Raw genomic sequence first — 47,129 nt, 5'->3', positions numbered from 1 at the left:
ATGCCCGGCGGCACCACCGGGGCGCTGATCCTGATGCTGTTCCTGGTGTTCCTGCTGGGGATGTTCCTCGACTGGACCGGCATCGTGCTGCTGAGCTTTCCGATCATGCTGCCGATCGTCAGCCAGATGGGCGTGGACGTGCTGTGGTTCGTGGTGATGGTGGCGGTGGTGCTGCAGACCTCGTTCCTCACCCCGCCGTTCGGCTATGCGCTGTTCTACTTGAAAGGGGTGGCGCCCAAGGGAGTGGAGATCGTCGATCTGTACAAGGCGGTGATTCCCTTCTGTGCACTAATCCTGCTGGCCTGTGTGCTGATGGCCTTTTTCCCGGTGCTCATCACCGGCCTGCCTTCGCTGCTGATGGGCAGCTGAGCCGGCTCGCTCTCGAGATTCAATGGAGTAACTGACGATGAAAGTGATAGATAGCTTGATGCCGCGCCCGGGACTCAGAGTGCTGATCACCGCCGGCGCCAACGGCATTGGCCTGACCATGGCCCAGGCCTTCCTCGAAGTGGGCGCTCGCGTGCACGCCTGCGATATCGATACCCAGGCGCTGGCGGCATTGCCCGAGGGTATCAGCCACACCGTGGCCGACGTCAGCCGGGAAGCGGATGTGGACAGGCTGTTTCAGGATGCTGCGGCCATGGGTGGGCTCGACGTGGTGATCAACAACGCCGGTATCGCCGGGCCCACCGCCGGCATCGAGGAGATCGATGAGGATGCCTGGACCCGCACCATCGACATCAATCTCAACGGCCAGTACCGGGTTGCGCATCGGGCCGTTCCGTTGCTGCGCGAGAGCCAGGGGGTGTTGATCAACATGTCTTCAGTGGCCGGCCGCCTGGGCCTCGCCTATCGCACGCCCTACGCGGCCAGCAAGTGGGCCATCGTCGGCCTGACCAAGAGCCTGGCCTCGGAGCTCGGCACTGCGGGGGTGCGGGTCAATGCCATTCTGCCCGGTATCGTTCGCGGACCGCGCATCGAGAGAGTCATCGCGGATCGGGCCGCCAAGTGCGGACTCAGCTACGCCGAGATGGAGAAGGAATACCTCTCCGGAGTTTCCATGAAGCGCATGGTCGAGCCCACGGATATCGCCGCCATGGCGCTGTTCCTGTCCGCCCCCGCCGGCGCCAACATCTCGGGCCAAGCGCTGAGCGTCTGCGCCAACGTCGAATCACTTTAAGCGGCACCTCAGGCATCGCCTGACGCTGGCACCGGTATGTCCGGTGCCAGACGGCGAAGCCGTGCCTTATCGCCACTGTTCTGATGGCCCATCGGTCCTGCACCGATCGCTTCTGGACCTCACCTAGCTGGAGAAATTTTCCATGGCATCGCAACGCAAGGTCATCATCACCTGCGCCCTGACCGGCGCTATCCACACCCCGTCCATGTCCCCCCATCTGCCGGTCACCCCCGAGGAGATCGCCGAGGCGGGCATCGCTGCCGCAGAGGCCGGCGCTGCCATTCTTCATCTTCATGCGCGCGACCCGCACAGCGGCAAGCCCACCCAGGACCCGGCGGTCTTCGAGCGGATTCTGCCGCGCATCAAGAGCGCCACCGACGCCGTCGTCAATCTCACCACTGGCGGCAGCCCGCACATGAGCGTGGAGGAGCGCATGCGGCCGGCCATCGAATTCAAGCCCGAGCTCGCCTCGCTGAACATGGGCTCGATCAACTTCGGCCTGTTTCCCATGCTCAAGCGCTATGACAGCTTTCAGCACGAGTGGGAGGTAGAGCACCTCGAGAAAAGTCGCGACCTGGTGTTCAAGAACACCTTTGCCGACATCGAGAAGACCATGACGCTGGGTGCCGAGAGCGGCACTCGCTTCGAGTGCGAATGCTACGACATTGGTCACCTCTACAACCTGCGCAATCTCATGGACCGCGGCTTCATCGACGGGCGGGTGTTCGTGCAGAGCGTGTTCGGCATCCTCGGCGGCATCGGCCCTCATGCGGAAGACGTGCTGCACATGCGGCGTACCGCCAATCGCCTGTTCGGAAGCGACTACGAGTGGTCCGTGCTGGGCGCCGGCAGCCATCAGATGCGCATTGCCGCCCAGTCCGCCGCCATGGGCGGCCATGTGCGGGTCGGCCTCGAAGACTCGCTGTGGCTCGCGCCGGGCAAGCTGGCCGAGAGCAATGCCAGCCAGGTGACCAAGGTGCGCAAGATCCTCGAAGGGCTCTCCTTGGAGATTGCGACACCCGACGAGGCTCGCGAAATGCTGCAGCTGAAAGGCGCCGACAAGGTCGGCTTCTAAGATAACGATGAGTCACGAATGACATGAAAATCAACGACAAAACCATTGCGATCACGGGTGGCGCTCGTGGGCTCGGCTATGCCATGGCGCAGCGCCTCGGCAGCCAGGGTGCAAGCGTCGCGCTGTTGGACAAAAGTGCAGAAATCCTGGATGAGGCGGTCTCCGCGCTGACGGTGCAAGGCATCACGGCCCATGCCTTTCCGCTGGACGTTGCCGATGAGGCATCGGTAATCGAGACGTTTGCCGATATTGCCCAGCGGCTGGGGCCGGTGGCGGGTTGCATCAACAATGCCGGCATCACCGACGACGCGCTGCTGCTCAAGGCGGAAGCTGGCGCCGTCACCAAGCGCATGTCGTTCGAGTCGTGGAAGCGAGTGATCGACGTGAATCTGACCGGTGTTTTCCTGTGCGGCCGCGAAGCGGCGACGCAAATGGTCGAGGCAGGGCAAGGAGGCGTGATCGTCAACATCTCGAGCATCTCCCGCGCGGGCAACATGGGCCAGAGCAACTACGCCGCCGCCAAGGCGGGCGTGCATGCGCTCACGGTGACCTGGGGCAAGGAGCTGGCCCGGTACGGCATTCGTACGGGCACGGTGGCGCCGGGGTTCATCGAGACCCCCATGACGGCCGCCATGCGCCCCGACATGTACGAACGAATTGCCGGCTCCGTGCCGCTGAAACGCCTGGGCGAGGCCGACAACATCGCCCAGAGCGTAGCATTCGTTTTCGACAACGACTACTTCACCGGACGCATCATCGAATGTGATGGCGGGCTGAGATTCTGAAAAGAAAAGGGGCGCCGCCGGCGCCCCCTGTGGACAGCACTGGGGTGAACCTCAGTGGCTATGGCTATGGCTATGGCTATGGCTATGGTCGTGGCCGTTATCGTTGTGCTCATGGTCATCGCCGTGATCGTGGCCGTGCTCATGGTCGTGGTCATGGTCGTCATGATCCGCCAGGGCGTCATGTAGCACACGGGCGTTATGGCGCATCATGCCAAGGTAGGTGCTGGCCTCGCCCTCGGCTGCCAGGGCGTCGGCATAGAGCGTGCCAGCGACCTCGAGACCGGTTTCCTCGGCGAGCTGGTTGATCACCGCGGGGCTGGTCATGTTCTCGTGGAACAGGGCGCGCACGTTCTGCTCGCGAATCACGTCGATCAGCCGTGCCATGTCGGCGGCGCTGGGCTCGGCCTCGGTGGAAAGTCCCACCGGTGAGAGGAAGCGCAGGCCGTAGGCGTTGGCAAAATAGCCGAAGGAGTCGTGGCCGGTGATCACGCTGGTGGAAGCGGGAATCTCGCCGATCAGCTCGCGGATTTCGGCGTCGGTTACCGCCAGCTCGTTGATGTAGTTCTCGGCATTCTCGCGATAGGCTGCTTCATTGTCCGGGTCTGCCTCGATCAGTCCGTCGCGGATGTTGCCGACGTACACCTTGCCCATGGCCAGGTCCTGCCAGGCGTGGGGATCGTAATCGCCGTGCTCATGGTCGTGGCCGTTGTCATGGTCATGGCTATGGCCGTTGTCATGCTCGTGGTCGTGACTGTGGCCGTTGTCATGCTCGTGGTCGTGACTGTGGCCGTTGTCATGTTCGTGGTCGTGACTGTGGCCGTTGTCATGCTCGTGGTCGTGACTGTGGCCATTGTCATGCTCGTGGTCGTGACTGTGGCCGTTGTTATGCTCGTGGTCGTGACTGTGGCCATTGTCATGATCGTGGTCATGGCTATGGCCGTCGTCATGATCGTGATCGTGCCCGTGGTCATGGCCATGCGCATGCCCGTGGTCATGACCGTGATAATCCAGCTTGTCGATGCCGTCGGTGGCGGTTACCAGCGGGCCGCTGTAGTCGCTGGAATCGATCAGCCGTTCCATCCAGCCTTCGAACAGCAGGCCGTTGAACACTACCAGATCGGCATCGGCCAGGGCACGGGCGTCACGCGGGGTGGGGGAATAGACATGGGCGTCGCTGTCGGGGCCGACCAGCGAGGTGACCTCCACATGCTCGCCGCCCACGTTCTGCACCATGTCGGCCAGGATGCTGAAGCTGGTGACGACCTGAATGCGCTCGGCGGCAATGGCAGCCGGCAGTGCCAGCATGGCTGAAGTGCCAATGATCAGTGCTGGTGTAACGTGTCGCATGGAAGTCCTCCGTGAAGGGTTTATATTGTCGTGCTCGTTCAAAGTGGCTCCGGAGAGCCAAGCGGGGCGGCGCGCCGCCTCAGCTTGGCCAGCAGACTGTGATGCCGGCCGAACAAAGCGGAGAGCATGTAGCCCAAGCCTGCCAGCAGGATGATGCCCGGGCCGGAAGGGATATTGAGGTGGTAAGAGAGCAGCAGCCCACCGGTGCTGGCCAGCATGGCGAGCAGAATGGCGGTGCCGATCAGACCTTCCAGGCGCTTGCTCCAGAAGCGTGCGGTGGTGGCTGGCAGCATCATCAAACCCACCGCCATGAGGGTGCCCAGGGTCTGGAAACCGGCGGTGAGGTTGAGCACCACCAGGCCGAGGAAGACACCGTGCACCAGACCACCCTGCATGCCCTGGCCGCGCAGGAACAGCGGGTCGAGACACTCCACCACCAGGGCACGGAAGATCAGCGCCAGGGTGAAGACGATCACGCTGCTGATCGCCGCGATCAGCAGCAGCGCGGTGGTGTTCACCGCCAGGATCGAGCCGAACAGCACATGGGTGAGATCGACGCTGCTGCCCCCCAGCGAGACCAGCATCACCCCCGCCGCCAGCGAGATCAGGAAGAAGCTGGCCATGGCCGAGTCTTCCCGGTGGCCGGTCATCTGCGACACGCTGCCCGCCAGCATGGCCACCAGCAGCCCCGAGAGCACGCCGCCCAGGCTCATGGCCGGCAGCGAGAAGCCGGCGAGCAGAAAGCCCAGCGCCACGCCGGGCAGAATGGCATGGGCCATGGCATCGCCGATCAGGCTCATGCCGCGCAGCATCAGAAACACGCCGATGGGCGGCGCCGCCAGCGACAGCGCCAGGCCGGCCACCGCGGCGCGCCGCATGAAGCCGTAATCGAAGGGGGCGATCAGCCACTCGTGAAGCAGTTCGATCATGCTCCCACCCCCGGCATGCCCAGGGCGAGGCGGGCCGATTCGGCGGCGGTCGGCTGGCTGTGAAGCACCGCCTGGGCCGTGGTCCAGCGGGCGTGCCCCTGATGAAGCACCACCACCTCTTCGGCCAGGCGCGCGAGCTGCTCCATGTCGTGCAGTACCACGATGATGGTGGTGCCGTTGTCGGCCATCTCATGCAGTACCGTCATCAGCACCTCGACGGTTTCCACGTCGACGTTGGCGAACGGCTCGTCGAGCAGCAGCAGCTCCGCTTCCTGCATCAGGGTTCGGCCGATCAGCGCACGCTGACGCTGGCCGCCGGAAAGCTCGCCAAGCGGGCGGTGGGCCAGGTGGGAGATGCCCAGGCGCGCCATGACTTCACGCCCACGGCGATAGTGACGGGCGCAATACCCAGTGAGCGCGCCGTGGCTCGGCCAGCTGCCGGTCATCACCAGCTCTTCCACGCTCATGGGGAAGGTAAGATCGAGTGCCAACTGCTGTGGCAGCCAGGCACGGCGCTCCTTGGGTACCGAGCACACCACCTTGCCCGCTACCGGGCGCAGCATGCCCATGATGCCCTGTATCAGCGTGCTCTTACCCGCGCCGTTGGCTCCCACCAAAGCGGTGATGGCGCCATCGCGAAAGCTCCCGTTCACGTGTTCGAGCACGGTGCGGTTGGCCTGAGCCAGCTGCAGGTCGCGTAGCTCCAGGCGCGAGCTCTGCGTTTCCGACATCAGCCCCACCATCCTGCCGCCCAGGAAACGGCCAACCACAGCACACCCAGCGGCGCGGCAGCCAGCAGCAGGCGGCGCGTGGCGGAAAGCGACATCAATGAAAAATGGCATGGCCCTTCGGGGCGGTGCCGGTGCGTGCGGTGTGCCATACATGCCCCCTCACGAAACAGATTAAGATATAACATTACAAAACAGTCGGTAAAGTCTAGCCCATCAGACAGGACCGTGGACCAACTGATCCAGGGCGGCAGTATGCAGCGTTCACAGCAAAAGGGAACCGCTCAAGGAATCAGTTGTGAACGCTGCGCCAATAGAGCCGCTTTGGGTCGGGTTCGGCCCGCTCGCAAACTGTGATAAGGACCAAGCACGATCGACATGATGTACACCAACCCTGCCAGCAGAATGATCGTAGGCCCGGAGGGCAGGCCGGCGTGGTAGGACGCGAGTAACCCCACCATGCTGGCAGCCAGGGCAATGCCGACGGCAATGGCGATCATGCCCTCGAGCCGCTGGCTCCAGTAGCGTGCAGCGGCGGCGGGCAGCAGCATCAGGCCGGCTGCCATCAGCGTGCCCAGGGTCTGAAAGCTCACTACCAGACTCAGTACCACCATCATCATGAACAGAGCATGGGTCCAGCCGGCATGCCGCCCTTGCAGCGTCAGAAACTGCGGATCCAGGCACTCCACCACCAGAGCACGAAAGGCGACCGCCACACCGATCATTATCGCACTGCTGGCCACCGCCACCAGCATCAGCGTGCGGCTGTCCACCGTCAGTATGTTACCAAACAGCACATGGCCGAGATCCAGCGCATTCCCCGACAGGCTCACGATCAGCACCCCCGAGGCCATGGCCACCAGGAACAGGCTGGCCATGGCCGCGTCCTCCTTGAGCCCGCTGAATTGCGTCACCCCACCGGCCAGGGCAACGGTAATCAGCCCTGCCAGCACGCCGCCGGCCATCATCAGCGGCAGGGAGAAGCCGGCCAGCATGAAGGCGACGGCCACGCCCGGCAGAGTGGCATGCGACAGTGCCTCGCCCATCAGGCTCATGCCGCGCAGGGTGAGAAACACGCCGAGAATCGGTGCGGTAAGCGAGAGAGCCAATGACGCCACCAGGGCGCGGCGCATGAAGGCATAGTCGAAGGGTGACGTCAGCCACCAGAGCAGCGTATCGAGCATGGGGCAGGCCAAAGCGTTGTTAGATATGTTATATCATAACATAAATAGATCAGATAAGAGCCCAGACTCAGAAGTCAGGGCTCTTCCATCTCACCAATACATCTCATCAATACACCAACCAAGGGGCTCAATAGCGCAGCGCCACGCCCACCTGATTGGGCGTCACCAGCAGGGCATACTCGCCTTCCAGGTGCATGTCGCCGAACGAAACCCGGGCCGGCTGGAAGCGATTGATCGCCACCGAGGCCTGGCGTGGTTGGGTCTGCAGCTGCAGCTCGCTGACCAGCATGCCGGTGGCGAAATTGATCGCCCCATCGCGGCCGCGGCCGTCGCCCACACCGATCAGCAGGCCCGAGGCCGTATTCACCAGCAGCGAGCCGAGGCGCGCCTCCAGGCTGCGGCGCTGACGCTCTTCTGCGGCCACCTCATGCAGCAGCCGGCGCGCACTTTCGATATCGCCACCGCCTTCGCTCAACTGACGCCGAGCTGCCGGGTGCGGTTGGCGATCCATCAGCGTACCGGCCAGCGCCAGCGCCGACTTCACCGCGCCCACTCTGGCATCGTAACGAGTATCGCGGCTGTCCGACTCGCTGGCCTGATAGACGTTCACGGCAAGCGTAGAGGCGTACACCCCCGCCCAGCCGTACTGCCACACGTTGGCATGGCGCTCGCCCCGGGCCAGGGCGTCCTCGTAGGCCTGGTACTCCTGAGTGGACTGCTGGGCCAGGGCCAAGGGGGAGAAAAACATCAGGAGGGCGCATGCAAAGGGCAGGTGGGAAAGGCGAAGCATGAGGGATTCCTTGTCAGATAAGGGAATTGTGATCTTTTGTTTTTATAAAAGTAGTCGAGCGAAGAAAAGGGCGAAAAGAAAAGCGCGACGTGCATTACGGCGCGTGAGCAATGCCGGGAGCACCAGTATGCCGCTCCCGGCGTGCAGCCGACTAACGCGTGATGACCACCTCCAGATACTCCGAGGGCACCACCATGGTGCCGTCCGTAGCGCGGTTGTGAGCTTCGATCAGAGCGAGGACCTCCGAACGCAGCGCCTGCCTGGCTTCGCTATCAAGCGCTTCGAACGCTTTCAGCGTCGGCCCGTAGTAGGTGCTGAACACATCCAGCCAATGCGTTGGCGACTGGTAGCGGAAAGTGAAATACCTCGGCTGAGCCTCGATCTTCTGTACGTGCGGGCCGAAATGCGTCTCGAGAAACTCCTGAGTGCCCCACGCCGCCGGTGAGTTCACCCCCGCGGGCGGCGCCACATAGCGACCGATTGTCTTGAACAGCTGGCCGATGAAGCTCGCCGGGGTCCAGTTGGCCAGGCCGATCTTGCCGCCGGGCCGACATACCCGGAGCAGCTCCGCGGCGGCCTGGCCCTGGTTGGGCGTGAACATCACCCCGTAGGTGGAGACCACGTTGTCGAAAGAGGCGTCGGCGAACGGCAGGCTCTCGGCATCCGCCGTCCGGTAGTCGATCGCCAGCCCTTCCGCTTCGGCGCGCTTGGCGGACTTGGCCAGCAGCGCTTCCACGTAATCGGTGGAGACGACCTTGCAGAATCGCCGGGCCGCCGCCAGCGAAGCGTTGCCGTTGCCGCCGGCCACGTCGAGCACGGACTGGCCGGCGCGCAGGTCCATGGCTTCGCACAGCTGTTCGCCGACGATCTGCAGGGTAACGCCGATACGTGAGTAGTCGCCGGCACCCCAAACCGCTTGTTGCTTGGCCTTGATTGCCGCGTAATCGGGGCCGGCGGCCTGCGACCCGAGCGGGGTAGAGAGCGTCATGTCAAAACTCCTTGGGTGGATTGTCTCAGTGCTGTCGTCGCTCTACCCGCAGTGGGTACTTCCGAGCGACAAGCTCAGCCTATGCAGGGCTCTCACCACCGGCTTGCGGGTTGCGTGGGGATTTGTGGGGATTTGCGTGGGGAGAGGAGAGGGTGCGGGGCAAACAGGGCTACAGTGCCACCAAGCGCATGCCGTGCTTCTGCCCGACCAGTGCCGCAATTTGCTTGAGGGTCAGGTCAGGCTTGATGCGATAGGCATCTTCCAGCGCCTGGCGCGCCAGCTCCTGCCTGCCATCGAGCCGGTGGATGGCGGCCAGCACGATGCGAGGCATATAGCAGCGGTCGTCGCGCTGGCAGGCGAGTTCGGCCTGCTCACGGGCGGCGCCACGGTCGCCGAGGAGCAGATAGGCAATGGCGAGTACCGAGCCCCAGATCGACAGGCGGCTGTCGAGCGGGCTGATGCGAATGCCATGGCGCAGATGAGCGACCGCTTCCTCCGGACGGTTGCCGGCCAGGTACGCCGAGCCCAATGCCGCCCAGGCCTGGGCGTTGGCCGGATTGATCTCCAGGGCCTTGCGTAGCATCGGCACGCCGCGGTCGGGATAACCGATATCGGCCAACGCACACCCGGCGTGACCGAGTACGGTCGAGTCCATGCTATCGAGCTGCAACGCGCACTCGGCGGCATCGAGTGCTTCCGCCCATGCCTGCTCGTGATCGCTCATCAGATCGAAGCGATGTCCCAGCCCACGTACCAGCGAGAGATAGGCCGCCGCCAGGGCGAAGCCCGGCTCCAGCCGCCAACTGCGCCGCAGCAGATCCGCCGCCGCCGAGAAAGACTCCGGATGCCAACCCTGCAGCGCCAGGATACCGCTGGCCTCGAGATAGAGCTGGCGGGCGCTACGCTCGCCATCGAGACTGCTCACCTTGCGATAGATGGCACGGTGCAGCTGTGGCTCCAGCTTGGCGATGATCATGGGCACGCCGATGTCGAGGGCCTCGCCCACCGGGCCGACCAGGGTGAAGGTCTCGGCCCACAGACGAAAGCCGGCCTTGGCATCGGTCAGATGCACGGTCACGCGCATCCGCTCCGCGCCCTCAGCGGGCCAGGCCTGCACGCTGCCCTCCAAGACGTAATCGACCCCCAGCGCCTCGTGAAGCTCGCGTGCGGCCGGTGTCACCGGGCGGTCGAGATACTGTCCGCCCCGGGCGCTCAGGCGCAGCAGCGGTATCCGCGTGAGGATGGAACTCAGCTCGCCGGTCAGCGCATCGGCAAACCGATTGAGCTCAGAGGCGTCGGCCAATGCACGCAGCGGCAGAATGAGCAGGGCGGGATCGTCGCTGCCGAAGGACGGGGAAGCCGTCTTCGCTACACGCTCAGAGGCATCATCGTCGGTTTCGGTCACGCTCGCGGTGAAGCGGAAGCCTCGGCCGCGTACCGTCCTGATGTAGACCTGGGTGTCGCCGCTGTCGTCCAGCGCGCGCCGTGCCTGCTTGATGCAGGAAGCGACGGTAGCGTCCGAGACGATCCGCCCCGCCCACACGGCCTCGATCAGTTCATCGCGACTGAAGACCCGATCCGGATGGTGAGCGAAGTGCACGATGAGATCGAACACCATCGGTTCCACGCGACGCAGCTCGCCGTGTCGACGCAGCTCATAGTGCGCCGTATCGAGTTCGAAATCGTCAAACCGGAGGGTCATGGCGTTGTGCCGTCCCGGGCATATATTTGAATATCGTTGCTCTGGTCTAGAGTATGGTTCAGGCCGGGGGTAACCGCTTCGTTCCACTGGTGACATCGAGCAAAAGGAGTTGCGCATGACAGTCCCTTCCGTCGCCCCCCGTCACTCGTTGATGGTCTTTCTCGGCTGGCTGCTGGTGGTCGCCCTCGTGGCCATGATTGGGGCTCTTACCTCGCCAGGAGCCTGGTATGCCGAGCTCGACAAGCCGCCGCTCACACCCCCCGGCTGGGTCTTTTCGGTGGTCTGGACGATCCTCTACCTGCTGATGGCGATAGCCGCCTGGCGGGTTACGCTTCGGGTATCCCCCGAGCAGCGGGTCACGGTGTTGTGGCCCTTCGTCGCCCAGTTGGTGGCCAACGGGCTATGGTCGCTGCTGTTTTTCGGCATGAACCTGATGGTTTTCGCCCTGCTCGATCTCGTGCTGCTGTGGGGGCTGCTGCTGCTGACGATTCGTCGCTTTGCCCGCATTTCGTCACTGGCTGCCTGGCTACTGGTGCCCTACCTCGCCTGGGTCAGCTTTGCGGGCTACCTCAACGCAGGGATCGTCTGGCTGAATGGATAACGCTTCGCACAACCGGTCGTGACCGGCCGGTAACGAACGCGTAAAGTTAGCTGAGCCCACTTCGAACCGGAGAGTTCAATGCCTCGTCAGCCCCTCGACGACACCGCGCTGGATACCGTGTTTCGCAAAGCGCGCACCCACTACGGCTTCAAGCACGAGCCCATCGACGAGGCCACTCTGCGCGAGCTCTACGACCTGCTCAAGTGGGGGCCCACCTCGATGAACTGCCAGCCGGCGCGCTACGTCTTCGTGGTGAGCGAGGAGGGCAAGTCGCGCCTGATCCCGGCGCTCTCCGAAGGCAACCGCGACAAGGCCCACGAAGCCTCAGCCACCGTGATCGTCGCCATCGACACCCGCTTCTACGAACACATGCCCACCGTCTTCCCGCAATCGCCCAACGCCCGTGAGCGCTTCGCCGAGAACCCCGACAAAGCCAGCGACACCGCCTGCCGCAACGGCACCCTGCAGGGCGCCTACCTCATCGTCGCCGCACGCATGCTGGGGCTCGACGTCGGCCCCATGAGCGGCTTCGACCACGACATGGTCGACGAAGAGTTCTTTCCGGACGGCCGCTACAAGAGCAACTTCCTGGTCAACCTCGGCGTGGGGGAGCCGAAAACTCAGCGCCCGAGGGGGCCGAGGCTGGCGTTCGAGGAAGTGGCGGAGGTGGTTTGAGGCTTGCTACCGGCGTAAAACGCTCAATCCCAGCGTATCCAGGGGGTCAGCTCCTCACGATTGGCGATTTCGACCTGCTGTGCACGCGGATTGACCTCGCTGTGCTGAGGGTTCAGCCCCAGCTCCCTCAACGCATACAGCACGAGCGGGCCACGGCAGGTCAGTACCAACTCACCGTTTGCCATCCCATAGTCATGAGCGATGAGTGAGCGCTCGACTTGCGGCAGGCGGCGGTCGGGAATCAGCCGAACCTCCACCTGCGTATGCCACTCGGTATCGAATTTACCACTGTGCTTTCCCAGCATGGTGCCGCAGGGCTCTGGCACATCACGAAATCGACTCAGCACGAAATCACGATATTGCTGGTGCTTTTCACAAAATGCCCGAACGTGCCAGCGACCCGCCGCGAACACAAGAGTATGCGGCACGAGTACCCGGTCCTCTCCCTCGGGATTCGAAAACGAAGCGTAGTTCACCTCAAGCCTCGTACCCTGGCGTGCGGCCTTGACGACCTCCCTCACTACTTGAGGTGAAATCTCCCGGTTGGGCATCGGTAGGGATTCGGTATTTGCAGCTCCCAGGCTCAACCCTGCGAAGGGAGACTCCAGTTCATGGTTCGCACCTTGCAGATGTAGGTACTCTTCGACCCGACCCAGGGTAAAGCGTGGCCTGAAGTCTTCGGTTGGGATGAATCCCTTTCTCGATTCGTCGTAGAGGAGGCTGATCGGCACCAACTCCCTGTATTGACGAATGATTTTTTGAGATTGCTGTCTGCCGATGCCGAATACTGCCCCGATCTGTGAAGCCGTCACTCGCCCCTCCCAGAGCGCCAGGATCTCGATCAGGCGATAGCGGGCTTGAGTGTCCCAGGGCAGTGAGGTCGTTTCCATCGTTGGCTTCTCCATGATCCCAGCGCACTCAAGCGGAAAAGGAATGACCGGGCTGCTTAGTACGCTGGTTTGATATACATCACTAGTTACCCATACTAACAAGTGATTACATGAGGGGTAGTGAGAACAACAAACGAAAGGGAGTTCGCCGGTGACCTATTGGCTCTATTGGGGAAAAGCGAAACCAGGCTCGCAAGGCGCAAGCTGCCATCTCCTGCCCTACCATAGCCTTGACGTGGCTGCCGTCGGTTGGCATCTGCTTGCTCCGGAGAGTCCGCTGACACAACGGCTGGCAGAGCGCCTCGGCATGCCGCCTGAGCAGTTACGACGCTTTTTCGTCTTTCTCCTCGGCTTGCACGACCTAGGCAAATTTTCCCGTACTTTCCAAGGGCTGGCACGACCCGAGGGAGCAGAGCTGGTCGCTCCCCTTGAGCGGTACGAATACACCGTACGACATGATCGGCTGGGTCTACTGCTATGGCGTGAGTGCTGGCTCGACTGGTTGGATGAAGGAGTATTGCACTGGCCGGAAGGCGCGCTTGATCTTGGGGAAAGGCAGCGGCGGCGTAACGCAATCAAGGCATTGGTGAATCCCTTCTTTGGCCACCATGGCCAGCCCGTCGAGGCGGATCAGCTCCGTCTGGAGGTTTTCTTTGGCTCAGATGAGCACGCCAGCGATGTAGAGTCCGCAAAGCTCTTCGTATCCGAATGGGCTGACTTGATTGATATCGACTGGCCCATTGAGCAGCTGTTATCGGAAGAGTGGCTCACATCTTTCCTGTCGTTGAGCTGGACCATCTCGGGGTGGGCGACTCTCAGCGACTGGCTGGGTTCGAACCAGGAGCACTTCGACTACTGCCAGGACCAGATGTCCTTGGCCGAGTATTGGGAATGCTGCGCGGTGCCTAGGGCGGAGACGGCTCTACGAAAGGCAGGATTTACTCAGCCACTCACACCCTTGTCGTACTCCGGCCTTGGGGCTTGGTTCGACGGCCGTGAAGTTGAACCTACGCCGTTGCAGAAAGAGGCTGAGTCACTATCAATACCGTCTGGGCCCCAGCTTTTCATACTCGAGGACGTCACGGGGGCCGGCAAGACGGAAGCCGCCTGTATTCTGGCGCAACGCCTGCTGGCTGCCGGCCACGCCGAGGGGCTCTATTTCGCCTTGCCCACCATGGCGACTTCGAATGCCATGTACGAACGGCTTGGCTCCTTGCATCGCCGCTTCTACACGCCCGACTCCAACCCCTCGTTCGTGCTGGCTCATGGTGCTAGCCGCTTGAACGAGTCGTTCTCGGCTGCCATCGACAACTCGCAGCCGCAGGATCTCGACTATGGCCCTGGCGAGGCCTCTGCCACTGCTCAATGCAATCGATGGCTTGCCGATTCCCGCAAGAAGGCGCTGTTGGCGGAGGTTGGGGTTGGCACCATCGACCAAGCGCTGATGGGAGTCCTGCCGTTTCGTCACCAGTCTCTGCGGCTCTTCGGGCTGGCCCGCAAGGTACTGATCGTCGATGAGGTGCATGCGTATGACCACTACATGCAGACGCCGCTCAGCCGGCTGTTGAGTCATCATGCCCGCCAGGGTGGTAGCGCTATTTTGCTGACCGCTACCTTGCCGCATGCGATGCGGCAGGCGTTGGTAGCGGCCTGGCAGGAAGGGCTGAACCTGCCCTCAAGTTCGCTTGAGTGTCGTGATTTCCCTCTGTTGACCCAAGTTTCCGGCGCAGCCGTTCGTGAAGTTTCCCTCGATTCGCGTCCCGAGGTATCGCGTGAGGTCGGCGTGGAATGGCTGAGCGAAGAGCAACAGGCGATCGAAATCGTCATGGAAGCCGTCGAGGCCGGTGAGTGCGTTGCCTGGGTGCGCAATACGGTGGATGACGCCATTCGTGCTTACGAGGCGATTCGGGAGCGTCATCCGCAACCTGAGCGGTGTCTGCTATTCCATAGCCGCTTCGCCATGCTGGATCGTCAGCGCATTGAGTCCGATGTTCTCCGTCGCTTGGGTAAGGCGTCTGCATCTGATATTCGTGATGGGCAAGTTATTGTAACTACACAGGTTTTTCAGGAATCGCTCGACTGCGATGCCGATCTGATGATCAGCGACCTTGCTCCTGTCGATCTGCTGATTCAGCGCGCGGGGAGATTACAACGTCACCAACGTGGCCCGCGTTGCCCGCCGGTGCTGCGAGTGCTGGCGCCGGAGTGGGATGAAGAGCCGGATGCACAGTGGCTGAAGCGCGCACTGCCCGGTACTCAAGCCGTCTATCGAGACACCTCGCTTCTATGGCTGACCCAGCGTGTGCTCCGGCAGCTCGAAGCGATCCGCATGCCGGAAGAGGCGCGTGAACTCATCGAGGCCGTTTATGGCGCGGTAATCGACCAGGTACCGGATGGCCTGCATGAGGCGCGTATTGTACAGCGAGGACAGCAGCAAATTGCCGGCTCCATGGCCTTCACCAGCGCACTGGAGCTGGAGGCGGGGTATGTCTGGGATCGCCACAAATGGCAGGAGGAGCAAGAGTTCGGTACCCGGCTGATCGATGAGCCTACCGTCAATGTGGTGCTGCTCAAGCGTGATGCCATGGGCACCCTGACGTTATGGGCCGAGGGCGAGCGCCATACCGACATGCTCAGCCAGCTCAAGTTGCGCCAGAGCCAGGCCAAGAAACTGGCGGAGCTACCAGTTAGCTACCAGCCCCAGTGGGAAGCCTTGCAGGAACGCTACAAAGCGCTGCGCTTCGTGCAGCCCTGGTTGGCCGAAGAGGACGCTGAGGTGGCCTATGACCAAGTGCTCGGATGCCTGTTTGGGCGGTCGGCGGACGTGTAGAGGCCACCCTCGATGGAGGGTGGCCATGCCCCGCTACTGCGGAGAACTCACTAAGAGCCGAGCTTTTTTGTGGGTCGACTCACGGTTGAGCCCTAGAGAGCTAGGGAGCGTTGTGGAGTATCTCATCACCATAGATCGAAATACACTGTGTAATCGTTTTTTGAGGATCTACTCACTTCTATTTTATTGACCGGTTGCCTTGTGAGGAATATGCTTGGCCTCAGAGGCAGGGTCAGGAGGTGGGGTTATGCGTCGATTCCTTGAAGAGTGGCTTTGGAAAGTGGGGGAGTGGGACTGGGTTCGTATCACTCTGCGTGTGGCGACCTGGCTCGCTATCAGACTTTGGATTTGGCTAGCTGCAAGAAGGAGGTAGCGTGAACCTAACCGAAAGAGATTGGCTGCCTGTGCGAGCCAAAGAGGGGGGGATTACCTATCGATCCCCATCCTCTATCGCCGATCCTGAAATTCTCGATCTGGCGCTGCCTCGGGCTGATTTTCAAGGCGCGGCTTATCAGTTCCTGATCGGGCTGTTACAGACGGCGCTTCCGCCCAAGAATCACGACGACTGGTTGGCTCGATACCTGGAGCCCCCGACAGTCGAGGAGCTGGCAAGCGCTTTTTCTCCTCTGGCAGCCGCTTTCGAGCTGGATGGCGATAGGCCGCGCTTCATGCAGGATCTCGATCCTCTTGAGGAGGCCAATCCCTCACCGGTCGCAGGGCTGCTGATCGACTCCCCCGGTGCCAACGGTATTAAGCTCAACACCGATCATTTCACCAAGCGTGGGCGTGTAGAAGTCGTCTGCCCCGACTGCGCAGCGCTTGCTCTATTCACTCTGCAGATCAACGCACCGTCTGGCGGGGCGGGGTACCGCGTGGGTTTACGGGGTGGTGGGCCGCTAACGACTCTGGTGCTGCCCGAGCGAGCGGATGCCACACTCTGGCAGCGGCTTTGGCTGAACGTGATGCCTGCGGCTTCGATTGCTGGCGCAGGCGGGCGCAACCTCGAAGCCAAGCCCGAGGACGACACGCTCTTTCCCTGGATGGGGCCAACTCGTGTCAGCGATAAGAAGGGCGCCGTTGTGACGCCAGACGAAGTGCATCCTTTGCATCCCTATTGGGCCATGCCACGCCGGTTTCGCCTGCTCTTCGAGGATGGTGCGTGTCAGTGTGATTTGTGCGGAAGAGAGACGACGCGCTTCGTTCGGGAGATCCGGGCCAAGAATTACGGTGCCAACTATGACGGTCCTTGGCTGCATCCTTTGACGCCCTACCGGCAGGATCCCAAGAAACCGAACGAGCCGCCGCTCTCTCAGAAAGGTCAGCCTGGTGGGTTGGGTTATCGCCACTGGTCGCATCTGGTTCTGCAGGATGCGAAGTCGAGCGGAGCTCTGCCGGCCGCTGTCGTGCATGACTATTTGCATGGCAAGGCCCCGACGAGCGAAGAGGCCTACCGGGAAGGTGACATCAGCGAGAGGTTATTGAATCAGGTGCGTTTGTGGGCCTTCGGCTACGACATGGACAATATGAAGCCACGTTGCTGGTATGGCGTCGAGATGCCGCTGATAGCCATTCCACCCAAGCACGAGGAAGTCTTCAGGAGTTGGGTACAGGTCTTTACCGAGCTTGCGCGCCAAGTTGCCTGGATGCTGCGCAACCAGGTAAAAGGTGCCTGGTTTTCTCGTCCTGCCGATGCCAAGGGCGATATGAGCAGCATCGATGAGCAATTTTACGATGCGACCGAGGCTGCTTTCTTTCGAAATCTATTCGCACTGCGCCAAGCACTTCAGAACGGACAATACATCCACATGCCTTCTCAAGTCGCTGAAAGTTGGTATGGCGAGTTGAGGCGAGAAGCGCTTCGTCTTTTCGAGCTTCTGTCTCTCAGCGGCCCCCATGAAGAGTTGGATATGCGTCGTATTATCCAGGCACGGCGAAATCTTTTGGCTTGGCTCTCTGGGCGAAGCAAGGGGAGCAAAGTCATCCAGAAATTTGCAAAAGAAGGTGGCTTCAGTCTGGCGGCTGACCAGAAAAACAAGGCAACGGAGGGGATGTCATGAGTGAGGCGACGACCGCTGAGGCGGTAAGTGAAGCCCGACCGGTACCGGAAGAGCGTCTGCTCGCGATTAGTGCGGACGAGGCTTTTCAGGTGCGTTGCTGGTGGCAGCGTTTGACCCTACCGGCAGCAGAACTGAAGGCCTTCAGCGATGCACCGCCGTGGCCAAAGGGCGTGCGGGCCACGCTCAGGCGTTGCGATACCGTGGAGGCCGCCATGCTGACCGAAGGTTTTCGGCTTCTCTGGCATCGGTTGTCAGCGCCTGAAGGGGAAGGTGAGAAGCAACGCAATTATCGGCTGCAAACCTGGGCATGCATCGCGCTAGTGCTGGCCGAGGTAAGGGCCGAAAGTCCCGGTGCCACTTTGGGTAGCCAACTTGGCAAACAGAAGAAAGAAACCGGCAAGCCTCATATGAGTGAGCTGCGCTTCCAACGCCTGCTGGCCTGTCGCTCGCCCGAGGAGCTGATTACTCATCTCCGCCGTGCATTGGCGCTGATCGACAAGAGAGGCGTCAGCGCGGTCTATCTGGCCGATAACGTTGCCCTCTGGTGGGCTGAAAGGTGGCGTGAGTCGCAAGGTTGGGCTGCCAGCCGCCCTTCACAGCGCCTGTCCTTCCAATGGGCAAATGATTACTTTGGCACTCAACTCCAATATCAGCACGATAACGACTAATCGAACTTCTATTAAGAACAGGGAGCTGACACATGAGCCATTTCATTCAACTGCACCTACTGACTTCCTATCCGCCCGCCAATCTCAATCGTGACGATCTGGGCCGTCCCAAGACTGCCATCATGGGTGGCGCCAAGCGCCTTCGTGTCTCTTCCCAGAGCCTCAAGCGCGCATGGCGTACCTCGGCACTGTTTGAAGAGGCCATCGGTCAGCATCGTGGCTACCGCACCAAGCGTATCGGCATCGAGGCTAAACAGCGCCTGATCGAGAAAGGGGTAAAGGAGAAGGAGGCCCAGGAGTGGGCAACCGATATTGCCAAAGTCTTCGGTGAGGTGGCCAAGGGCGAGCTGGAAACCAGCCAGCTCGTACACATCGGCCCCGAAGAGCAGGCAGCAGTCGATGCGTTGGTCGATACTCTTGCCAACGAGAGCAGAGCGCCGGAGAAGGAAGATTTAGACCTGCTGCGCCACAAACCTACAGCCGCCGATATCGCTTTGTTCGGCCGCATGCTGGCCGCGGTTCCTGAGTACAATGTGGAAGCAGCCTGCCAGGTGGCGCATGCCATTACCGTGCACGCTGCTGAAGTAGAAGATGATTATTTCACTGCCGTGGATGATCTCAATACGGGGAATGAGCATCGCGGCGCCGCTCACGTCGGCGAGGCCGGTTACGGAGCGGGGTTGTTTTACAGCTACGTCTGCATCGACCGCAACCAGCTCGTGGAAAATCTGAAGGGCGACGCCGAGCTTGCCGACAGGTCGATTGCCGCTCTGGTCGAAGCTGCGGCAAGAACCTCGCCCAAGGGTAAGCAGAACAGCTTTGGTTCCCGCGCTCATGCCAGCTACCTGCTTGCCGAAAAGGGTGAGCAACAGCCCCGCTCGCTGTCGGTGGCATTCTTGCGACCGGTGAGCGGTCAGGATCAAGCCGTAGAAGCCATCGAGCGACTCGAAAAGCAGGCCAAAGCTTTCGATACCGCCTATGGTGCCGGTGCCGATCGACGTTTCGTCGTAGCTGCCGAGCCGGACTATCATGGCCCACTGCTTGAGGGTGCGGTAGCACAGGGGAGCCTGGCAGAGCTGGTTGATTTCCTCAAAGCCGACCAGTGAGGTGCGTAATGACGGAATATCTCGTTTTCCGGCTCTACGCGCCGCTAGCCAGTTGGGGCGAACCCGCGGTAGGCGAAACTCGTCCCAGCGCTACCCATCCGGGACGTGGCGCTATCCTGGGCTTGCTTGGTGCCGCGCTCGGCATTCGGCGTGATGACGATGAAGGACAGAGCGAGCTACGTGACAGCGTGCGGGTGGCGGTCAAGCAGCGTTCGCCGGGAATCCTGTTGCGCGATTACCACACGGCTCAGGTACCGGGCGAGCGCAAGGGTGTTGTGTACCGCACACGCCGTGACGAGTTGAGTGCACCACGCAAAGTCATCAACACCATTCTTTCCAGTCGTGACTACCGCTGTGATGGGCTCTGGACAGTTGCTGTTTGGCTGTCGCCGGAGGCTACCTTGACACTGGGGGCGCTGGAGCAAGCCCTCAAGACTCCGCACTTCCCATTGTATCTTGGCCGCAAGGCGTGCCCACCGGCAGCCCCGCTGGATCCACGTCGTGTAACCGTAGAGCGGCTGAAAGAAGCGCTCGATACCGAGTTCCCCAAACTGGTTCGCGATGAGCAGCAAGCGCTTCGCCTGGCTAGTGAGTCGCTTTATTGCTGGGAGGGTGAAGCGGCCATGCTCGACGGTAAAAAGGAGGGGGTGGAGTCCAACGCTATCTGGGACAGCCCACTCAACCGTAGGCGCTGGCAGTTTGGGCCGCGTACCGAATATCGCCGCTTCGTCCGCCATGAGGAGGGCAACTGATGTTTCTTTCTCGCGTACGTGTGGACCTTAACGGCCTTTCCCGTGAACTGCTATTCGAGATCATGGGAGGTGGCGCCTACGGTGCCCACCAGCTTCTATGGAAACTTTTTCCCGACCACTCGGAGGCTCGCCCTTTCCTGTTCCGCCAGGAAATGGAGGAGCCCTCGGGGCCGGACCAAGCGCCCAAAGGGCTGCCATTGTTCTACATGCTTTCCGACCGTGAGCCTGTGGCAGTAGCGGGGTTGCTCGATGTGCAGAGCAAACCGTTCGCCCCAGCGCTGGAGATAGGCGAGCAATTAGCGTTTCGTGTGCGTGCCAATCCGACGGTAGCCAAGGCGGTCGAAGGCAAACGAGGGCAGCGTGCCGATGTCTTGATGGCCGCCAAGTTTCCTTTTGAGTCGGGTGAGGCCCGCAACAGTCGAGCCTGTGTAGAGGCCATGGACAATGCCGCTCACGATTGGCTGACCTCACGGGCCGAGTCCTGGGGATTTCGATTGCCGGTCAAGCCAAATGTAGGCTCCTATCGTCAGCATGCTCTCCACAAGCCCGGTCGGCGTGATGCCATTCGGTTTTCCAGTGTCGATTATGAAGGGCTTCTGGAAGTGACCGATCCGGGGCGTTTGGTCGAAACACTGGCTCATGGTATCGGCCGTGCCAAGGCGTTTGGCTGTGGATTGCTGATGCTGCGTCGACCTTGAGGGGGTGACATGAGCTTTATCCCCCTCAAGCCGATCCCGATGAAGGATCGCATGACGATGATCTTCATCGGCATGGGCCAGATCGACGTACGTGATGGCGCCTTCGTGGTGATCGACGATGTCAACGGCGAGCGCATGCACATACCGGTCGGCTCGGTTGCCTGCCTGCTGCTCGAGCCTGGCACCAGAGTTTCCCATGCGGCCATCAAGCTTGCCGCGGCGGTGGGCACCCTGCTGATCTGGGTTGGGGATGCCGGCGTGCGGCTCTACAGTGCAGGGCAGCCTGGTGGTGCCCGATCCGACAAGCTGCTTTACCAGGCCAGATTGGTGCTTGAGGAGAAGCTGCGTCTCAAGGTGGTGCGCAAGATGTTCGAGCTGCGCTTCGGTGAGCCGGCACCTGAGCGGCGCAGTATCGAACAGTTGCGGGGAATCGAAGGCGCCCGTGTGCGCAAGACGTATCAACACTTGGCCAAACAGTACGGCATCAAATGGACAGGGCGCCGTTACGACCCGAGCCAATGGGATGCTTCCGATACCGTCAACCAATGCCTCTCCGCTGCCACTGCTTGTCTCTACGGGGTAACTGAAGCAGCGATTCTGGCGGCGGGTTATGCGCCAGCCATTGGCTTTCTTCACACCGGAAAGCCAAAGAGCTTCGTCTACGATATCGCCGATATCGTCAAGTTCGAAACCGTGGTTCCCGCGGCTTTCCGCGTTGCGGCGCGCAATCCACCCCTGCCAGAGCGGGAGGTGCGTATTGCCTGCCGCGATGCCTTCCGGCAGACGAAGCTGCTCCAGAGCCTGATACCACTGATCGAAGAGGTTCTATCAGCAGGAGAGATCGAACCACCACCGCCAGCCCCCGAAGCCGTGCCACCGGCCATACCGGAGCCGGCATCCGTGGGCGATGCCGGGCACAGGAGCGGTTGATATGGCCATGCTAGTCGTAGTGACCGAAGCCGTACCGCCCCGTCTGCGCGGCAGGCTCGCCGTGTGGCTGCTCGAGGTCCGTGCCGGTGTTTATGTCGGCGATGTCAGCAGGCGTATTCGCGAGATGATCTGGGAGCAGATCAATGCGCTGGCGGAGGAAGGCAACGTCGTGATGGCCTGGGCCAGCAATCACGAGTCCGGTTTTGAGTTCCAAACATACGGCTCGAATCGTCGTGAACCCTGGGATCATGACGGACTACGCTTGGTGCGCTTTCTCCCGCTAGAGACCAACTAACTGATTTTCCAGGTTCTTTAACAATTCGTGCTGTACAAAAAATAGGCAAAATCGCTGGTGGGAAATCCGCCGGCGATTTTCCTTTTGTAGATCAATCGTCTACGATTAGTCCGATCCCCGCGGGAGCGGGGATTAACCGCTGTACGGCGTATTCGAAGAGGTGGTGAGTCGCCGATCCCCGCGGGAGCGGGGATTAACCGTGCAGGCGGTAGCTCCCCAGTCTCTCGTCGAACCGATCCCCGCGGGAGCGGGGATTAACCGTGACTGAATATCAGTCTCCAACTATTCGACTCCCGATCCCCGCGGGAGCGGGGATTAACCGGTGAGGAGATCACCTTTTCCACCGCCGACGAGCCGATCCCCGCGGGAGCGGGGATTAACCGCCGGAACCCGAGCCCGAGCCGGAACGGCCGCCCCGATCCCCGCGGGAGCGGGGATTAACCGGTGAACGGCCCTGCGTACTGCTTGGATTATAGCCGATCCCCGCGGGAGCGGGGATTAACCGGCAGCACAGCATCTGGACGCCGGAATGCCGTCCCGATCCCCGCGGGAGCGGGGATTAACCGTATTCAATGAACTTTGCGAATACTTCCCCGACGCGATCCCCGCGGGAGCGGGGATTAACCGCATGAAGAACAAGATCACCGACCTGAGGAACCCCGATCCCCGCGGGAGCGGGGATTAACCGGATGCACCCCGCTAAGCCGGTGACGGTGGCCACCGATCCCCGCGGGAGCGGGGATTAACCGATGAGGTAGCGGGTCATGGTCGGATCCTCAGACCGATCCCCGCGGGAGCGGGGATTAACCGGTCCGGGCGATGAATTCGATGCGGGAGTTGGCCCGATCCCCGCGGGAGCGGGGATTAACCGCCGATGTTTCCTGTCTCATGACTGGATCCTCTCCGATCCCCGCGGGAGCGGGGATTAACCGGTGATGTTGACCTTGGCGAGCATGCCCCAGTACCGATCCCCGCGGGAGCGGGGATTAACCGGTCGAGGAATTGATCGAGCGAAAACGTGAGGACCGATCCCCGCGGGAGCGGGGATTAACCGGTGCGTGCCATGGCACGCTCGATGCTGTCACGCCGATCCCCGCGGGAGCGGGGATTAACCGGTGATGTAACGCATGGCCACACCTCAGAAGAGCCGATCCCCGCGGGAGCGGGGATTAACCGATCGTGGCTGAGGTTGATGGGTTGCGGCACACCCGATCCCCGCGGGAGCGGGGATTAACCAGTTGCGGTTGTCGCCGTCGCGAAACACCACCGCCCGATCCCCGCGGGAGCGGGGATTAACCGCAAATTTCCTATGTCAAATCTCTACTAGCACGCCGATCCCCGCGGGAGCGGGGATTAACCGTTCGGCGGCTACTGAGAGGATCCAGTCATGAACCGATCCCCGCGGGAGCGGGGATTAACCGCGGCTCGCCGGCGCCGGTCAGCTGATACGCCGCCGATCCCCGCGGGAGCGGGGATTAACCGGCGCGGTGTCCGTTGGCGAGGCCTCCAGAGATCCGATCCCCGCGGGAGCGGGGATTAACCGGCTGGCGCCCTGATCGCCGCCGAGTGGGAGCGCCGATCCCCGCGGGAGCGGGGATTAACCGGGCACAGTGAAATACTACGGCAAGCGAGATGGCCGATCCCCGCGGGAGCGGGGATTAACCGCGTCAATAAACGGGATCGAGTGGTATAGGGATCCGATCCCCGCGGGAGCGGGGATTAACCGCCGGCGAGGCCCAGGGTGTCAATCAGGAAGTGCCGATCCCCGCGGGAGCGGGGATTAACCGCGGTTCGCCAAGCACTACGGCGCCCTGGTCAACCGATCCCCGCGGGAGCGGGGATTAACCGGCGTTTCCACATATTGGGGGGGGGTAAGGCGCCGATCCCCGCGGGAGCGGGGATTAACCGGCCTCAACGTTTGCGGATTGCCCTGAAATTGTCCGATCCCCGCGGGAGCGGGGATTAACCGCCGAGCGCATGCGGGGCGAGCTGAAACGAGTCCCGATCCCCGCGAGGGCGGGGATTAACCGGATGAGGCAAAGCGGAACCGGCGCAGCTACAGCCGATCCCCGCGAGGGCGGGGATAAACCGTCCGCACGCTGATGATCAGTGCGGGGCACAGCCCGATCCCCGCGAGGGTGGGGATTAACCGTCGGCCTTACCGTCGGCAACGTCGGTGGTCAGCCGATCCCCGCGGGAGCGGGGGTTAACCGCGGGTCAGCACCGTGTCGGCGACGTCATCCAGCCGATCCCCGCGAAGGCGGGGATTAGCCGGCGTGCGCCGGGATACTCCGCCGAGCCGAGAAACGATCCCCGCGAGTGCGGGGGTTAACCGAACCCCATGGAGCCGCCGGGCTTTGCCGTATTCCGATCCCCGCGAGGGCGGGGATAAACTGTAGTTCTAAAACAACGGCGTGCTGGGCGAGGCTCGATCTCCGCGCTTGCGGAAAGGAACCGGCGCCGGAAGCCAATAACTGGCGCTCCTGCGTTTTCGGGATAAGCCAAAACAAGCCTACGGGTGGTGTGAGTACCTACCAGTAAGCAGTACCTAGCCTAATTGTCAGAGATTGCATACGGCCTTTGTAGGAAATGTGCCATTTCGCTGCTTGCTCAAATCGATAAGCTATATGGCGCCTCTCCGGCGCTGGGCCAACTTGCTTGGACGCGCTATTACAAAAAGCCCCACGCGCAGCGTGGAGCCTGAAAAAGGAAAAGGATGCCATGAAAACCCGGCTGGACGAACGCTTCGACCCCGATCCTTTAGACCCCTGGGAGGAGGAGCGCTTACGACAAGCCGAGCGCCCCGTGTCGTCCCGCTCCGCTTCACGGCCAGCGGATGACCGGACACCACCCCAAGAGTACCGGCCTGAACCGCCTATCCCCGATACCCCGGAGAAACCACGCACGCTGCAAATCGGTGTGTTCTTCGATGGCACCGGCAACAACATGCACAACGACCGGCAACTGCCCGACCGCGATATCACCAATGTGGCCAAGCTGCATGACTTGTATCCGAACGATGCGGCTAACGGCTATTACCCTGTCTATATCCAAGGTGTGGGCACAATTGCCGGTCGGGAGAGCGAAGATGGCTTCGTGGCTCCCGAGAACGCCATCGGCATGGGCACCGGGGTCGGGCCGGAGGGTGGCCATGCGCGTATCGAACAGGCGCTGACCGAGGTCCGCCAGATCCTGGAGGCCAACCCCCGCGATTCGCTGGTAACCTTCGATGTATTTGGCTTCAGCCGCGGTGCGGCCCTGGCCAGGCACTTCGTCAATTTGATCCATCGCTGGCCGGAAACACTACTGGTACCGGACTTTCGCCTCGTCAGGTCAATGTATCAACCACCGCTGCGCCGCATTCTGGCCTTTCCACCCAGGCCCATTCCTTTCCCGCAGGTTCGCTTCGTCGGGCTGTTCGATACCGTGGGCAGCTTCTACCGGCCCGGTACCGACAGTAACCTCGATTTCGACCTTTACATCGCCTCGGGTAGTGCCGCCCGCGTGGTGCAGCTCACCGCCCATCACGAGATACGCCGTAACTTCCCGCTCAACAGCATCGCCGATGCCCAGGGCAACCACCCCGGCAACTTCGCCGAGATTGCGCTTCCAGGTGTACACGCCGATATCGGCGGTGGCTATGAGAACCCCAATCTCGATCTGGGCTTTGCCAACCATGAGGAGCTGATCGTGCGTCGCCGTGCTGGGCTGGGGGCCAATGGAGAGACGATTCGCCGGGCCCAGGCGGAGGCGCAGGCGAGAGGACTCGACATTCGCGTGGATGGCAGGGATGTACTCGAGATCGAACGCCGTGCCACGCGCAAGGAGCTGGCCATCTACGCCCTGCATCAGATGTACGAAGAGACGAAGCGAGCCTGGGTGCCTCTCGATGAACTTCGGGATGACGCAGACCATACCATTCCCACCGAGCTGCAAACTCTGATCGACGAGTGGTGGCAAAACGGCAGCCGGCGCGGGCGCCAGTGGATGCTGGACATGTCGCATGAACACTTTGCCGGTTACATCCATACGTCTCACCGCCAGCATCCTTACAGTCTGAGGGACCGCTTCGCCCACGCCCCGGAGCCCAGCGGTGTGCGCCGGGTGTTCCCTAACGTGTCGCTGCACTCCTACCTGCCGACACAGGAGCCGCAGAATGCCTAGGTCATGGACGACTCGTCTGCGGCCTGTGCTGCTACTGTTGCTGCTATTATTGACCGCTGCCTGCGAGGCGGAACCTCGACGCTATGATTTTGCCGTACAGCCGGTTGGTGGGCCTACAGGTTGGCCCATCTGGGTGGAGGAGCTGACCTTTGACCATTCTTGGAGCGCACGTGCGGGCAACATCAGCTCCGGTTTCGAGTACAGGCCACCCCGGGCAGGGGGGGTGAATGTACTGGCCCATCCTATGCCCGCTCCTTCCTCGGTGCAGGCGCGCTGGTTTTCCTACCGTACCCAGACCTTCTACGAAATCGATCTGGCATTGCCTGATACGGATGCTCTACTGCAGCAGTGGTATCGGGATTTCCCCCCGTCCCAATACCGCCACTACCTGGTAGCTGGCTTCTCCGGCAAGGGGGAGGTCATGGTCTGGTGGCGCGCCAGTTGCAAAGTCTGCGGCCGTGATCGCAGCCAGGATTTCCATGCGCCAATCGTGGAGTCGGCATGGGCCGAGGAGGTGGTGGGCGATCCGGCAACCTTTCGCAGTCAGACTCAGAGACGAATCGATGATGGGATCATTCCCTCGCCTTGGGAATGACATGACTCTCGCGTCGAAGCCATCCAATGCCTCGCTTATCACCCACTCTCATGAGAGTCTGGCCCACGCCCCGGAGCCCAGCGGTGTACGCCGGGTCCTCCCTAATGTATCGCTGCACTCCTACCTGCCGACACAGGAGCCGCAGCATGCCTAAGTGGGTGGCATGCCTACGCCACGGGCTGCTGCTATCACTGTTGCTATTGACTGCCGCCTGCGAGGCGGAACCTCGACGCTATGATTTTGCCGTACAGCCGGTTGGTGGACCTACAGGTTGGCCCATCTGGGTGGAGGAGCTGACCTTTGACCATTCTTGGAGCGCACGTGCGGGCAACATCAGCTCTGGTTTCGAGTACAGGCCACCCCGGGCAGGGGGGGTGAATGTACTGGCCCATCCTATGCCCGCTCCTTCCTCGGTGCAGGCGCGCTGGTTCTCCTACCGTACCCAGACCTTCTACGAAATCGATCTTGAGCTGTCTGATATGGACGCCCAGCTACAGCAGTGGTACCGGGACTATCCTCAGCCGGATTACCGCCATTATCTTATGGTTGGCTTCTCCGGTAGAGGGGAGGCCAAAGTCTGGTGGCGTGCTAGCTGCAACAACTGCGGTCGTGATCGCAGTCGGGATTTTCATGCGCCAATCGTGGAGTCCGCGTGGGCTGAGCAGGTAGAGGGAAATCCTGACTGGTACCGTGAGCATATCCAAGAGTACGTCAATGAAGGCGTATTCCCCTCTCCGTGGTGAAGGATATGGCTACGTTTCCAGCCCCCTACAGCCTGAGGGACCGCTTCGCCCATGCCCCGGAGCCCAGTGGTGTGCGCCGGGTGTTCCCTAACGTGTCGCTGCACTCCTACCTGCCGACACAGGAGCCGCAGAATGCCTAAGTGCTGGCATGGCTACCCCCAAACTCCTCCGTATCGATCTCCTTCTGCAGCGCTTCGCTGTAGCGGGCGCCGGCGACCTGGTCCGGCGTCAACAGGGCGGTGAGTCGTTCCAGGGTGGTGGCGTCCAGGCGTAGGCTTTCCGCCGCGAGGTTTTCGCGCATGTGCGCGCTGGAGCGGCTGCCGGGAATGGGGATCACGTCGTCGCCTTGGGCGGTGAGCCAGGCGAGGGCGAGCTGGCCGGTGGTGACTTCCTGCTCGCTGGCGATGGTCTGGAGCTTTTCCAACTGGCGCAGGTTGCGTGGCAGGTTGTCGGCGCTGAAGCGCGGCATGCCGAGGCGCACGTCGTTCTCGGTGAGTTGGCTGGCATCGGTCACGGCGCCGGCCAGAAAGCCGCGGCCCAGCGGGCTGAAGGCGACGAGTGAGGTGTTGGCTTCGCGACAGGCATCGAGCAGGGCGATTTCGGGGTTGCGGGTCCACAGCGAGTATTCGGATTGCACGGCGGCAATGGGGTGTTCGGTTCTGGCGCGGCGCAGGGTGACGGCGGAGATTTCCGAGAGCCCGATGGCGCGAATCTTGCCCTCTTCCACCAGTCGCGCCAGGGCACCGACGCTCTCTTCGATGGGTACCTGGCGGTCCAGCCGGTGCAGGTAGTAGAGGTCCAGGTGGTCGGTATTCAGGCGTTCGAGGCTCGCTTCGCACTGGCGGCGCAGCGTCTCGGGGCGGCCGTCGATCACTTTCTTGCCCAGTGCCGGGTCCATGGCCATGCCGCACTTGCTGGCCAGCAGTATTTCGTTGCGCTTGCTCGCCAGTGCCTTGCCCACCACCCGTTCATTGGCGGTGGCACCGTAGAGGGTGGCGGTGTCGAAGTGGCGATAGCCCATCTCGAAGGCTTCTTCGAGGGCGCGTATCGCGTCGGTTTCGGGCACCGGGCTGCCGTAGCCGTGGGAGAGGTTCATGCAGCCCAGGCCGATGGTGGGAGAGGCCACTTCTTTCAGGCGAGAGAAGATCGACATGCTGGCTCCGCGTCAGGGTTCGGGCATTCATCATGCCGAGCGCAGCACAGGATGCGCAAGCCAAGCATTCCATCCCAAGCGAGCAGCCCCGTCGCATTGTTCACAGGGTTTCCTCATTCTGTCGTTATCGTTGGGTTTTCAGGCGTAACGAACCCGCTTCCTGATCCGTGATAAGGAATGAGTCATGAGCCCTGCAGGGAACGCCCACTATGGGCGCGTGAATCGTTATTTGCACTGGGGTATGGCGCTGCTGCTGGCCTGGCAATTCACCACCACCAGCGTTCGGGTGCTGTTGAGCGACAGCGCACTGGACGAGCTGCTGTGGCCGACCCATCGGTCCACAGGCTTCCTGCTGATGGTGCTGGTGGTGGTGCGAGTACTCTGGGCGCTGGCGAGCCGGGCGAGCCAGCCGCCGGCAGTGAGCAGGGCAGCGCGCCTGGGGCACCTGGCACTCTACGGTTTGATGCTGGTGGTGCCGACCCTGGCGCTGCTGCGGCAGTACGGTTCGGGTCGCGCCTTCGAACCATTCGGCATTCCGCTGATGTCGGGCTTCGAGGGCGAGCGTATCGAGTGGATGGTGGCTGCGGGCAGCCTGCTGCACGGTGAGCTGGGCTGGCTGCTGCTGGCGCTGATCGTCGGCCATGTGGCAATGGTGTTCTGGCACCGCCGCCATGGGCAGGATGTGTTGGGCCGCATGCTAGTGCGCTAGGAACGGTAGGCCCGGCGACGCTCCGCCGGGCGTTGGCCTGGCTTATTGCATCAGCGTCTTGATCCGTTCCAGGTACTCCTGCCCGTTCTCGCGGATACGCTCCTGCTCACGAGCATCGGCGCCCGAGCGTACTTCCTGCACGTGTTCGCGCATGATGCCGAGCTCTTCGTCGATCTTGGTCAGCGCGTTTTCCATGGTCTCGGTGAGCTGCTGAATGATGGCCATGTCGCCTTCGGTGAGCTCATTTTTGCTGAGCAGGACTTCGAGCAGGTCGTTGCGGAGTTCCAGGGCGTCGACGGCCTGTTTGAGGGTGTCGATGGGCTGGCCTTGGGCCTGTTCCAGTTGTTCGACGAGTTCTTCCTCCTGCATCTGATCTTGTTCCTGGGTCTCTTCCTGGGCTTGGGCAACGCTCAGGGGTAGCAGGGCGAGTAGAAGGGCCACGGTAAGGAGTTTCATCTGCATACCTCGTCTGTTAAGAAGCATTTTGAATGCTAGTTAATGCCGCATCGCTCAACAAGGCGAAGCGATGCGGCATCTTGTCCTGGCTCGTCATGGGGCGGGTGGTTCTTGTTCACGCTCCGGCTCGTTCGCTGCCCACCGGGTGCGGTATCCTGTGGCTACAACGATTTACGAGGAAAGCCCCATGACTGAGCCAACCCCCTTTCAGCGCGCGCTGACCGAGCTGGATGCCCTGCATGCGCAGGATCCGCGTCAGGTAGAGGTGGAGGGCGAGACGCTGCCGCTGGAGCTGTGGCATGCGGGGCGCATGAGCGCCTGGCTCGCGCGCGTGGTCGAAGCGCCCAGCGAGCTGGTGCAGATCGCCGTGCGCTCGCAGCATCTGCAGCGCTGGGAGGTGCCGCGCAACGAGTACCCCGAGGGACGTGTGGGCTACCTGACCTGGCGCCGCGATCAGGGCAAACGTGCCGGTGAAACCACCGCGCGGGTGATGGAAGCGGCGGGCTATTCGGCTGAAGAGGCCGCCGAGGTGTCACGGATGATCCGCAAGCAGGGCCTGGGCCGCGATCCGGGCACCCAGGCGGTGGAAGACTGTGCTTGCCTGGTGTTTCTCGAGAACTACTTCGCCGACTTTTCCAAGCAGGTGGAGCATGACCACCTGGTGCGCATCGTGCAGATGACCTGGAAGAAGATGTCGCCCAAGGCTCACGAGCTGGCGCTGACGCTACCCATGAGTGCGGAAGCGCGAGCGGTGGTGGAGGAGGCGTTGGCCGGCTAGGTTGGCGGGGGAGCCGTTCAGGGCACCAGCGTCTGGGCGGCCTCGAGGTAGGCGACGCCGTTGCTCTGCACGCGTTCGAAGTCGCCCGTCTCCGAGCCCTGGTGCACTTCCTCCAGGGTATGCGCCATGGCTTCCACTTCCTCCTGAATCTTCTCCAGCGCATTTTCCAGGGTGTAAGTCAGCTCGTGAACGGTACCGAGATCGGTGATGGCCAGCTCGTCCTGGGCCAGCAGTTCGGCCAGGCGCTGGTTGTATTCGGAGAAGTTGGCCACGGCCTGGGCCAGGGTGTCGGCGGGCTCGCCCTTGAAGTGGGCGGGGGCTGAGTCGGCAACGGCGGTGGCGCTCATCAGACTGACGAGCAGGGCGGGCAGAAGGGCGGATAGGGCTTTCATGGTGACGCTTCCTTGTGAGAATGAGAACTCTTGCTTTTTACCAGGCCGACTGAGGCTGAACAAGCATGTGCTCAAATGAGAATGATTTTTCTTGTCGATAATTGACAGAGGTCAGAGGAGCGGCTAGATTTCCGATAGTTAATGATAATTGTTATCATTAATGGCGCTAACGGAGGTCGCCAATGTCGTACTTCACACCTACCGCCATCCGTGGGGCCACGCCTGCCCTTCAGATCTGTGGTGCCACATCGTGCTCGGTGCGCCTGGCCCGCGAGTACCCGCGCCAGGACACTACACTCTCTCAAGAGGAGTTCGAGTTGCTGCAGCTCCATCGGGAAGAGGCCCGGCACGAGCTGTTCCGGCGCTCGTTCATGCTCACCTCCGAGCGCTACCTGAAAGGGGAGCTGCTCGAGCCTGGCCTGGGTGACGAGGGGCTGGGGCGCTTCAGCTCAGAGTGACGCTCAGACTGTCATCGCTTTCGCAGGGTTTGCCGTGGCGCACAGTCAGGCGGCGCTCGCTCAGATTCATCACTACCGAGAAGAGGGTTTCCATGCGCTCTTCGGCGGGCTGGTCGGGATTGAAGTGACGACAGATCGACAGCGGCGCGCCCTGATGGTCGCTGAGCACGTCGAACAGGCGCGCTTCGTCGAGGGGAGCGTTCGACGGCAGCTCGTCGTGCAGCAGCGCGTCGAGGCGGCACAGCCGCGGCTGTGAGTCGACCCGGGGATAGTCCTGCACCGGGCAGGGGGTGTTGTCGGCGTAGAGATGGTTGGTGTGGGTGACGATGCCGCTGCGCGGCGCGATTCGCCCCGGCTCGCCGGGCTGAACCTCGAGCCCCACGGCCTGGCCCCCTTCGTTGCCGACCTGAGCGCTGGCGAGCAGGAAGTGGGCGGGCGAGCAGACCCGGTCGTGAGTGGCCACGGCAAGGGCGCTCTCCATGTCTTCGCTCTCCAGGATCTTGCGCAGGGCGATATGGATCGGCAACCCGCTGCCGCAGGTCTGCGAGCGAATGGCGTTGAGGCATACGCCGATGCCCCGCTCGTTCATCCCCACTTTGCCTACCATGCCGGCCTCGCCGATGCTAATCAGCGCTGGCTTGCCATCGCCGTGCACGTGCAGGGCGACCACGTTGTCGAGCTGGTCGCTGCGCCAGTCCCAGTTCTGTGCCAGCCACTGTTGCCCGTGGCGCTGCAGGGAGAAGGCCGAGCAGCCGCCGCTGGCCTGGGTCAGGGCGATTTCGCTGCGGCAGTTGAGCGTCAGGATGTCGAGGAAGTCGACGCCTGCGCCCCAGGCGATGCCGTTCATCTCTTCGAGAATGGCGGGAAAGCCCTGGGCGATTTGCGCCTCGAAGTGGCAGGCCCGGTCGCGGGCCTCTTCCCAGCGAATGCCGACGAAGTCGTGAAACAGCTGCCCGTAGACGTCGATACCGCGCTGGATCAGCTGGCGGTGAATGCGGCCGTGCTGGGCGCCGATCTCGTGATGGCTGCCGCTCAGCTCGGTCAGCGGCAGGGGGCGGAATCGCCGGGTCATAGCACCTCCTCTAACAGGCTCAGAAAGGCTGCCCAGGACTTCTCGTCGGCGCGCTGCTGGTAGCGTTCGTCGCCGAACACGGTGAAGCCGTGGGGAGCGCCGGAGTAGATCTGGATCTCGTAGGTGGCCTCGATGGCCTCGAGCTCTTCGACCAGCCCGCTGACGTCTTCCATGGTGACGCTGGTGTCGGCGCCGCCGTGGGCGATCAGCAGCGGCGGCACCTCTTCGGGCCACTCCTGGCCGTCCGGTGTGGCCACGCCGCCGTGGAAGCTGGTGTAGCCAGCCACGTCGTCGGCCTCGCCCGAACGGGCGATCTCCAGCGCCACGGCCCCACCGAAGCAGTAGCCCATGATGACGACGCTCTCCGCGGCGCCCTGTTCGCGTGCCTCGGCCAGGCCGGCCAGGGTCAGCTCGCGCATGCGCTCGCGGTCGGAGTAGAGCGCGCGGGTGGCTTCCTGGCGGGCGTCGAGGGTCTCGGGGCGATTGCCCTGGCCGAACAGGTCCACGGCGAAGGCGTCATAGCCCTGCTCGGCCAGCATGTCGGCGCGCTGACGTTCGTAGTCGTCCAGCCCGTTCCAGTCGTGAACGATCAGTACCGTGCCGCTGGCCTCTCCGCTGGCGGCGGCGTAGTAGCCTTCGAAGGTTTCGTCGCCTACTTCGTAGACGATGTCGTTGCCGGCGGGAGTGAAGGCGTGAGCGCCGGTGGCCAGGCCGAGCGATACCAGCAGCGCAAGGGGTGGGAGAGCGGAGCGCATGGGTGCCTCCTGTCGGATGGCATGACGGGTCAATCAGTATAGGCGAAGGCCGGCGGCGGCGTTTCTTGCAGGTCGCGCCCGACGTTTGTGCCGAAACGGGATTGTTCATCTCCGATAGGGAGTTGGCGTTGTAGTTCCGGGCTAGATCGTTGGTATGGGGGGCTTGTGTTTTGCCTCATAGGCTTCCAGATTTAGGGTGTGTGTCTGTCCTTGGTAACCAGACGTAATAAACCAGACGTTAAAACCAGAGTGAGAAGAACAACCATGAAGAAAAGCGTTCTAGCGATGGCGATCGCAGCCACCAGCGTAGCATTCGTTGGCGCGGCGCAGGCGGAAGTGAAGATCGGCTTCATCGGCGGCTTTACCGGCCCCATCGAGAGCCTGACGCCGCCGATCTATGACGGCGCGCGGCTGGCGGTTCAGCAGATCAATGAGCAGGGCGGCATTCTTGGCGGACAGACGCTGGTCATGCCCAGCGCCGACACCACCTGTAGCGACGCCTCGGCGGCTTCCAACGCGGCCGACCGCATGGTCAACACCGAGAACGTCACGGCCATCGTCGGTGCGCTGTGTACCGGTGCCACCGTGGCAGCGGCCAACAGTGCCGCCATTCCCGGTGGGGTGGTGATGGTGTCGCCGGCTTCCACCGCACCGGCGGTTACCGAGCTCGACGACAACGACCTGGTGTTCCGTACCGTACCTTCGGACTCCTATCAGGGTGAGATCCTGGCCAAGCTGATGCTCGACAAGGGCTTCGATGAGGTCGCGGTCACCTACGTCAACAACGACTACGGTCGTGGCCTGGCGGATGCCTTCACCGAAGCCTTCGAGGCGGGTGGCGGCCTGGTGGCTGAGAACGTGGCCCATGAGGATGGCCGCGCCGACTACCGCTCCGAGCTGGGCTCGCTCTCCGCCAGTGGTGCCGAAACCCTGGTGGTGCTGGCCTACGCCGACGGCTCGGGCCAGACCATTCTGCGTCAGGCCTATGAGGGTGGCATGTTCACCCAGTATGCCGGCGCCGATGGCATGGTGGGCTCCTCGCTGGTCGAGGCAGTGGGTGCCGACGTGCTCGAAGGCATGATCGCTACCCGTCCGGGCAGCCCCGAACTGCCGGGCACCGAGATCTTCGCCGAGGCTGCCCAGGCAGCCGGCCTCGACCCCACCGCGGTGTTCGCGGCCCAGGCCTACGATGCCGCCTTCCTGCTGGCACTGGCCATCGAGCAGAACGGCAGCGCCGAGCGTGAAGGCCTCTCCCAGGCCCTGCGCAGCGTCTCCTCCGCTCCGGGCGAAGTGATCCTGCCGGGCGAGTGGGAAAAGGCCGTCGAGCTGATCGCCGCAGGCGAAGAGATCAACTACGAAGGCGCTTCCGGTAGCCATGAGTTCGACGAGAACGGCGACGTACCGGGCGTAGTGGTCGAGATGGTGGTAGAGGACGGCGCCTTCGTCGGCAAGGGCCTGGTCGACCTCTAAGCATCGCTTCGGTCTGACCGCAAACTGAAAGGCCTCGGCATTTGCCGAGGCCTTTCTTTTTAATGTGGTTTTTAGAGAGGTGCGGATTTATGTCGCGAGCGATGAGAGGCTGGTCGCCGCCGGAGCGCAGCTCCCGGAGTGTAGCCCGCTACATGAGGAGAGCGAGCACCGCCGGCGGCCAGGATATCGAGCGCAGCAATAAATCAGCCCTCTCTAACCGTGGTGTTTTACTTTTTCGGGTAGCAACCCATTCGGCGCGAAGCGCAGCACCAGGGTGATCAGCAGGCCGATCACGAATACCCGCGCCTGCAGTGCGCGGCTGTCGAGGTTGCCCGGCGGCTGCCAGCCGAACCAGCCCTCGCCGATGCTCACCGCACCCTGCATCAGGAACAGTGCCAGCGGCTCGGACATCAGCCAGATGATGTACACCGCCACGGCGCCGAAGATGGTGCCCAGGTTGTTGCCCGGGCCGCCCAGGATGACCATCACCAGCACCAGGAAGGTGTGGTTCAGCGGCAGGTAGCCGTTGGGGTCGAACAGGCTGTTGAACGAGGCCAGCGCCCCACCACCAATGCCCATCAGGATGCAGCCCAGCACGAAGATCTCCAGGCGGCGCTTGTTGATGTCCTTGCCCATCGCCGAGGCGGAGATCTCGTTGTCGCGAATGGCCCGGATCATGCGGCCCCAGGGGGCGTGATAGGCGCGGTGTAACAGGAAGAAGATCACCGCGATCATCGCTGCTGTGACCGAGAGGTATAACGCCCGGGCCAGGGTGAAGCCCAGCTCGCTGGGCCCCGGGGTGGGCCAGGGCAGCGGCGATACCGTGGCGGTGCCGCGGGTCAGCCAGTCGGAGTTCTTGAGGAAGGCCTTGATGATCTCGGCGATGCCGAGGGTGGCGATGGCCAGGTAGTCGCTGCGCAGGCCCAGGCAGATATGGCCGATGAAGTAGCCCACGGCCCCGGCCAGGGCGCCGCCGAAGATCCAGCCGGTCCAGGCGGGCAGGCCGAAGCCGCCGATGAAGCCGGCGCGGGACTGGATCTCGCCGGTCACGCTGCGCAGCATGCTGATCACCACCAGATAGAGCACCACGGCCAGCACGATGGCGATGACGGTGCGCAGCTTCTTCGGCACCCCGATGCGGTCGAGCTTGGTGGCGCCGTACACCACCACCGCTGCGGCCGCGCTGTAGAGCAGTACCCGGCCCAGCTCGCCGGGCAGCTCGGTGCCCCAGAAGGCGTTGTTGACCGGCACGCTGAAGAGCATGGCGGAGAAGCCGCCCAGGGCGACGAAGCCCATCACACCGGCGTTGAACTGACCGGCATAGCCCCACTGGATGGTCAGACCCAGGGCCAGGATGGCGTAGCAGGAGGCTTCCACCAGCATGCGCGTGCTGTAGGCGGTGCCCATCACCATATAGATGCCAAGGATCACCGCCAGCAGGGCGCCGAACAGGACGATTTCACGCAGCGGGAAGCGCGACGGCGCGACAACGGTGTCTTCCCGGCGTTCGGTACGTTGAGCGTTCATCAGATCACCTTACCCTTGAAGATGCCGGTGGGGCGCCACACCAGGATCGCCACCAGGATGAAGAAGGGCACCACGATCTTGTATTCGGTGCCGACGAAGGCGAGGTTGCGCGGGATCTCGATCCACTCGGGGAACAGGTGCGCGATGGGGCGCAGCAGCACCGCCCAGTTGAACACCGCCAGGGTCTCGGCGAAGCCCACCACGAAACCGCCGGCGATGGCGCCGTAGGGGTGGCCGACGCCGCCGACGATGGCCGCGGCGAAGATCGGCAGCAGCAGGAAGAAGCTCAGGTCGGGCTTGAAGGTCACGTCTAGCGACAGCAGGGTACCGGCAATGGCCGCCAGGCTGCCGGCGATCACCCAGGTCACCGAGACGATGTAGTTGGTGTTGATGCCTGAGGCCCGCGCCAGGTCCGGGTTGTCGGACATGGCGCGCATGGCCTTGCCCAGCCGCGTGCGGTTGAGGAACACGTGCAGCCCCACCACGCAGGCAATGGTCAGGATGAACAGGATGATCTGCGGCTCGGTGACGATGATCGGCCGGGTGGCCAGCTCGAACGGCACGTCGAGGCGGTAGATCTCCTTGCGCTCGCCGGCCATGTACATGTTCTGAGCGCTGGTGCCGGCGAACAGGCGAATCAGCCCCTGCAGCATCAGGGTCACGCCCAGCGAGCCGATGACGATGACGATGGGCTTGACCCCATGGGCCCGCAGCGGCTTGTAGAACGCCTTGTCGATACCCACGGCCAGCGCGGCGGTGAGAATCATCGCCAGCGGCAGCATGACGATGGGAGTGGGCAGGCCCACCACGCCGCCCACGCCGGGGAAGGCCAGGGTCAGCAGCAGTACCATGAAGGCGCCGAAGGTCATCATGTCGGCATGGGCGAAGTGGGCGAAGCGCATGATGCTGAAGATCAGCGTCACGCCGATGGCGCCGATGGCGTAGATCGAACCGGTCACGCTGCCGGCAATGATCACGTTGTTGATGAAGAATACCAGTTCGTTCACGACTTACTCTCCAGTACGGGCTCCGGGCTCAACCGCCCAGGAAGCTCTTGGCCACTTCCGGGTCGGCGAGCAGGGCGGCGCCGGTGTCGGTGAAGCGGTTCTTGCCGGCCGCCAGGACGAAGCCCTTGTCGGCGATGGCCAGGGCCTGTTTGGCGTTCTGCTCTACCATGAGGATGCCGACGCCGGCAGCGTTGATCTCCTTCACGCGCTCGAAGATCTCGTTCATGTAGAGCGGTGAGAGGCCGGCGGTGGGCTCGTCGAGCAGCAGCACCTCGGGCTCGGCCATCAGTGCGCGGCCCATGGCGACCATCTGGCGCTGGCCGCCGGAGAGCTCGCCGGCGGGCTGGTGGCGCTTGTCGTAGAGCGGAGGAAAGAAGTCGTAGACCTGCTTGAGCATCCGTTTGACGTTGTTCGGCTTGAGAAAAGCGCCCATCTCCAGGTTCTCTTTCACCGTGAGACTGGGGAAGACGTTCTTCTCCTGGGGCACGAAGCCCATGCCCCGCTGCACCAGCTTGTTGGGCGGCAGGTTGTGGATCGGTTCGCCGCGCAGCAGGATCTCGCCCTGGCTGACGGTGAGCAGGCCGAAGATGGCCTTGAGCATGGTCGATTTGCCGGCGCCGTTGGGGCCGACGATCACACCGACCTCGTCGGCCTCGATCGACATGTCCACCCCGTTGAGGATGTTCATGCCGCCGTAGCCGCCGTGCACGTCGCGTGCTTCGAGTAATGGCATCGTGGAGTCTCTGCGCTGTCGTTACTGTTCTTCTTGTGGCTGTTCCGAGACCGTGGGCAGGCGTGGCCTCGCCCTCAGGCCGCGGTAGAACCCCTCAGGCCGCGGTGGAGCCCCTCAGGCCGCGGTAGAACCAAAGTAGGCCTCGATCACCTGAGGATTGTTCTGAATCTCTTCAATGGTGCCTTCCACCATCACGCTGCCCTGGGCCAGCACGATCACCGGATCGCACAGGCGCGCGATCATGTCCATGTCGTGCTCGATGACCAGGAAGGTGTAGCCCATCTCGCGGTTGAGTCGCTCGATGTTCTCGACCAGGTCGCCCAGCAGGGTGCGGTTGACCCCGGCGGCGATCTCGTCGAGCAGCACCACGCGGGCGTCGGTCATCATGGTGCGGCCCAGCTCGAGCAGCTTCTTCTGGCCGCCGGAGAGGTTGCCGGCCAGTTCGTTGCGCACGTGGTGCAGGCCGATGAAGTCGATCACCTCGAGGGCCTTGCGCCGAACCTCGGCTTCCTGCTGGCGCACCAGACCCGGCTTGAGCCAGGCGTCGAACAGGCTCTCTCCGGCCTGCTTGGGCGGCACCATCATGAGATTCTCCAGCGCGGTCATGTGGGAGAACTCATGGGCGATCTGGAAGGTGCGCAGCAGGCCTTTGTGGAACAGCTCGTTGGCGGGGCGGTTGGTGATGTCCTCGCCGTCGAGCAGGATCTGGCCGCTGTCCAGCGGCAGGGCGCCGGCAATGATGTTGAACAGCGTCGACTTGCCGGCCCCGTTGGGGCCGATCAAGCCGGTAATGGAGCCCTTCTCGACCTGGATCGAGCAGTCGTTGATGACCTTCAGGCCGCCGAAGGCCTTGTAGACGTGTCGCACGTCGATGATGGATGGCATGTTGGTTCCTGCACTTTTATATCTTTGTTATGCACCCAGCCCCTGCGCATGGCGCGAGGCCGGGTGGCGTATATCGAGTCGCCGCTCCTGGCGGCGACGGTTTTCTCGTGCTGCTACTGTTGCTGACTGTTTTCGGCCAGGAAGGTGCGGCCGGCGGCAAAGGCGCCGACGATGACCAGGGCACCGACGGCGGGTATCAGATAGCCTTCCACCTGCGGAATGGTGCGCAGGAAGACGAAGGCGACCGCAGCGGGCGCCACGAAGCGTACCAGGAAGCGCCACACCTGGAACCAGGTTTCGCTGGTGCGCATTTCCTTCATCGCCTCGGAGTGGGTCAGCGCCCAACCGGCGAACAGCGCGATCAGCAGGCCGCCCAGCGGCATGAAGATATTGGTCAGCAGTTCGATGAAGTCGAAGGCGCTGCGGCCGAACAAAGTGTGGAAGGGGCTGGTCTCGGCCCACATGTTGAAGCTCATCACCGTCAGCAGGCCCAGCGCCCAGCTGGCTACCACCATGGCGAACACCGCCTGGGGACGGGTGAGGTCGAAGCGCTCGACGAGGAAGGCGGCCACCGGCTCGATCAATGAGATCGAGGAGCTGATGGCCGCCCCCAGCACCAGGATGAAGAACACGCCGCCGATCAGCGCGCCGAAGGGCATCTCGGCGAAGGCCAGCGGTAGGGTGACGAACATCAGCCCCGGGCCGGCACCAGCGTCGAGGCCTGCGCCGAACACCAGTGAGAAGATCGCCAGACCCGCCACCATGGCCACCGCGGTATCGACGAAGGCCACGGCGAAGGCGGTGCGGCTGAGTGAAGCCTCGCTGGACATGTAGGCGCCGTAGGCCATGATCGCGCCCATGCCGAGACTCAGGGTGAAGAACGACTGGCCCATGGCCTGCAGCCAGCCTTCCAGGCTCAGGTCGGCCAGATTGAAAGTGAACAGGAAGCTTGCCGCCGCGCCGAAGTCGCCGTTGGCGATGCCGTAGCCCAGCACCACCAGCAGGATCACGAACAGCGCCGGCATCATGATGCGCAGGCCGCTTTCGATACCCCTGTGGATGCCCAGGCCGACGATCAGCCCCGAGGCGATGATGAACAGGGTGTGATAGAGCGTGAGCAGGCCCGGCGAGGCCAGCAGCGCATCGAAGCCGGCGCCGATGGTGGCGGCGTCGGCGCCGACCAGCGAGCCGGTGAGCATCTGCCAAGTGTAGTGAATGGCCCAGCCGGCGATCACCGAATAGAAGCTCAGGATCAGAAAGGCGGCCGCGGCACCCAGCCAGCCGATCGACTCCCAGGCGCGGGAGGTCTTGTGGGTGCGGATCAGAAAGCGCATGCCCATGATCGGGCTTCTGCGGCTGGCGCGCCCGAGCATGGTTTCGGCGATCAGGATCGGAATGCCGACGGCGAAAATGGTCAGGGCGTAGATCAGAATGAAGGCGCCGCCGCCGTTCTCGCCTGTCAGGTAGGGAAAGCGCCAGAGATTGCCGAGCCCCACCGCCGAGCCGACGGCGGCCAGCAGAAAGGTGCCCTTGTGTGTCCAGACGTTGTGCGTACTCATGGTGTTTCCGAAATCCGTCTTGTGGCCTTGTGAGCCCGCGATATCGCTACCTTGGGCCGTTCGGGTGGGGCCTGCCGGTGAGCGCGTACACTGTGCGACAGAACCCGTTTCGTGACCAGTGGTGAATCGTTAAGGATACGTTGGACGCGGCAGATGACGGGGCCGTGCGATCATGCGAGCCCATGTGGTCATGAAAGCCCGTGTGTTCATGACAGCCGTGTGATCATGAACGTCACTGGGGCTCCTCGTCCTGCTTGTCGATATCACCCGGTCGCGGCTCGAAGGCGCGGCATTCGTCCGCCAGCCTCACCGTGTCGCCCAGGGCCAGCTTGCCGATGAGCTTGCGCCGTTTGCCGCTGTACGGCTCGACCAGCGCCACCACTTCGCCGATGCTGGTGCCGTCGACGTAGGCCTCGACCTTCACCCTTACCACCAGGCCCTGATAGCGGGCCGAGAGAATGTCGCCCGGCCCCGGGTCGGAGTGACCGGCCGGGTTTTTCTCGAAGTGGCGCATGACGCTGTCGGCGCCGGGGTCGTCCCATTTCACGTGGCGATGCATGGTTCGCTTCTCCTTTCTCGTCGCGGCTCGTCGCTGTCCTCAATCGAATAGCCGGCGGTCGACGCCGGCGGCCTCGAACAGATAGTCGCGCGAGGCGGTGAGCTCGTCGCGCAGGCGGGGAAGGTCCGCCCCCTGCAACTGGCCGCGCCACTTGCGGATGCGACCGCCGACCAGCACCGTCTCGACGTTGCTGCGCTCCATTAAGGTGACCACGGCCCCCGGCACGTTGTTCAGCGGTGCCACGTTGATCGCCTCGGCATCCAGCAGCAGAATGTCCGCCTCCTTGCCCGGCGTCAGCGAGCCCACCCGCTGCTCCAGCTTCAGCCCCTTGGCGCCGCCCATGGTCGCATAGCGGATCACCTCTCGTGACGTCAGCAGCGCCGGCCGCTCCTCTTCTCCCTGCAGCGCCAGCTCGTTGACGAACATCCGCTGCAGCGTCAGCGTCGAGCGCATCTGGGTGAAGAAATCGGCCGTCATGGTGCACTCCACGTCGCTGGAAAGCGAGGGCAAAATGCCCAGTTCCGACGTTTTCATCAGCGGCGGAGTGCCGTGGCGCATGGTCATCTCGATGGGCACCGCCAGCGACACGTGGGCGCCGGCATCGCGCACCGCCTGCCAGGCCATGTCGCTCATGCCGGTCATGTGGATCAGGATGTGGTTCTCGGCGAGCTGGCCGCTTGCCGCCAGCTCGTCGAAGGTCTCGGCCATGCCGAGGCTGCCGACCACGTGATAGGCCAGCGGCAGTTCCAGCTCACGGGCCAGCGCCCAGGCGGTCTCGTGGTCGGGCAGGTAGATCTCGCCGCCCATCACCATGGTCATCAGGCCGTCGGCGGAGAGCCCCTCGCCGGTGGCGAAGTACTGCTCGCGAATGCGCCTGGCGTCCTGCGGGTATCGGGTGTGCTCACCCTGGCCCTCGAAGTAGCCGAACACGCTGCGCCGGACGGAGTCGTGCAAGCCTTCCAAGGCGGCATCGGAGTGCTCGGGGCTGTGGTGGATCTGGCTGGTGTCCATCACCGTGGTCACCCCGGCGTCGAGCTGGCTGAGCGAGCCGAACAGCACGTTGATGTAGACATCCTCGGGGCGGTACACCGGGGTCAGCTTGCCGAGGATGTGATCCATGTAGTTGGGCGAGCCTTCCGGCGTGCCGTCGTCGAACATGATGCCGTCGGCCAGGAAGCTGCGCAGGGCCGTCTCGAACAGATGATGGTGGGTGTCGACGAAGCCCGGCATGACGATGCGTCCGCGGGCGTCGATCACCTCGGCGTCGTCGGCCTCGAGTTGGGCACCGACGGCGACGATGCGGCTGCCTTCTATCAGCACGTCGCCGCCTTCGAAGTCTCCGACGCTTTCATCCATGGAGAGCACGTGGCCGCCGCGGATCAGCACGCGCCGCCCGGCCTCGCCGCTGTGTCGCGGCATGTCAGCTTGATCTTCACTGGCGTGCGTGGCGGCGTTGGCGGAGGCGAGCAGGCCGCCACCGGCCATGGCACCGGCCCCCGCTGCCAGGGTGCTCTTGAGGAACTCGCGACGTGTCGCGCCGGCGCGCGCTTTGCACAGCTTGCACATGGTGTTTTCTTGCCTCCCTGGCAGTTCGAGTCAAGTCGGTTGCGGTCAGCTTCAAGCTAGGTTCTGGGAGCGCGAAATGCCAAGAATCGGGCAGCCTGCAAGAGTGCGGCAGGGTGTGCGGACAGGGTGTGCGGACAGAGTGCGCGGGCGAAAAAAAACCGGCGCCAGAAGCTGGCGCCGGTTCGTGTCCGCAGGAGCGGTTTACTTCTTCGCGCGCTTGCGCTCGTGCTCCTTGAGGAACTTCTTGCGCAGGCGGATGTGGTTGGGGGTGATCTCCACCAGCTCGTCGTCGTCGAGGAACTCGATGGCCTGCTCCAGGCTGAACTTCACCGGCGGGGTCAGCACGATGTTCTCGTCGTTGCCCGAGGCACGCATGTTGTCGAGCTTCTTGCCCTTGGTGGGGTTCACCACCAGGTCGTTGGCGCGGTTGTGAATACCCACCAGCATGCCTTCATAGACCTCGGTGCCGTGGTCTATGATCAGCTTGCCGCGCTCCTGCAGGGCGTACAGCGCGTAGGCCAGCGCCTTGCCGTCGACCATCGAGACCAGCACGCCGTTGCGCCGTTCGATGGCGGCGTCGGGCTTGAGCGGGCCGTAGTGGTCGAAGCGGCTGGTGAGGATGCCGGTGCCCGAGGTCAGGGTCAGGAACTGGCCACGGAAGCCGATCAGCCCGCGTGCGGGGATGATGAAGTCCAGGCGCACACGGCCCTTGCCGTCGGGGTTCATGTTGGTCAGCTCGCCCTTGCGGTAGCCGAGCTCTTCCATGATCGAGCCCTGGTGCTGCTCCTCGCAGTCGATGATCACCTCTTCGTACGGCTCCTGCTTGACGCCGTCGATCTCCTTGAGGATGACCTCGGGGCGGCCCACTGCCAGCTCGAAGCCCTCGCGACGCATGGTCTCGATCAGCACCGAGAGGTGCAGCTCGCCGCGGCCGGAAACCTTGAACTTCTCCGGGCTTTCACCCTGCTCCACGCGCAGCGCCACGTTGTGGATCAGCTCCTGCTCGAGGCGATCCTTGATGTTGCGGCTGGTGACGTACTTGCCGTCGCGACCGGCGAAGGGCGAGTCGTTGACCTGGAAGGTCATGGAGACGGTGGGCTCGTCCACCGACAGCGGCGGCAGCGCCTCGACGGCGGCCGGGTCGCACAGGGTGTCGGAGATGGAGAGCTCGTCGATACCGGTGATGCAGACGATGTCGCCGGCGGTGGCGAGCTCGGTCTGCACCCGCTCCAGACCCAAGTGGGTCATCACCTGGCCGACCTTGCCCTTGCGGGTGTTGCCGTCGGTGTCGACCACCACGATCTGCTGGTTGGGCTTGACCGAGCCGCGCTTGATGCGGCCAAGGCCGATGACACCCACGTAGCTGGAGTAGTCCAGCGCAGAGATCTGCATCTGGAATGGGCCGTCGAGCTCTACCGCGGGCGGTTCGACGATGTCGACGATGGCCTGGAACATGGGCGACATATCTTCGGCCAGGGAGTCCGGGTCCATGCCGGCGATGCCGTTGAGCGCCGAGCAGTAGACGATCGGGAAGTCGAGCTGTTCGTCGGTGGCGCCGAGGTTGTCGAACAGATCGAAAATCTGGTCGATGACCCAGTCGGGACGCGCACCGGGACGGTCGATCTTGTTGACCACCACGATCGGCTTGAGGCCCTGGGCGAAGGCCTTCTGGGTCACGAAGCGGGTCTGCGGCATGGGGCCGTCGACGGCGTCGACCAGCAGCAGCACCGAGTCCACCATCGACATCACGCGCTCCACCTCGCCGCCGAAGTCGGCGTGTCCGGGGGTGTCGACGATGTTGATGTGGAAGTCACGGCCGTTGCCGTCCTGCCAGCGAATCGCGGTGTTCTTGGCCAGGATGGTGATGCCGCGTTCCTTCTCCTGGTCGTTGGAATCCATGATCCGCTCCTGCCCCTCGGCCTTGCGGTCGAGCGTGCCGGACTGGCTCAGCAGCTTGTCGACCAGCGTGGTCTTGCCGTGGTCGACGTGGGCGATGATGGCAATATTGCGCAAACTCTCGATGCGAGAGGGGGTTACAGCTGTGTTCATAAGGTGTGACTCATCAACGGGGGCGCACCTATGACCACATTGAAAGTGAGGTCCCCTAGGCGCTGGGTAGGGAGTGGAGGCGCATTGTACAGATAAGAAGGGATGGGGAATAGCACTACCCGGCGATATGACCGTCGTCAGCCCGCCGCACCGCCCTGTCCCATGCATTCTGCTTTGTCCCGATCATGTTCTCTAGCGGCGACGTCTGGGCAGGCTCTGGAAAACACGCTGGGAAAATTCAGTAGCGGTCTTACTGGATACCTTTCTACACTCAACTAAACAAACGGTAACTCATGTATCCCTGCGGAGCCCGGGCGATGCCGACTTACAGTGCCATTCTCGATGCTCGTACAGCAGGAGCGCAGCTGCCACGCAATCTGATGGCTTTCGATCGGGTTACCGGCAATTGGAAAAATGCCCATGAGCTGCTGGTGGTGGACGATACCGGCGACCGGCGCCTGCCGGACCTGGCTCGACGGCATCGGGCGACATTGCTGCCGTGCACCGCATCCACACAGGGCGCTCGACTCAACGCTGCCGTCGATGCCAGCCATGGAGAGCTGCTGCTGTTTCCCGGCCAGGTCGATCGCCGGCTGGTCGAGTGGCTGAGCGACTGGCTACCGGAGGTGGAAGCGGAAAGAACCTGGGATGTGGCGGTGCTGCCGGTGCATCGCCAAGGGCGGCTGTTGCGCTGGTGGAGCTGGACGCAGCGGGCCACTGCGGGGGATACCTTCTGGGTGGCGCGGGGCTGGTTCGAGCTCATCGGCGGCTTCGATCCACAGTTGGACAGTGATGCCCCCGCCGACCTGCTCGCCCGGCTGCGCGCCTGCGGCGCGCGCATCTGGCTGGCGAGCGATGATACGGCCAGGCACAAGGCACAGTGCCCACCGCAAGGTGGGCACTGTCGGGGCTAGGCTAACAGCCTAGCCGGACATGAGCAGCGAGGCTCAGTCGTCCTCGGGCACGCCACCCATGCGCTCGAGCAGTTCACGATAGTTTTCCGACTGGGCGTAGAGCAGTTCGGTGGCTTCCTCTTCGCCGCGGAAGTGCACCGGCATAAGAATGCGCTCTTCGGTTATCTCGATGAAGCGCTCGTCCTGGGTGGCGGCTTCCAGCGCTTCGGCCAGACGCTCCACGTGAGCATCGGGGGTATTCTTCGGCACTACCACCACGCGGAAGTCGGAGGTGTCGATGTCATACCCGGCTTCCATCACGGTGGGGGCATCGGGGAAGGCGAACAGGCGCTCGCCGTCCATGCTCAGCAGCACCGGCATCTCGCCGGTCTCGGCATAGCCGGAGTGGGTGCCGCCGCTGTAGCCGAAGTCGACGTCGCCGGAGAGGATCAGCGGCGCCATGCCGCCGCCACCGGAGGTGGGCACGATGCGCAGGTCCAGCCCCTCCTGCTCCATGATGTACTCGATTACCAGTCGGTCCAGAGCGTGTTGAGTGGCATAGCTGGTGCCCGGGTTCTCACGGGCATACTCCACCAGGTCTTCCCAACTGTCGCCGAAGGGACGGTTCTCGCCGGTGACGATGGCATGCTGCACGGTGGTGATGCTGGCGACGTAGCGGAAGTCGTCCAGGGTGAAGTCGGTATCGTGGGCATGGGGCGCGAAGGTGAGGGTGCCGTTGGTGCCGGCATAAACGAAGGTATGCCCCTCGTCCTGATTGTTCATCAGGCGCGTCAGCGATACGGCCCCGCCGGCGCCGGGCTGGTTGACCACGTTGACCGGCTGGCCGAGGTTCTCCTCCAGCACGTTGGCCAGCACGCGGGCTTGGATGTCGGTGGAACCGCCAGCGGCGAAGCCCACCACCAGGGTCAGCGGCTTGGTCGGGAAGTCGTCGGCCTGAGCCATGCCGGCTGCGCCGAAGGCCATGGAGGCGGCAAGTACCGCGGTGCCGATCGTTGTCATTTTCATGCTTGTACCCTCTTTATTGTCGTGCGCCCTCGATACGAGCAGCGCTGAGTTGTCAGGCGCGGGCAGTATGTTCCCTGCCGTTGCCTGAAGTGCCGCCGCCCCCGGGGTGGCCGGGAGCGTAGTGCGAAACCCTGACTCCTGGCTCAGCCGTTCGACGCCTTGAGGCGCTTCTGTCGCCACTGGCGATAGCCGCTCCAGCCCAGGTGCAGCGCCATCAGTACGGTGAAGACGACGAAGGCCAGGGCGATGGGGCGGTTGAGCAGGATGGCGATGTCGCCGCCGGAGAGAATCACCGCCTGGCGCAGGTTCATCTCCAGCATCGGCGTGACGATGAACGCCACCAGAAAGGTCACGAAGGAGTAGTCGAACT

Annotated in this window: 46 protein-coding genes, 1 pseudogene and 1 CRISPR repeat array; of the genes and pseudogenes, 23 read left to right on the top strand and 24 right to left on the bottom strand. The window is 62.9% G+C overall.

Going from position 1 to position 47,129, the window contains the following annotated elements:
* The 4 genes from HOP59_RS22505 to HOP59_RS22490 all read left to right on the top strand — a co-directional run.
* Positions 1 to 369 (top strand): TRAP transporter large permease subunit (locus tag HOP59_RS22505; RefSeq protein ID WP_234255633.1); only part of this gene is annotated, 369 nt, incomplete at its 5' end.
* A gap of 37 nt (positions 370 to 406) precedes the next feature.
* Positions 407 to 1,180 (top strand): SDR family oxidoreductase, encoded by a 774-nt coding sequence (locus HOP59_RS22500; protein WP_234255632.1) that lies wholly within the window; start codon positions 407 to 409, stop codon positions 1,178 to 1,180.
* 142 nt (positions 1,181 to 1,322) lie between these two features.
* Positions 1,323 to 2,255, top strand: coding sequence for a 3,5-dioxohexanoate:acetyl-CoA acetone transferase (gene kce, locus HOP59_RS22495; RefSeq protein ID WP_234255631.1), 933 nt, complete (start codon positions 1,323 to 1,325; stop codon positions 2,253 to 2,255).
* Between the two features lie 23 nt (positions 2,256 to 2,278).
* Complete coding sequence (locus HOP59_RS22490; RefSeq protein WP_010626355.1) at positions 2,279 to 3,040, top strand: SDR family NAD(P)-dependent oxidoreductase; 762 nt, start codon at positions 2,279 to 2,281, stop codon at positions 3,038 to 3,040.
* A gap of 51 nt (positions 3,041 to 3,091) precedes the next feature.
* Here HOP59_RS22490 and HOP59_RS22485 read toward each other — a convergent pair whose 3' ends face one another.
* The 8 genes from HOP59_RS22485 to HOP59_RS22450 all read right to left on the bottom strand — a co-directional run bounded on the left by HOP59_RS22485 (position 3,092) and on the right by HOP59_RS22450 (position 10,708).
* The gene (locus tag HOP59_RS22485) at positions 3,092 to 4,387 is read right to left on the bottom strand and encodes a metal ABC transporter solute-binding protein, Zn/Mn family (RefSeq protein WP_234255630.1); all 1,296 of its coding nucleotides are present in this window, start codon (positions 4,385 to 4,387) and stop codon (positions 3,092 to 3,094) included.
* A 38-nt stretch (positions 4,388 to 4,425) separates the two neighbouring features.
* Positions 4,426 to 5,316, bottom strand: a complete 891-nt coding sequence (locus tag HOP59_RS22480) for a metal ABC transporter permease (protein WP_010626358.1) — start codon at positions 5,314 to 5,316, stop codon at positions 4,426 to 4,428.
* A complete protein-coding gene (locus HOP59_RS22475) occupies positions 5,313 to 6,047 on the bottom strand; it encodes a metal ABC transporter ATP-binding protein (RefSeq protein WP_234255629.1) in 735 nt (244 codons plus the stop codon). The genes HOP59_RS22480 and HOP59_RS22475 overlap by 4 nt, the downstream gene beginning before the upstream one ends.
* Positions 6,047 to 6,196 carry a hypothetical protein gene (locus HOP59_RS22470; protein ID WP_162832591.1) on the bottom strand — a complete coding sequence of 50 codons (150 nt, stop codon included), beginning with the start codon at positions 6,194 to 6,196 and terminating at the stop codon, positions 6,047 to 6,049. The genes HOP59_RS22475 and HOP59_RS22470 overlap by 1 nt, the downstream gene beginning before the upstream one ends.
* A gap of 132 nt (positions 6,197 to 6,328) precedes the next feature.
* The gene (locus HOP59_RS22465; RefSeq protein WP_234255628.1) at positions 6,329 to 7,228 is read right to left on the bottom strand and encodes a metal ABC transporter permease; all 900 of its coding nucleotides are present in this window, start codon (positions 7,226 to 7,228) and stop codon (positions 6,329 to 6,331) included.
* A gap of 127 nt (positions 7,229 to 7,355) precedes the next feature.
* The gene (locus HOP59_RS22460) at positions 7,356 to 7,976 is read right to left on the bottom strand and encodes a hypothetical protein (RefSeq protein WP_234255627.1); all 621 of its coding nucleotides are present in this window, start codon (positions 7,974 to 7,976) and stop codon (positions 7,356 to 7,358) included.
* Positions 7,977 to 8,169: 193 nt separating this feature from the next.
* Complete coding sequence (locus tag HOP59_RS22455; protein WP_234255626.1) at positions 8,170 to 9,006, bottom strand: class I SAM-dependent methyltransferase; 837 nt, start codon at positions 9,004 to 9,006, stop codon at positions 8,170 to 8,172.
* 169 nt (positions 9,007 to 9,175) lie between these two features.
* Positions 9,176 to 10,708 carry a winged helix-turn-helix domain-containing protein gene (locus HOP59_RS22450; RefSeq protein WP_234255625.1) on the bottom strand — a complete coding sequence of 511 codons (1,533 nt, stop codon included), beginning with the start codon at positions 10,706 to 10,708 and terminating at the stop codon, positions 9,176 to 9,178.
* Positions 10,709 to 10,823: 115 nt separating this feature from the next.
* Here HOP59_RS22450 and HOP59_RS22445 point away from each other — a divergent pair, with 115 nt between their 5' ends.
* Both HOP59_RS22445 and HOP59_RS22440 read left to right on the top strand, forming a co-directional pair.
* On the top strand, positions 10,824 to 11,309 hold the full coding sequence (locus HOP59_RS22445) for a TspO/MBR family protein (RefSeq protein WP_234255624.1): 486 nt from the start codon (positions 10,824 to 10,826) through the stop codon (positions 11,307 to 11,309).
* A 78-nt stretch (positions 11,310 to 11,387) separates the two neighbouring features.
* The gene (locus HOP59_RS22440; protein ID WP_234255623.1) at positions 11,388 to 11,984 is read left to right on the top strand and encodes a malonic semialdehyde reductase; all 597 of its coding nucleotides are present in this window, start codon (positions 11,388 to 11,390) and stop codon (positions 11,982 to 11,984) included.
* A 23-nt stretch (positions 11,985 to 12,007) separates the two neighbouring features.
* On the opposite strand, the gene HOP59_RS22435 is transcribed toward HOP59_RS22440, so the two are convergent.
* Entirely contained in the window at positions 12,008 to 12,874 is an 867-nt protein-coding gene (locus HOP59_RS22435) for a WYL domain-containing transcriptional regulator (RefSeq protein ID WP_234255622.1), read from the bottom strand.
* 151 nt (positions 12,875 to 13,025) lie between these two features.
* Here HOP59_RS22435 and cas3 point away from each other — a divergent pair, with 151 nt between their 5' ends.
* From cas3 to HOP59_RS23520, 12 genes are all read left to right on the top strand, one after another.
* Positions 13,026 to 15,704 carry a CRISPR-associated helicase Cas3' gene (gene cas3, locus HOP59_RS22430; protein WP_234255621.1) on the top strand — a complete coding sequence of 893 codons (2,679 nt, stop codon included), beginning with the start codon at positions 13,026 to 13,028 and terminating at the stop codon, positions 15,702 to 15,704.
* 374 nt (positions 15,705 to 16,078) lie between these two features.
* The gene (gene casA / locus HOP59_RS22425; protein ID WP_234255620.1) at positions 16,079 to 17,761 is read left to right on the top strand and encodes a type I-E CRISPR-associated protein Cse1/CasA; all 1,683 of its coding nucleotides are present in this window, start codon (positions 16,079 to 16,081) and stop codon (positions 17,759 to 17,761) included.
* On the top strand, positions 17,758 to 18,429 hold the full coding sequence (casB, locus tag HOP59_RS22420) for a type I-E CRISPR-associated protein Cse2/CasB (protein ID WP_234255619.1): 672 nt from the start codon (positions 17,758 to 17,760) through the stop codon (positions 18,427 to 18,429). Before casA ends, casB begins: the two co-directional genes overlap by 4 nt.
* A 32-nt stretch (positions 18,430 to 18,461) precedes the next feature.
* Entirely contained in the window at positions 18,462 to 19,535 is a 1,074-nt protein-coding gene (gene cas7e, locus HOP59_RS22415; RefSeq protein WP_234255618.1) for a type I-E CRISPR-associated protein Cas7/Cse4/CasC, read from the top strand.
* A gap of 8 nt (positions 19,536 to 19,543) precedes the next feature.
* Positions 19,544 to 20,287, top strand: coding sequence for a type I-E CRISPR-associated protein Cas5/CasD (gene cas5e, locus HOP59_RS22410; RefSeq protein ID WP_234255617.1), 744 nt, complete (start codon positions 19,544 to 19,546; stop codon positions 20,285 to 20,287).
* A complete protein-coding gene (cas6e, locus tag HOP59_RS22405) occupies positions 20,287 to 20,985 on the top strand; it encodes a type I-E CRISPR-associated protein Cas6/Cse3/CasE (protein ID WP_234255616.1) in 699 nt (232 codons plus the stop codon). The genes cas5e and cas6e overlap by 1 nt, the downstream gene beginning before the upstream one ends.
* Positions 20,986 to 20,994: 9 nt before the next feature.
* On the top strand, positions 20,995 to 21,915 hold the full coding sequence (gene cas1e, locus HOP59_RS22400) for a type I-E CRISPR-associated endonuclease Cas1e (RefSeq protein ID WP_234255615.1): 921 nt from the start codon (positions 20,995 to 20,997) through the stop codon (positions 21,913 to 21,915).
* Between the two features lies 1 nt (position 21,916).
* On the top strand, positions 21,917 to 22,210 hold the full coding sequence (gene cas2e / locus HOP59_RS22395; RefSeq protein ID WP_181516448.1) for a type I-E CRISPR-associated endoribonuclease Cas2e: 294 nt from the start codon (positions 21,917 to 21,919) through the stop codon (positions 22,208 to 22,210).
* Between the two features lie 110 nt (positions 22,211 to 22,320).
* Positions 22,321 to 24,606: direct repeats of the CRISPR family, unit length 29 nt; unit sequence CCGATCCCCGCGGGAGCGGGGATTAACCG.
* A 325-nt stretch (positions 24,607 to 24,931) separates the two neighbouring features.
* Positions 24,932 to 26,374: a T6SS phospholipase effector Tle1-like catalytic domain-containing protein gene (locus HOP59_RS22390; RefSeq protein WP_234255614.1), complete on the top strand. Its 1,443-nt coding sequence runs from the start codon at positions 24,932 to 24,934 to the stop codon at positions 26,372 to 26,374.
* Complete coding sequence (locus HOP59_RS22385; protein ID WP_010626375.1) at positions 26,367 to 26,969, top strand: DUF2931 family protein; 603 nt, start codon at positions 26,367 to 26,369, stop codon at positions 26,967 to 26,969. The genes HOP59_RS22390 and HOP59_RS22385 overlap by 8 nt, the downstream gene beginning before the upstream one ends.
* Positions 26,970 to 27,115: 146 nt before the next feature.
* Complete coding sequence (locus HOP59_RS22380) at positions 27,116 to 27,712, top strand: DUF2931 family protein (protein WP_234255613.1); 597 nt, start codon at positions 27,116 to 27,118, stop codon at positions 27,710 to 27,712.
* Between the two features lie 5 nt (positions 27,713 to 27,717).
* Complete coding sequence (locus HOP59_RS23520) at positions 27,718 to 27,852, top strand: hypothetical protein (protein WP_267966007.1); 135 nt, start codon at positions 27,718 to 27,720, stop codon at positions 27,850 to 27,852.
* Here the strand turns inward: HOP59_RS23520 and HOP59_RS22375 are convergent.
* Complete coding sequence (locus tag HOP59_RS22375) at positions 27,849 to 28,865, bottom strand: aldo/keto reductase (protein ID WP_234255612.1); 1,017 nt, start codon at positions 28,863 to 28,865, stop codon at positions 27,849 to 27,851. The genes HOP59_RS23520 and HOP59_RS22375 overlap by 4 nt on opposite strands.
* Before the next feature lie 184 nt (positions 28,866 to 29,049).
* Here HOP59_RS22375 and HOP59_RS22370 point away from each other — a divergent pair, with 184 nt between their 5' ends.
* Entirely contained in the window at positions 29,050 to 29,574 is a 525-nt protein-coding gene (locus tag HOP59_RS22370; RefSeq protein WP_234255611.1) for a cytochrome b, read from the top strand.
* A 42-nt stretch (positions 29,575 to 29,616) separates the two neighbouring features.
* Here the strand turns inward: HOP59_RS22370 and HOP59_RS22365 are convergent, their stop codons facing one another.
* Positions 29,617 to 30,030 (bottom strand): DUF6746 family protein, encoded by a 414-nt coding sequence (locus tag HOP59_RS22365; RefSeq protein ID WP_234255610.1) that lies wholly within the window; start codon positions 30,028 to 30,030, stop codon positions 29,617 to 29,619.
* Between the two features lie 187 nt (positions 30,031 to 30,217).
* On the opposite strand from HOP59_RS22365, the gene HOP59_RS22360 reads away from it, so the two are divergent.
* Positions 30,218 to 30,808, top strand: a complete 591-nt coding sequence (locus HOP59_RS22360) for a DUF4202 domain-containing protein (RefSeq protein WP_234255609.1) — start codon at positions 30,218 to 30,220, stop codon at positions 30,806 to 30,808.
* Positions 30,809 to 30,825: 17 nt separating this feature from the next.
* On the opposite strand, the gene HOP59_RS22355 is transcribed toward HOP59_RS22360, so the two are convergent.
* Positions 30,826 to 31,200 carry a DUF6746 family protein gene (locus HOP59_RS22355; protein ID WP_234255608.1) on the bottom strand — a complete coding sequence of 125 codons (375 nt, stop codon included), beginning with the start codon at positions 31,198 to 31,200 and terminating at the stop codon, positions 30,826 to 30,828.
* Positions 31,201 to 31,382: 182 nt separating this feature from the next.
* On the opposite strand from HOP59_RS22355, the gene HOP59_RS22350 reads away from it, so the two are divergent.
* Entirely contained in the window at positions 31,383 to 31,658 is a 276-nt protein-coding gene (locus HOP59_RS22350) for a hypothetical protein (RefSeq protein ID WP_010626382.1), read from the top strand.
* Here HOP59_RS22350 and HOP59_RS22345 read toward each other — a convergent pair.
* Complete coding sequence (locus HOP59_RS22345) at positions 31,645 to 32,730, bottom strand: C45 family autoproteolytic acyltransferase/hydrolase (RefSeq protein WP_010626383.1); 1,086 nt, start codon at positions 32,728 to 32,730, stop codon at positions 31,645 to 31,647. The genes HOP59_RS22350 and HOP59_RS22345 overlap by 14 nt on opposite strands.
* Positions 32,727 to 33,485, bottom strand: coding sequence for a dienelactone hydrolase family protein (locus tag HOP59_RS22340; protein WP_010626384.1), 759 nt, complete (start codon positions 33,483 to 33,485; stop codon positions 32,727 to 32,729). Before HOP59_RS22340 ends, HOP59_RS22345 begins: the two co-directional genes overlap by 4 nt.
* A 264-nt stretch (positions 33,486 to 33,749) precedes the next feature.
* Between HOP59_RS22340 and HOP59_RS22335 the strand changes: the two genes are divergently transcribed.
* Complete coding sequence (locus HOP59_RS22335; protein ID WP_234255607.1) at positions 33,750 to 34,955, top strand: ABC transporter substrate-binding protein; 1,206 nt, start codon at positions 33,750 to 33,752, stop codon at positions 34,953 to 34,955.
* 213 nt (positions 34,956 to 35,168) lie between these two features.
* Here the strand turns inward: HOP59_RS22335 and HOP59_RS22330 are convergent, their stop codons facing one another.
* The 8 genes from HOP59_RS22330 to typA form a co-directional block, all read right to left on the bottom strand.
* Positions 35,169 to 36,482 carry a branched-chain amino acid ABC transporter permease gene (locus tag HOP59_RS22330; protein ID WP_234255606.1) on the bottom strand — a complete coding sequence of 438 codons (1,314 nt, stop codon included), beginning with the start codon at positions 36,480 to 36,482 and terminating at the stop codon, positions 35,169 to 35,171.
* Positions 36,482 to 37,489: a branched-chain amino acid ABC transporter permease gene (locus tag HOP59_RS22325; protein ID WP_010626387.1), complete on the bottom strand. Its 1,008-nt coding sequence runs from the start codon at positions 37,487 to 37,489 to the stop codon at positions 36,482 to 36,484. Before HOP59_RS22325 ends, HOP59_RS22330 begins: the two co-directional genes overlap by 1 nt.
* Positions 37,490 to 37,517: 28 nt before the next feature.
* Complete coding sequence (locus HOP59_RS22320; protein ID WP_010626388.1) at positions 37,518 to 38,222, bottom strand: ABC transporter ATP-binding protein; 705 nt, start codon at positions 38,220 to 38,222, stop codon at positions 37,518 to 37,520.
* Between the two features lie 114 nt (positions 38,223 to 38,336).
* Complete coding sequence (locus HOP59_RS22315; protein WP_234255605.1) at positions 38,337 to 39,107, bottom strand: ABC transporter ATP-binding protein; 771 nt, start codon at positions 39,105 to 39,107, stop codon at positions 38,337 to 38,339.
* 113 nt (positions 39,108 to 39,220) lie between these two features.
* Complete coding sequence (locus HOP59_RS22310) at positions 39,221 to 40,666, bottom strand: sodium-dependent transporter (RefSeq protein ID WP_234255604.1); 1,446 nt, start codon at positions 40,664 to 40,666, stop codon at positions 39,221 to 39,223.
* 232 nt (positions 40,667 to 40,898) lie between these two features.
* Complete coding sequence (locus HOP59_RS22305; protein ID WP_010626391.1) at positions 40,899 to 41,225, bottom strand: hypothetical protein; 327 nt, start codon at positions 41,223 to 41,225, stop codon at positions 40,899 to 40,901.
* A 39-nt stretch (positions 41,226 to 41,264) separates the two neighbouring features.
* Positions 41,265 to 42,791 (bottom strand): amidohydrolase family protein, encoded by a 1,527-nt coding sequence (locus HOP59_RS22300; protein WP_234255603.1) that lies wholly within the window; start codon positions 42,789 to 42,791, stop codon positions 41,265 to 41,267.
* A gap of 201 nt (positions 42,792 to 42,992) precedes the next feature.
* Positions 42,993 to 44,840, bottom strand: a complete 1,848-nt coding sequence (typA, locus tag HOP59_RS22295) for a translational GTPase TypA (protein WP_010626393.1) — start codon at positions 44,838 to 44,840, stop codon at positions 42,993 to 42,995.
* 317 nt (positions 44,841 to 45,157) lie between these two features.
* On the opposite strand from typA, the gene HOP59_RS22290 reads away from it, so the two are divergent.
* Entirely contained in the window at positions 45,158 to 45,754 is a 597-nt protein-coding gene (locus HOP59_RS22290; protein WP_234255602.1) for a glycosyltransferase family protein, read from the top strand.
* Between the two features lie 33 nt (positions 45,755 to 45,787).
* On the opposite strand, the gene HOP59_RS22285 is transcribed toward HOP59_RS22290, so the two are convergent.
* Together HOP59_RS22285 and HOP59_RS22280 are read right to left on the bottom strand one after the other, a co-directional pair.
* Complete coding sequence (locus HOP59_RS22285; RefSeq protein ID WP_010626395.1) at positions 45,788 to 46,759, bottom strand: Bug family tripartite tricarboxylate transporter substrate binding protein; 972 nt, start codon at positions 46,757 to 46,759, stop codon at positions 45,788 to 45,790.
* Positions 46,760 to 46,902: 143 nt separating this feature from the next.
* Positions 46,903 to 47,129: pseudogene (locus tag HOP59_RS22280) on the bottom strand (tripartite tricarboxylate transporter permease); the annotation flags it as partial.

This window comes from Billgrantia aerodenitrificans (assembly GCF_021404405.1).
GTDB lineage: Bacteria > Pseudomonadota > Gammaproteobacteria > Pseudomonadales > Halomonadaceae > Halomonas > Halomonas aerodenitrificans.
Note: the sequence above shows the minus strand (reverse complement) of the source record. Positions and strands in the feature narration are given on the sequence as shown.

What these genes read in the sequence shown, in the direction of transcription:
- HOP59_RS22500 (WP_234255632.1), top strand. Translation starts at nt 407, where the DNA reads ATGAAAGTGATAGATAGCTTGATGCCGCGCCCGGGACTCAGAGTGCTG.
- kce (WP_234255631.1), top strand. Translation starts at nt 1,323, where the DNA reads ATGGCATCGCAACGCAAGGTCATCATCACCTGCGCCCTGACCGGCGCT.
- casB (WP_234255619.1), top strand. Translation starts at nt 17,758, where the DNA reads ATGAGTGAGGCGACGACCGCTGAGGCGGTAAGTGAAGCCCGACCGGTA.
- HOP59_RS22375 (WP_234255612.1), bottom strand. Translation starts at nt 28,865, where the DNA reads ATGTCGATCTTCTCTCGCCTGAAAGAAGTGGCCTCTCCCACCATCGGC.
- HOP59_RS22365 (WP_234255610.1), bottom strand. Translation starts at nt 30,030, where the DNA reads ATGAAACTCCTTACCGTGGCCCTTCTACTCGCCCTGCTACCCCTGAGC.
- HOP59_RS22300 (WP_234255603.1), bottom strand. Translation starts at nt 42,791, where the DNA reads ATGTGCAAGCTGTGCAAAGCGCGCGCCGGCGCGACACGTCGCGAGTTC.
- HOP59_RS22465 (WP_234255628.1), bottom strand. Translation starts at nt 7,228, where the DNA reads ATGCTCGATACGCTGCTCTGGTGGCTGACGTCACCCTTCGACTATGCC.
- HOP59_RS22330 (WP_234255606.1), bottom strand. Translation starts at nt 36,482, where the DNA reads ATGAACGCTCAACGTACCGAACGCCGGGAAGACACCGTTGTCGCGCCG.
- HOP59_RS22490 (WP_010626355.1), top strand. Translation starts at nt 2,279, where the DNA reads ATGAAAATCAACGACAAAACCATTGCGATCACGGGTGGCGCTCGTGGG.
- HOP59_RS22360 (WP_234255609.1), top strand. Translation starts at nt 30,218, where the DNA reads ATGACTGAGCCAACCCCCTTTCAGCGCGCGCTGACCGAGCTGGATGCC.
- HOP59_RS22455 (WP_234255626.1), bottom strand. Translation starts at nt 9,006, where the DNA reads ATGACGCTCTCTACCCCGCTCGGGTCGCAGGCCGCCGGCCCCGATTAC.
- HOP59_RS22350 (WP_010626382.1), top strand. Translation starts at nt 31,383, where the DNA reads ATGTCGTACTTCACACCTACCGCCATCCGTGGGGCCACGCCTGCCCTT.
- HOP59_RS22345 (WP_010626383.1), bottom strand. Translation starts at nt 32,730, where the DNA reads ATGACCCGGCGATTCCGCCCCCTGCCGCTGACCGAGCTGAGCGGCAGC.
- HOP59_RS22310 (WP_234255604.1), bottom strand. Translation starts at nt 40,666, where the DNA reads ATGAGTACGCACAACGTCTGGACACACAAGGGCACCTTTCTGCTGGCC.
- HOP59_RS22475 (WP_234255629.1), bottom strand. Translation starts at nt 6,047, where the DNA reads ATGTCGGAAACGCAGAGCTCGCGCCTGGAGCTACGCGACCTGCAGCTG.
- HOP59_RS22355 (WP_234255608.1), bottom strand. Translation starts at nt 31,200, where the DNA reads ATGAAAGCCCTATCCGCCCTTCTGCCCGCCCTGCTCGTCAGTCTGATG.
- HOP59_RS22340 (WP_010626384.1), bottom strand. Translation starts at nt 33,485, where the DNA reads ATGCGCTCCGCTCTCCCACCCCTTGCGCTGCTGGTATCGCTCGGCCTG.
- HOP59_RS22480 (WP_010626358.1), bottom strand. Translation starts at nt 5,316, where the DNA reads ATGATCGAACTGCTTCACGAGTGGCTGATCGCCCCCTTCGATTACGGC.
- HOP59_RS22385 (WP_010626375.1), top strand. Translation starts at nt 26,367, where the DNA reads ATGCCTAGGTCATGGACGACTCGTCTGCGGCCTGTGCTGCTACTGTTG.
- HOP59_RS22440 (WP_234255623.1), top strand. Translation starts at nt 11,388, where the DNA reads ATGCCTCGTCAGCCCCTCGACGACACCGCGCTGGATACCGTGTTTCGC.
- HOP59_RS22370 (WP_234255611.1), top strand. Translation starts at nt 29,050, where the DNA reads ATGAGCCCTGCAGGGAACGCCCACTATGGGCGCGTGAATCGTTATTTG.
- HOP59_RS22315 (WP_234255605.1), bottom strand. Translation starts at nt 39,107, where the DNA reads ATGCCATCCATCATCGACGTGCGACACGTCTACAAGGCCTTCGGCGGC.
- HOP59_RS22380 (WP_234255613.1), top strand. Translation starts at nt 27,116, where the DNA reads ATGCCTAAGTGGGTGGCATGCCTACGCCACGGGCTGCTGCTATCACTG.
- HOP59_RS22290 (WP_234255602.1), top strand. Translation starts at nt 45,158, where the DNA reads ATGCCGACTTACAGTGCCATTCTCGATGCTCGTACAGCAGGAGCGCAG.
- HOP59_RS22485 (WP_234255630.1), bottom strand. Translation starts at nt 4,387, where the DNA reads ATGCGACACGTTACACCAGCACTGATCATTGGCACTTCAGCCATGCTG.
- HOP59_RS22450 (WP_234255625.1), bottom strand. Translation starts at nt 10,708, where the DNA reads ATGACCCTCCGGTTTGACGATTTCGAACTCGATACGGCGCACTATGAG.
- HOP59_RS22305 (WP_010626391.1), bottom strand. Translation starts at nt 41,225, where the DNA reads ATGCATCGCCACGTGAAATGGGACGACCCCGGCGCCGACAGCGTCATG.
- HOP59_RS22285 (WP_010626395.1), bottom strand. Translation starts at nt 46,759, where the DNA reads ATGAAAATGACAACGATCGGCACCGCGGTACTTGCCGCCTCCATGGCC.
- typA (WP_010626393.1), bottom strand. Translation starts at nt 44,840, where the DNA reads ATGAACACAGCTGTAACCCCCTCTCGCATCGAGAGTTTGCGCAATATT.
- HOP59_RS22390 (WP_234255614.1), top strand. Translation starts at nt 24,932, where the DNA reads ATGAAAACCCGGCTGGACGAACGCTTCGACCCCGATCCTTTAGACCCC.
- cas1e (WP_234255615.1), top strand. Translation starts at nt 20,995, where the DNA reads ATGAGCTTTATCCCCCTCAAGCCGATCCCGATGAAGGATCGCATGACG.
- HOP59_RS23520 (WP_267966007.1), top strand. Translation starts at nt 27,718, where the DNA reads ATGGCTACGTTTCCAGCCCCCTACAGCCTGAGGGACCGCTTCGCCCAT.
- cas2e (WP_181516448.1), top strand. Translation starts at nt 21,917, where the DNA reads ATGGCCATGCTAGTCGTAGTGACCGAAGCCGTACCGCCCCGTCTGCGC.
- HOP59_RS22320 (WP_010626388.1), bottom strand. Translation starts at nt 38,222, where the DNA reads ATGCCATTACTCGAAGCACGCGACGTGCACGGCGGCTACGGCGGCATG.
- cas7e (WP_234255618.1), top strand. Translation starts at nt 18,462, where the DNA reads ATGAGCCATTTCATTCAACTGCACCTACTGACTTCCTATCCGCCCGCC.
- HOP59_RS22445 (WP_234255624.1), top strand. Translation starts at nt 10,824, where the DNA reads ATGACAGTCCCTTCCGTCGCCCCCCGTCACTCGTTGATGGTCTTTCTC.
- HOP59_RS22460 (WP_234255627.1), bottom strand. Translation starts at nt 7,976, where the DNA reads ATGTTTTTCTCCCCCTTGGCCCTGGCCCAGCAGTCCACTCAGGAGTAC.
- HOP59_RS22470 (WP_162832591.1), bottom strand. Translation starts at nt 6,196, where the DNA reads ATGGCACACCGCACGCACCGGCACCGCCCCGAAGGGCCATGCCATTTT.
- cas6e (WP_234255616.1), top strand. Translation starts at nt 20,287, where the DNA reads ATGTTTCTTTCTCGCGTACGTGTGGACCTTAACGGCCTTTCCCGTGAA.
- HOP59_RS22435 (WP_234255622.1), bottom strand. Translation starts at nt 12,874, where the DNA reads ATGGAAACGACCTCACTGCCCTGGGACACTCAAGCCCGCTATCGCCTG.
- HOP59_RS22335 (WP_234255607.1), top strand. Translation starts at nt 33,750, where the DNA reads ATGAAGAAAAGCGTTCTAGCGATGGCGATCGCAGCCACCAGCGTAGCA.
- cas5e (WP_234255617.1), top strand. Translation starts at nt 19,544, where the DNA reads ATGACGGAATATCTCGTTTTCCGGCTCTACGCGCCGCTAGCCAGTTGG.